This window comes from Seleniivibrio woodruffii, from assembly GCF_029267515.1.
Taxonomy (GTDB): Bacteria; Chrysiogenota; Deferribacteres; order Deferribacterales; family Geovibrionaceae; genus Seleniivibrio; species Seleniivibrio woodruffii_A.
Genome location: NZ_JAJUIS010000001.1, coordinates 115,008 through 172,678, shown reverse-complemented (window position 1 = coordinate 172,678; position 57,671 = coordinate 115,008). Strand labels below are relative to the sequence as shown.

Annotated in this window: 45 protein-coding genes (2 of these 45 cut by a window edge); 25 read left to right on the top strand and 20 right to left on the bottom strand. The window is 47.5% G+C overall.

Going from position 1 to position 57,671, the window contains the following annotated elements:
- Positions 1 to 2,466 carry the 5' portion of a preprotein translocase subunit SecA gene (gene secA, locus Q7P67_RS00795; RefSeq protein ID WP_303849735.1) on the bottom strand. Its footprint begins 135 nt before the window's first position, so the window shows 2,466 of its 2,601 coding nt (coding positions 1-2,466); it begins with the start codon at positions 2,464 to 2,466; its stop codon lies beyond the left edge, outside the window.
- A 12-nt stretch (positions 2,467 to 2,478) separates the two neighbouring features.
- The gene (locus Q7P67_RS00790; protein WP_303849733.1) at positions 2,479 to 3,369 is read right to left on the bottom strand and encodes a phosphate-starvation-inducible PsiE family protein; all 891 of its coding nucleotides are present in this window, start codon (positions 3,367 to 3,369) and stop codon (positions 2,479 to 2,481) included.
- Positions 3,370 to 3,484: 115 nt separating this feature from the next.
- On the opposite strand from Q7P67_RS00790, the gene hisB reads away from it, so the two are divergent.
- The 5 genes from hisB to Q7P67_RS00765 are packed head-to-tail and all read left to right on the top strand — an operon-like array spanning position 3,485 to position 7,136.
- A complete protein-coding gene (gene hisB / locus Q7P67_RS00785; protein WP_303849731.1) occupies positions 3,485 to 4,069 on the top strand; it encodes an imidazoleglycerol-phosphate dehydratase HisB in 585 nt (194 codons plus the stop codon).
- A 32-nt stretch (positions 4,070 to 4,101) separates the two neighbouring features.
- The gene (gene hisH, locus Q7P67_RS00780; protein ID WP_303849729.1) at positions 4,102 to 4,722 is read left to right on the top strand and encodes an imidazole glycerol phosphate synthase subunit HisH; all 621 of its coding nucleotides are present in this window, start codon (positions 4,102 to 4,104) and stop codon (positions 4,720 to 4,722) included.
- The gene (hisA, locus tag Q7P67_RS00775; protein ID WP_303849727.1) at positions 4,716 to 5,435 is read left to right on the top strand and encodes a 1-(5-phosphoribosyl)-5-[(5-phosphoribosylamino)methylideneamino]imidazole-4-carboxamide isomerase; all 720 of its coding nucleotides are present in this window, start codon (positions 4,716 to 4,718) and stop codon (positions 5,433 to 5,435) included. The genes hisH and hisA overlap by 7 nt, the downstream gene beginning before the upstream one ends.
- The gene (locus tag Q7P67_RS00770; RefSeq protein WP_303849725.1) at positions 5,435 to 5,902 is read left to right on the top strand and encodes a phosphatidylglycerophosphatase A; all 468 of its coding nucleotides are present in this window, start codon (positions 5,435 to 5,437) and stop codon (positions 5,900 to 5,902) included. Before hisA ends, Q7P67_RS00770 begins: the two co-directional genes overlap by 1 nt.
- 7 nt (positions 5,903 to 5,909) lie before the next feature.
- On the top strand, positions 5,910 to 7,136 hold the full coding sequence (locus tag Q7P67_RS00765; RefSeq protein ID WP_303849723.1) for a CinA family nicotinamide mononucleotide deamidase-related protein: 1,227 nt from the start codon (positions 5,910 to 5,912) through the stop codon (positions 7,134 to 7,136).
- Here the strand turns inward: Q7P67_RS00765 and cysC are convergent.
- The 7 genes from cysC to Q7P67_RS00730 form a co-directional block, all read right to left on the bottom strand.
- Positions 7,133 to 9,001 carry an adenylyl-sulfate kinase gene (cysC, locus tag Q7P67_RS00760; RefSeq protein WP_303849721.1) on the bottom strand — a complete coding sequence of 623 codons (1,869 nt, stop codon included), beginning with the start codon at positions 8,999 to 9,001 and terminating at the stop codon, positions 7,133 to 7,135. The two genes, Q7P67_RS00765 and cysC, sit on opposite strands and share 4 nt — an antisense overlap.
- Positions 9,001 to 9,897: a sulfate adenylyltransferase subunit CysD gene (gene cysD / locus Q7P67_RS00755; protein WP_303849719.1), complete on the bottom strand. Its 897-nt coding sequence runs from the start codon at positions 9,895 to 9,897 to the stop codon at positions 9,001 to 9,003. The genes cysC and cysD overlap by 1 nt, the downstream gene beginning before the upstream one ends.
- Positions 9,890 to 10,102, bottom strand: coding sequence for a DUF2061 domain-containing protein (locus Q7P67_RS00750; RefSeq protein ID WP_303849717.1), 213 nt, complete (start codon positions 10,100 to 10,102; stop codon positions 9,890 to 9,892). Before Q7P67_RS00750 ends, cysD begins: the two co-directional genes overlap by 8 nt.
- Entirely contained in the window at positions 10,103 to 11,161 is a 1,059-nt protein-coding gene (locus tag Q7P67_RS00745; protein ID WP_303849715.1) for a DUF354 domain-containing protein, read from the bottom strand. It abuts the gene before it with no gap.
- Complete coding sequence (locus Q7P67_RS00740) at positions 11,158 to 12,261, bottom strand: radical SAM protein (protein WP_303849713.1); 1,104 nt, start codon at positions 12,259 to 12,261, stop codon at positions 11,158 to 11,160. The genes Q7P67_RS00745 and Q7P67_RS00740 overlap by 4 nt, the downstream gene beginning before the upstream one ends.
- A gap of 65 nt (positions 12,262 to 12,326) precedes the next feature.
- Positions 12,327 to 13,295, bottom strand: coding sequence for a UDP-glucose 4-epimerase GalE (gene galE / locus Q7P67_RS00735; protein ID WP_303849711.1), 969 nt, complete (start codon positions 13,293 to 13,295; stop codon positions 12,327 to 12,329).
- Positions 13,292 to 14,107: a glycosyltransferase family 8 protein gene (locus Q7P67_RS00730; protein ID WP_303849710.1), complete on the bottom strand. Its 816-nt coding sequence runs from the start codon at positions 14,105 to 14,107 to the stop codon at positions 13,292 to 13,294. Before Q7P67_RS00730 ends, galE begins: the two co-directional genes overlap by 4 nt.
- 214 nt (positions 14,108 to 14,321) lie before the next feature.
- Here Q7P67_RS00730 and Q7P67_RS00725 point away from each other — a divergent pair, with 214 nt between their 5' ends.
- Entirely contained in the window at positions 14,322 to 15,005 is a 684-nt protein-coding gene (locus Q7P67_RS00725) for a class I SAM-dependent methyltransferase (protein WP_303849707.1), read from the top strand.
- Positions 15,006 to 15,007: 2 nt separating this feature from the next.
- Here the strand turns inward: Q7P67_RS00725 and Q7P67_RS00720 are convergent, their stop codons facing one another.
- A complete protein-coding gene (locus Q7P67_RS00720; protein ID WP_303849705.1) occupies positions 15,008 to 16,447 on the bottom strand; it encodes a glycosyltransferase in 1,440 nt (479 codons plus the stop codon).
- 7 nt (positions 16,448 to 16,454) lie between these two features.
- Positions 16,455 to 17,966: a glycosyltransferase gene (locus Q7P67_RS00715; RefSeq protein WP_303849703.1), complete on the bottom strand. Its 1,512-nt coding sequence runs from the start codon at positions 17,964 to 17,966 to the stop codon at positions 16,455 to 16,457.
- Between the two features lie 141 nt (positions 17,967 to 18,107).
- Between Q7P67_RS00715 and Q7P67_RS00710 the strand changes: the two genes are divergently transcribed.
- The 13 genes from Q7P67_RS00710 (at position 18,108) to lpxC (ending at position 33,220) form a co-directional block, all read left to right on the top strand.
- A complete protein-coding gene (locus Q7P67_RS00710) occupies positions 18,108 to 21,062 on the top strand; it encodes a hypothetical protein (RefSeq protein ID WP_303849701.1) in 2,955 nt (984 codons plus the stop codon).
- Positions 21,063 to 21,064: 2 nt separating this feature from the next.
- Complete coding sequence (locus tag Q7P67_RS00705) at positions 21,065 to 21,655, top strand: methyltransferase domain-containing protein (protein WP_303849700.1); 591 nt, start codon at positions 21,065 to 21,067, stop codon at positions 21,653 to 21,655.
- A complete protein-coding gene (locus Q7P67_RS00700) occupies positions 21,615 to 22,277 on the top strand; it encodes a hypothetical protein (protein ID WP_303849698.1) in 663 nt (220 codons plus the stop codon). Before Q7P67_RS00705 ends, Q7P67_RS00700 begins: the two co-directional genes overlap by 41 nt.
- Positions 22,274 to 24,538 (top strand): radical SAM protein, encoded by a 2,265-nt coding sequence (locus Q7P67_RS00695; protein WP_303849696.1) that lies wholly within the window; start codon positions 22,274 to 22,276, stop codon positions 24,536 to 24,538. Before Q7P67_RS00700 ends, Q7P67_RS00695 begins: the two co-directional genes overlap by 4 nt.
- 13 nt (positions 24,539 to 24,551) lie before the next feature.
- Positions 24,552 to 25,775 (top strand): hypothetical protein, encoded by a 1,224-nt coding sequence (locus Q7P67_RS00690; protein WP_303849694.1) that lies wholly within the window; start codon positions 24,552 to 24,554, stop codon positions 25,773 to 25,775.
- On the top strand, positions 25,772 to 26,911 hold the full coding sequence (locus Q7P67_RS00685; protein WP_303849692.1) for a hypothetical protein: 1,140 nt from the start codon (positions 25,772 to 25,774) through the stop codon (positions 26,909 to 26,911). The genes Q7P67_RS00690 and Q7P67_RS00685 overlap by 4 nt, the downstream gene beginning before the upstream one ends.
- Positions 26,912 to 26,948: 37 nt before the next feature.
- Entirely contained in the window at positions 26,949 to 27,617 is a 669-nt protein-coding gene (locus Q7P67_RS00680; protein WP_303849691.1) for a class I SAM-dependent methyltransferase, read from the top strand.
- 158 nt (positions 27,618 to 27,775) lie between these two features.
- Positions 27,776 to 28,798, top strand: a complete 1,023-nt coding sequence (recA, locus tag Q7P67_RS00675; RefSeq protein ID WP_303849689.1) for a recombinase RecA — start codon at positions 27,776 to 27,778, stop codon at positions 28,796 to 28,798.
- A 1-nt stretch (position 28,799) separates the two neighbouring features.
- Positions 28,800 to 29,882: a type IV pilus twitching motility protein PilT gene (locus Q7P67_RS00670; protein WP_303849687.1), complete on the top strand. Its 1,083-nt coding sequence runs from the start codon at positions 28,800 to 28,802 to the stop codon at positions 29,880 to 29,882.
- 58 nt (positions 29,883 to 29,940) lie between these two features.
- Positions 29,941 to 30,357: a regulatory protein RecX gene (locus Q7P67_RS00665; RefSeq protein WP_303849685.1), complete on the top strand. Its 417-nt coding sequence runs from the start codon at positions 29,941 to 29,943 to the stop codon at positions 30,355 to 30,357.
- A 66-nt stretch (positions 30,358 to 30,423) separates the two neighbouring features.
- Positions 30,424 to 30,867, top strand: a complete 444-nt coding sequence (gene rplI, locus Q7P67_RS00660) for a 50S ribosomal protein L9 (protein ID WP_303849683.1) — start codon at positions 30,424 to 30,426, stop codon at positions 30,865 to 30,867.
- 1 nt (position 30,868) lies between these two features.
- Positions 30,869 to 32,188 (top strand): replicative DNA helicase, encoded by a 1,320-nt coding sequence (gene dnaB, locus Q7P67_RS00655; RefSeq protein WP_303849681.1) that lies wholly within the window; start codon positions 30,869 to 30,871, stop codon positions 32,186 to 32,188.
- Positions 32,189 to 32,314: 126 nt separating this feature from the next.
- On the top strand, positions 32,315 to 33,220 hold the full coding sequence (gene lpxC, locus Q7P67_RS00650; RefSeq protein ID WP_303849679.1) for a UDP-3-O-acyl-N-acetylglucosamine deacetylase: 906 nt from the start codon (positions 32,315 to 32,317) through the stop codon (positions 33,218 to 33,220).
- A gap of 47 nt (positions 33,221 to 33,267) precedes the next feature.
- On the opposite strand, the gene Q7P67_RS00645 is transcribed toward lpxC, so the two are convergent.
- The gene (locus Q7P67_RS00645) at positions 33,268 to 35,103 is read right to left on the bottom strand and encodes a hypothetical protein (RefSeq protein WP_303849677.1); all 1,836 of its coding nucleotides are present in this window, start codon (positions 35,101 to 35,103) and stop codon (positions 33,268 to 33,270) included.
- A 95-nt stretch (positions 35,104 to 35,198) separates the two neighbouring features.
- Between Q7P67_RS00645 and Q7P67_RS00640 the strand changes: the two genes are divergently transcribed.
- From Q7P67_RS00640 to Q7P67_RS00630, 3 genes are read left to right on the top strand one after another with little or no spacing between them, the layout of a single operon-like run.
- Entirely contained in the window at positions 35,199 to 37,145 is a 1,947-nt protein-coding gene (locus tag Q7P67_RS00640; RefSeq protein WP_303849675.1) for a nitrogen regulation protein NR(II), read from the top strand.
- Positions 37,142 to 39,988: a bifunctional [glutamate--ammonia ligase]-adenylyl-L-tyrosine phosphorylase/[glutamate--ammonia-ligase] adenylyltransferase gene (gene glnE, locus Q7P67_RS00635; RefSeq protein ID WP_303849673.1), complete on the top strand. Its 2,847-nt coding sequence runs from the start codon at positions 37,142 to 37,144 to the stop codon at positions 39,986 to 39,988. Before Q7P67_RS00640 ends, glnE begins: the two co-directional genes overlap by 4 nt.
- Positions 39,985 to 40,530 carry a thiamine phosphate synthase gene (locus tag Q7P67_RS00630; RefSeq protein ID WP_303849671.1) on the top strand — a complete coding sequence of 182 codons (546 nt, stop codon included), beginning with the start codon at positions 39,985 to 39,987 and terminating at the stop codon, positions 40,528 to 40,530. The genes glnE and Q7P67_RS00630 overlap by 4 nt, the downstream gene beginning before the upstream one ends.
- Here Q7P67_RS00630 and Q7P67_RS00625 read toward each other — a convergent pair.
- Positions 40,517 to 42,181 (bottom strand): molybdopterin dinucleotide binding domain-containing protein, encoded by a 1,665-nt coding sequence (locus Q7P67_RS00625; protein WP_303849669.1) that lies wholly within the window; start codon positions 42,179 to 42,181, stop codon positions 40,517 to 40,519. The genes Q7P67_RS00630 and Q7P67_RS00625 overlap by 14 nt on opposite strands.
- A gap of 69 nt (positions 42,182 to 42,250) precedes the next feature.
- Here Q7P67_RS00625 and Q7P67_RS00620 point away from each other — a divergent pair, with 69 nt between their 5' ends.
- The gene (locus tag Q7P67_RS00620) at positions 42,251 to 42,742 is read left to right on the top strand and encodes a YajQ family cyclic di-GMP-binding protein (RefSeq protein WP_303849667.1); all 492 of its coding nucleotides are present in this window, start codon (positions 42,251 to 42,253) and stop codon (positions 42,740 to 42,742) included.
- Between the two features lie 34 nt (positions 42,743 to 42,776).
- Here the strand turns inward: Q7P67_RS00620 and Q7P67_RS00615 are convergent, their stop codons facing one another.
- The 4 genes from Q7P67_RS00615 to Q7P67_RS00600 form a co-directional block, all read right to left on the bottom strand.
- The gene (locus Q7P67_RS00615) at positions 42,777 to 45,587 is read right to left on the bottom strand and encodes a S8 family serine peptidase (protein ID WP_303849665.1); all 2,811 of its coding nucleotides are present in this window, start codon (positions 45,585 to 45,587) and stop codon (positions 42,777 to 42,779) included.
- 139 nt (positions 45,588 to 45,726) lie between these two features.
- Positions 45,727 to 47,196 (bottom strand): polyphosphate:AMP phosphotransferase, encoded by a 1,470-nt coding sequence (gene pap, locus Q7P67_RS00610; RefSeq protein WP_303849663.1) that lies wholly within the window; start codon positions 47,194 to 47,196, stop codon positions 45,727 to 45,729.
- 96 nt (positions 47,197 to 47,292) lie between these two features.
- Complete coding sequence (locus Q7P67_RS00605) at positions 47,293 to 50,007, bottom strand: PAS domain-containing sensor histidine kinase (protein ID WP_303849662.1); 2,715 nt, start codon at positions 50,005 to 50,007, stop codon at positions 47,293 to 47,295.
- A gap of 93 nt (positions 50,008 to 50,100) precedes the next feature.
- Positions 50,101 to 52,761, bottom strand: coding sequence for an ATP-binding protein (locus Q7P67_RS00600; RefSeq protein WP_303849660.1), 2,661 nt, complete (start codon positions 52,759 to 52,761; stop codon positions 50,101 to 50,103).
- Positions 52,762 to 52,975: 214 nt separating this feature from the next.
- On the opposite strand from Q7P67_RS00600, the gene Q7P67_RS00595 reads away from it, so the two are divergent.
- Positions 52,976 to 53,722 (top strand): ABC transporter permease, encoded by a 747-nt coding sequence (locus Q7P67_RS00595; RefSeq protein WP_303849658.1) that lies wholly within the window; start codon positions 52,976 to 52,978, stop codon positions 53,720 to 53,722.
- Positions 53,719 to 54,324: a trimeric intracellular cation channel family protein gene (locus Q7P67_RS00590; protein WP_303849656.1), complete on the top strand. Its 606-nt coding sequence runs from the start codon at positions 53,719 to 53,721 to the stop codon at positions 54,322 to 54,324. Before Q7P67_RS00595 ends, Q7P67_RS00590 begins: the two co-directional genes overlap by 4 nt.
- On the opposite strand, the gene Q7P67_RS00585 is transcribed toward Q7P67_RS00590, so the two are convergent.
- The 3 genes in view from Q7P67_RS00585 to Q7P67_RS00575 are tightly spaced (each overlapping or abutting the next) and all read right to left on the bottom strand, a layout consistent with a single transcriptional unit that may run on beyond the window.
- A complete protein-coding gene (locus Q7P67_RS00585; RefSeq protein WP_303849655.1) occupies positions 54,325 to 55,548 on the bottom strand; it encodes a phenylacetate--CoA ligase family protein in 1,224 nt (407 codons plus the stop codon).
- Entirely contained in the window at positions 55,532 to 56,041 is a 510-nt protein-coding gene (locus tag Q7P67_RS00580) for a 2-oxoacid:acceptor oxidoreductase family protein (RefSeq protein ID WP_303849653.1), read from the bottom strand. Before Q7P67_RS00580 ends, Q7P67_RS00585 begins: the two co-directional genes overlap by 17 nt.
- Positions 56,038 to 57,671: the 3' portion of a thiamine pyrophosphate-dependent enzyme gene (locus tag Q7P67_RS00575; RefSeq protein WP_303849652.1), read on the bottom strand. The gene runs 124 nt beyond the window's last position; the window shows 1,634 of its 1,758 coding nt (coding positions 125-1,758); its start codon lies beyond the right edge, outside the window; its stop codon occupies positions 56,038 to 56,040. The genes Q7P67_RS00580 and Q7P67_RS00575 overlap by 4 nt, the downstream gene beginning before the upstream one ends.

Below are 57,671 nucleotides of genomic sequence, written 5' to 3'. Positions count from 1 at the left end.
CTGGGGTTTTTCGGCGAATATATCCCGCTGTTCCTCTTTGGTCTGAACCCTCTCCTGTTTCTGTTCAGCCTCTTCAATGTCGGACTGTTTATTCATTTCAACATGGAAGAGTACACGGATAACCTCGCTGTTTACCTTGTTCATCATAGTTATGAAAAGGTTGTAGGCTTCGCGCTTATATTCGTTCAGCGGGTCTTTCTGTCCGTATCCGCGCAGACCAACAGAATCACGCAGATGATCCATGTGGAGAAGATTCTCTTTCCATTTTGAATCGAGAATTGAAGTATACAGGAACCTTGCAACGTCTGCGAAGAACCCGCCGAACTCCTGTTTTTTCTGTTCAAGCCTTGCGTTTACAAGGGTTTTCAGGCGGTCTACTTCACTGTGGAGCTGCCTTCTGTCTTCTGCAAATGAAAACTCTATATCGAAAACTTCGGAAATTTCTTTTTCAAATGCCTCATAATCAGGTTTTTCAGCCGCGTTGACATGCGCCTCAACCATAGCGTCGATGACGTTGTCAATGGTTTCAGCGACTATCTCATCGGAGGCGCCGCCGGAGATGATATCACGGCGCAGTGTGTATATAACGTTTCTCTGCTGGTTCATGACGTTGTCATAGTCCAGCAGGTGCTTTCTTATTTCGAAGTGGAACGCCTCAACTTTTTTCTGAGCGCCCTCAATAGAGCGGGTAATGATGGGGTGTTCGATGGATTCGCCCTCTTTCATGCCGAGTTTCTGCATGATGGAAGCGATCTTTTCCGAACCGAAGATGCGCATAAGGTCGTCTTCAAGAGAGACAAAGAAGCGGGACGAACCGGGGTCACCCTGACGTCCGGCACGACCTCTCAACTGGTTGTCGATACGTCTTGATTCGTGTCTGTCGGTACCTATGATGTGCAGACCGCCAAGTTCGCGCACTCCGTCGCCGAGCTTAATGTCGGTACCGCGTCCTGCCATGTTTGTTGCGATTGTAACGGCTCCTTTAAGACCTGCGTCCTTAACAATCTCAGCTTCACGTTCGTGGTTCTTTGCGTTCAGAACCTCGTGCTTTATCTTTTTACGGTCGAGCAGGTCGCTTATCAGTTCGGATTTTTCGATTGAACTGGTACCCACAAGAACAGGTCTGCCCGTTTTGTGCATCTCTTCAATCTCGTCCACTATGGCGATATATTTTTCCTTAGCAGTGCGGAAGATGACATCTGTGTAGTCCTTGCGTATCATCCTCATGTTTGTGGGGATAACGGCAACGCCGAGGTTATAGATTGACATGAACTCGTTTGCTTCTGTGAGAGCGGTACCCGTCATGCCTGCAAGTTTCTTATACATGCGGAAATAGTTCTGGTATGTGATGGATGCCAGCGTCTGGTTTTCGCTCTCAATCTGTACGCCCTCTTTGGCTTCCAGAGCCTGGTGCATCCCGTCGGAATAGCGTCTGCCGGGCTGGAGTCGTCCTGTAAATTCATCGACAATGATGACCTGACCGTCTTTAACAACGTAGTCCACGTCTTTTTTGAAAATGGCATGGGCTTTAAGTGAGTTGTTTACGTTGTGGAGAACGTCGACATATTTGATGTCGTAAAGGTTATCAATGCCGAGTTCCTTTTCGACAAAGTTGATGCCTTCGTCGTTCATCTGAACTGAGCGGTTCTTCTCGTCAACTTTATAGTGAGCTTCTGCGCTGAGCTGGCGCACAACCATATCCACGTTGTAGTATTTTTCGGTGCTTCTCTCTGTGGGACCGGAGATGATGAGGGGCGTTCTCGCCTCGTCGATAAGGATGGAGTCCACCTCATCCACAATGGCGAAGTTCATTTCGCGCTGTGCAGTGGGTTCATGGGGCGGCTTCATGTTGTCGCGCAGATAGTCGAAACCGAACTCGTTGTTTGTTCCGTATGTGATGTCCGCTGCGTATGCTTCCGGGCGTGTAACTTCGGCGAGTTTCGTTGTGAACGCCTCTTTGTCGTCCCATTCCACAAGGAATGAGCGTTCGTGGTTTATGATGCCCACGGAAAGACCCAGCGCCAGATATATGGGGCTCATCCACTGCGCATCGCGTCTTGCGAGGTAGTCGTTGACCGTTACGAGGTGCGCTCCTTTTCCGCCCATTGCGTTAAGGGACATGGCAAGAGTTGCCACAAGGGTTTTGCCTTCACCGGTTTTCATTTCGGCTATTTTGCCCTTGTGCAGTGCGTATCCGCCCATAAGCTGAACGTCGAAGTGGCGCATGTTCAGTGTTCTGCGTCCCGCCTCGCGCACGAGTGCGAAGGTCTGGTTCATGATATCGTCTTCCGTGGCTCCGTTTGCCAGCTTCTCTTTCAACATGGCTGCCGCTTCCGCGAGCTGGTCAAAGGAAAGCTCCTGCATCTTAGGCTCAAGAGCTGCCACAGCCGAAACCATGGGCTGCATGGTCTTGATATAGCGTTCGGCATATGAGCCGAATATTTTCTGCAAAACTGATTTGAACATTAAAAACCCCGGTTAATTATTATTTTCAGTGCGAACGATGAGCCAGTATACGATTCCGAGAACAGTTATCGCCGCAAGAATGAATCCATGCTGGAGCATGTTTGTTGTCTCATGTTTGAGAGTTATTATCATAAGATCCCTGATGAAAGCGATCAGAGCAACGCTTATAAATATCGAGTTTTTAAACTTGCCGCCTTTCAGCATCTGTACTTCTGTGTGGAGAAGCTCCACCAGCACCCAGATTATAAGGAGAGAACCGAGAGCGGTTATCAGCGCATGGTCCGGCTGTTCGCCGAACAGGTGAACCGTTTCGTCTATAAATGCGTATCCGGCGGTGAGCGTAAGTCCTATCAGAACAACCACCATGAGCGCGTGAACGGCGAAAGAGAACTTTTCGCTTATATCAACCACTTTGTTGCGGTAGCTGTGGACGGGGTTGTATGAGCTGACCAGCTTTTCATAATATGAGCTGATTATAAGTTCGTTGTTGATATCCAGCATCTTGTGCATGGAGAGCAGGATGCTCTTTCTGCGCACATCGTCCTCCATGAGGCTGAATATCTTTTCGTGGAGCCAGAGGCGCACGAAACTCATCATGGATGAGATGAACTCAGGGTCAAATTTGTATTTGTTAAGCGACAGCCCCAGCTTGCCCACGAATGCGAAATAAGCGTTGTCGGCGCTGCCGTCGAAAAGCATGTCGAACCACATGGCGAGTTTCGCAGTGTTTGCCTCCATGGCGGCTACCTGCTTTTCGCTGATGGCGTGTGTCTTCATCCTGTCCATGAAATCTTCTATAAATTCATCTTTATACTTAGAAATCAGGGGTTTGATAAAGAGAAGATTATCTACGTCGTTTTCATTCAGATCATAATTTTTGGTGAGTGATTTACGGTATCTCATTTTATATGCTGTCTCTCATAAAAGGGAAAACATCTGCAATAGATATTTATTTTTACGTCATGTTAGGATAATATATCAGGACAGTAAAGTAAAATAAAAGTTCGAGGAGTTTGCGGTGGCTGAAAGAAAATCAAGCATCACAAGAAAGACAACGGAAACGGAAATATCCATTGTTCTTAACGTGGACGGCTGCGGAAAGTACGTCATCGACACGGGGATAGGTTTTCTTAACCATATGCTTGAGCTTTTTACACGGCACGGCGGTTTCGACATGGAACTCACGGCGAAAGGCGACCTGCACATCGACGGACACCACACGGCAGAGGACATAGGCATTGTCATGGGCGATGCTTTCCGCGAGGCGCTGGGCGATAAAAAGGGCATCCGCAGATACGGATTTTTCCTTCTGCCCATGGATGAAACTCTTATCGAGTGCGCCGTGGATTTTTCCGGCAGAACCTACCTTAACTTCGATGCGGATATTCCCGCTGAGAAAGTGGGAGACTTCGACACGGAACTTACGGAGGAATTCTTCAAGGCGTTTGCCGACAGAGCGGGCATAAACCTGCACATTATTAAAAGATACGGAAGAAACACTCACCACATCATTGAAGGGATGTTCAAATGCTTTGCGCGCTCCATTAAAGAGGCGGTGCGCATAGAATCAGATCAGATAATGTCCACGAAGGGCAGTCTCTGACATCTTTTCAATATCCAACGGAGTACATATAAATGATCGCAGTGATAGACTACGGTATGGGAAACCTGCGCAGTGTTGAAAAGGCATTGCAGTCTCTCGGTTTCGATGCGCGGATAACATCCGACCCCGAAGAGGTGGTCAGAGCGGACAGAGCAGTTCTGCCGGGTGTTGGCGCCTTTGCGGACTGCCGCACGGGGCTTGTTGACAGCGGGCTGAAAGAGGCGGCGGCACAGTTCATTAAAACCGGAAAGCCCTTCCTCGGAATCTGCGTCGGGATGCAGCTGCTTTTCGAAAAGAGCCTTGAGTTCGGCGAACACGAAGGGCTCGGATATTTCAAAGGAACGGTTAAAAAATTTCCTGACGAGATAATTTCAGAAGGCATGAAGATACCCCAGATAGGCTGGAACAGCATAACAAAAAAGATGAACCATCCGCTGCTTGACGGCATCAATACGGGGGACTATTTTTACTTCGTACACTCCTACTGCGTCAAGGCTGAGGAGAAGGGCGTTGAAGCCCTTTCCTGCGAATACGGTATAGATTTTTCCGCCATGGTCATACGCGACAATATGGCAGCAACCCAGTTTCACCCTGAAAAGAGCCAGAAACTCGGTCTGCACCTGCTTAAAAACTTCGGAGAGTGGAAATGCTGATAATACCCGCCATAGACCTCTTAAACGCCAAGGCTGTGCGCCTTAAACAGGGGGACATGGACGATTTTACCGTATATTACGACAACCCGCTGGAAGCGGCGAAGATGTTTGCCGATATGGGCGTGAAAAGACTGCATATAGTTGACCTCGACGGCGCGAAAAAGGGCGAGACCACCAACTTTGCCCTTATAGAAAAGATGGTTGCCACAGCCGGAATGGACATAGAGGTGGGCGGCGGCATCCGCGATATGAAAAAACTGAAAGCCTATTTTGAGATAGGCGTCAGATACGGTATTCTCGGAACCGTCGTTGTTAAAAACCCCGATTTCGTCAAAGAGGCGATGGGTGAATATCCCGACAGAATAATCCTCGGAGTGGACGCGAAGGACGGCTTTGTCGCCACCGAGGGCTGGTATGAGAAGAGCACTGTCACAGCCGCAGAGCTTATAAACAGCTATGAAGGTTTCTCTGCCGAAAGTGTTATCTATACGGACATATCAAGGGACGGGATGCTCACGGGAATAAATATTGAGGCGACATTGGCGTTGGCTGAGAGCATAAAATATCCGGTGATAGCCTCCGGCGGTCTCAAAGATATCAATGATATAAAGGCTCTTCAGGGCAAAAACGGTATTCTGGGCGCCATTACGGGCAAAGCCTTTTATGAAGGCAAAATTGACCTGAAAGAAGCCCTTCAACTACAGGAACAGTGATGAACAGATTTGCTATAATTCTCGCGCTGGGTTTCGGTTCGGGACGTGCTCCCAAAGCTCCCGGCACTTTCGGTACACTCTTTGCGATACTGCCTGTGATAGCTTCTGAGCAGTTCTCATATCCGGTAAAGGCGGTCATATTTGTGCTTCTCCTTCTGGGCGGCGTCTGGGCGGCGGACAGATATGAGAAGATTACAGGGAAAAAGGATGCTTCCGAGGTTGTTATAGACGAAATAGCAGCCTATTACATGATATTCCTGTTTATCCCCGCAAACGTTTTCACAGTACCGCTGGGTTTCGTGCTGTTCAGGATATTTGACATATGGAAGCCCTATCCAATCAAAAAACTCGAAAAAATTGACGGCGGACTGGGCGTTATGGCGGACGACCTGCTTGCGGCGGTCTACTCCATAATAATACTGGGAATTTTTTATCTCGGATATACGTTTTTCTTTTCTCATATATAGGTGATCTATGGTCAGATGTGCGATTTTTGCCGTTGGCAGCGAGCTTCTGGAGGGGAGCATCGTTGATACAAATTCCGCGTGGCTGGGCTCAAGGCTCACAAAGGCGGGGTTTTCCGTTGAACAGGTCAGACTTATCCCCGACAACAGGGAGATGATAGTTTCAATATTCCGTCAGGCACTTGAAGAATACGACTGCGTATTCACAACGGGCGGTCTGGGACCGACCTTTGACGACCTTACGGCGGAAACGGTCGCAGAGGCTGTCGGTGTTTCAACGGAGATGAACGAAACTGCGAAAACGCATATGCTTAACAGACTGAAAGAGCGCGGAGTTAACGTTAAGGAGAGCCACCTGCGTCAGGCCATGCTGCCTGCCGGCTGTCTGCTCTTTCCCAACGGCAGAGGCACTGCCCTTGGTTTCGGTATGGAGAAGAGCGGGCATATCATAATAAGTATGCCGGGCGTTCCGTATGAAATGTATCTTATGTTCGAGGAACACGTTATGCCCTTTCTGCGCGGACGTTTCGAGATGCGCGAACGGTACAGCGTGGATATCCGCATAGGTTCACTTCCGGAATCGGAGGTGGACGACGTTCTGCGGGAGTTCGGTTTTCCCGAAGGTATGGAGTGTATAATCAACGTTGCCAAGGGCGAGATACTGGTGAAGCTGAGGGGATTTGACGAGACCATGCTTATGGAGTATGCGGAGCGCGTCAGAGGAAGATTTTCAGATAACTTCATCGGATACGGTTCGGATAATATCGCAACCGTTCTGCTGCGTACCCTGCGCGAGAAGAAAATGACTCTTTCAGTTGCGGAAAGCTGCACAGGCGGGATGATAGGCAAAGAGATAACTGATATCGCAGGCTCAAGCGACGTTTTCATGGGCGGGGTGATATCCTACAGCAATGACGTTAAGATGCGCGTTCTGCGCGTTCCTGAAAATATAATTATCAATCACGGTGCTGTCAGCGAAGAGTGCGCGCGGGCAATGGCTGTTGGGGTTGCTAATCAGCTTCGCACAACCTGCTCCGTTTCCGTAACAGGCGTTGCGGGTCCCGACGGCGGCAGCGATGAAAAACCGGTCGGCACGGTCTGCATAGGATGGTGCGTTGGCAAAGAGGTTGTAACTAAGAAATATCTGTTTGTAGGCGACCGCGAAGCGATACGCATACGCTCTATGAAAACCGCGCTGATGGAGCTTACGAACCTGCTGAAAAAATATCAGCCCTAGATTATCAGCTTTGTTCTGAGATAGCTTAGGATTTTTTCAACTGATTCCTCAATGCTCATGATATCAGTGCGTATATGTATTTCAGGTGATTCCGGTGTCTCATAGGGTGAGTTTATGCCTGTAAACTCTTTTATTTCGCCCTTTCTTGCTTTTTTATACATATTTTTCGGGTCACGCTGTTCGCAGACGTTTATAGGTGCGTCGATGAACACTTCTATGAATTCACCTTCGGGCATTATCGCCCTCACTTTGTCCCTGCCTTCCGCGAAAGGCGATATAAAAGCAGTAATTGTCAGTATTCCGGCATCCGCGAAAAGTTTCGCCGTTTCGCCTATGCGTCTGATGTTCTCTTCTCTGTCCTGAGGGGAAAATCCCAGATCTTTGCAGAGTCCATGGCGCACGTTGTCGCCGTCCAGCAGATAGGTATGTATCCCCGAATGGTTCAGGCTTTGTTCCAGAGCGTTTGCTATGGTGGATTTTCCGGAACCGCTCAGACCTGTCAGCCAGAGAACGGCGGGGCGGTGATTTTTCAGTCCGGTTCTCTGTTCACGGGTGACGGAATGAGTGTGCCATATGACGTTTTTTGGATTTTCCGCCGCGGTTATCATTCCCGCTGCCGCTGTCATTCCCGTCATTCTGTCTATAAGGATAAAGCTGCCTGTGGCACGGCACATTTCATAGGTGTCGAACGGTTTTGAGGCGTCAAGTGAAAAGCCTACCGAGGCTATGTCGTTCATGCCGAGTGATGACGCGGGTTCTTCTTTCAGTGTTGATATGTTCATCCTGCTGAAAATTTTATTGATATGTGCGCCTATGGTGCCTGTGGCGCATTTAAGAATATATCGCGAATTGAGTTTCAGGTGTTCGGTATCCATCCATATCAGGTTTGCGGTGAAGCCGCTGCCGAACATAACTGACGTTTTGTCATGGACTATCATGTCCCCGCGGCTTATGTCCACCTCGTCCGCCGTTGTGAATGTGACGGAGAGCGGCGCTGATGCAGATTCCACCTGTCTGTCGCCTATCGACACGGATTTGACACGGGTTGATATGCCGGATGGCAGCACTGTAACTCTGTCTCCGACGGAGATGCTGCCGGATTCGATGCGTCCGCAGAACCCGCGGAAGCTGTTATCAGGTCTGAGAACATACTGGACAGGAAGCCTGAGGTTGCCGTGACTGGAAGGTGGCTCCTGTACGGCACTTTCCAGCATCTCTATGAGGCATTGACCGTCGTACCACGGCATTTTATCGCTTTTTGATGTTACGTTGTCCCCTTTAAGAGCCGAAACGGGGATTATGTTGTATGAAAGTCCTATTTTTTCAGCTAACTTTGCATAATCATCGGCAATTTTATTGAAAACCGCTTCACTGTAGCCCTGCGCATCCATTTTATTGACGCAGACAACGGCGTTTCTGATACCCATCAGTTTCACGATATATGAGTGGCGTATTGTCTGCGGGCTGATACCCTTGAGCGCGTCTATAAGAATCACGGCCAGGTCGGCGTTTGATGCACCTGTAGCCATGTTCCGTGTATACTGTTCGTGTCCCGGTGTGTCCAGAATGATGAATTTACGCTTTGCGGTGGAAAAGTATCTGTGGGCAACGTCGATGGTGATTCCCTGCTCACGCTCTGCGAGCAGTCCGTCAACAATGAGAGCGAGATCCGGTTCGTCACCTGTGGTGCCTGAAGTTCTGCTGTCTCTTATGACCGCAGCCATCTGGTCGTCGTAAACGGCGCGGCATTCGTGTAGAAGTCTGCCGATGAGCGTGCTTTTGCCGTCGTCGATACTTCCGCATGTGATAAAGCGCAGAAGCTGTTTTGCGGAGTCTTTAGCCATGTATTCTTCAAGCCTGCTCATCAGAAATAGCCTTCCGTCTTCTTTTTTTCCATGGCGCCGGACTGGTCAAAATCTATTATCCGTCCCTGACGCTCGGAGAGTGTGGATACCATCATCTCTTCTATGACCTGCTCAAGGGTGGATGCCACAGAAGGTACAGCGCCTGTGAGCGGATAACAGCCCAGTGTGCGGAACCGCACGGACTGCATGGTGATTTCATACTGAGGGGGCATCCTGTTGTCGTCCGCCATTATGAGAACACCGCCTACGTCGGCAACCGGTCTCTCCTTTGCCAGATAAAGCGGGACAACGGGTATCTTTTCACGCAGGATATAAAACCAGACGTCGAGTTCAGTCCAGTTTGAAAGTGGGAAAACGCGCATACTCTCGCCTGTGTTCAGCTTTGTATTGTAGTGGCTCCAGAGTTCGGGGCGCTGGTTTTTCGGATCCCATCTGTGGTTCTTATCCCTGAAAGAGAAGATGCGCTCTTTTGCTCTGGATTTTTCCTCGTCGCGCCTTGCGCCGCCGAAAATCATATCGAAACCGTACAAATTCAGCGCCTGTTTCAGCGCGTCTGTTTTCATTATGTCTGTATGGAGCTTGCTGCCGTGGACAAAGGGGTCTATGCCTTTTTCGGCGCCTTCGGGATTTTTATAAACTATCAGGTCGAGTCCGAGACGTTTTGCAGTCTCGTCGCGGAAGGTTATCATCTCACGGAACTTCCAGCCGGTGTCAACGTGCATGACGGGGAAGGGGAGTTTTGCGGGATGAAACGCTTTCATTGCGAGGCGGAGCATAACAGAGGAGTCCTTTCCTATGGAGTAGAGCATGACAGGCTTTGAGGCTTCCGCCGCCGCCTCTCTGATTATATGGATGCTCTCCGCTTCCAGCCTGTCCAGATATGAGTGATCATACATTGCTCTTGCCTATTGGTATCCTGTTCCAGATGCGCTCGTGCACAAAATAGAGGGCTATTTTCGATACCGTTTCCAGAAGACCTGTAAACACGGCAACGTCCAGTCTCTTGAACATAACATAAACTATGATTATAGTTGTTAAGGTTCCGAAAAAGCGCCATGACACAGCTTTCATTACAGAGCGGATATTGTTTTCGTTAAACATTTATCTTAATATCTCCTCAATTATGCTGTCGATGTCGAACGACATTGTGTCAAACAGTGGTCGCGGGTCGCGCCGGACGGAAATTATCTGCTGCGTTTTTTCAAGCAGTTCTTCCGGAGTGTCCGCCTTTTCCATAAGCCCCGCGTCGATGAGCAGCTTGTCGTAATGGGAGATGAAAGAGCGGGTGGATATTACGGGTGTGCCGAAGTAACACGCCTCGGAGTTCAGCGTCCCGCCGCCGCCGATGAAAAGGTCGGCAAAGGCGAGAAGGTGCTGAATGACCATTTTCTCCTCAATGACCGTTGCAAAGGGGAACAGCTTTTTCAGCGGCTGCGCCTCGTATCTGGGTATAAGGACGATGTTTACGTCCATATTCTGCTTTATCAGTTCAAGCCCTTCGTAAAGCACCGGATATTTTTTGCCGACATATGACGCTTTAAACTCTTCCTCGCGCACGACTATCGTTTTTTTGGAAACGTCAAGCTCTCTGGTTTTAAGGAAATCGTTGAAAAAGTCTATGTCCGGCTCAAAATCGTTGAGCCACGCCACAACGTCGAGAAAGTTGTATGAAAATATCTGTTCAGATTCAAGAGAAAAACGTTCAAAGATGCTCTGGGGGACCATATAGGGTCTGAAAGCCTTGGTTGAAAGCGGGAGTGTCAGCCTCGCCTGCGGCAGAGCTTTACGGAAATTCGCCGTATGGTCTGAAAGTGGGATATCGTAGAAGTTAACTATCGGGATGCCGAGACCGAACGCAACGCGGTTTGCGTCCACACTGCAAAGACATATCAGCTTCGTTATGCTGCACTTTTCTATGTATTCCATCAGAGCAAGCTGGCGGTGGATGGATGCTTTCAGCTTGTCGCCGAGGTTTGCACCGCCAAAATAGCCGCGGTTCACAAAATCGATTTTATAGAGGTTAAGCAGGTCGACAACCTCTTTGTAGCCCTGCCCCTCGCGGGCTGTAACAAGAACTGTTTTGCCGCGTGCCTTTATCCCGTCGATGAAAGGGCGGAAGAACATCACTGACTTTGGCGTTACAAGGTCGAACCAGATCAAATTATGCCCCTTTGAACGTATTCGTCATACCACCACGGGCGGACGGGAATGACGTCCGTTTCGCTGAAAATATATCCGTATTTTCCAGGATACTGCATCATACCGACGGCAGGTATCTCAGGATTTATAAGGGTCATTTTGTTTGCACAGGTGTAAAGGCAGTCCTCGTGGCACTGTTTGGAGCGTATCATGGTGAGCACGTCGTCCGCCTGTGCGCTTTCGAGCACTTTGTCGAAGCTGCCTGCCTTGCGTATGTTCCCCAGTTTCAGGTAGTTCAGCCACAGAAGACAGGGAAATACGTTTCCGTAAGGGTCAACATCAATGCTGCGCCTTCCCATGTAACAGTTGAAATCTATCCTCTGTCCTTCGTACACAGCCTTTTGCAGTATGTATTTGCTGCGGTAGCGCCCTTTGTCGTAGCCTATTTTTATGAGCTGTTCGTCAATCTGTTTCAGCTCGTCGTCTGTCCAGATGAAACTGTTTTTGTTCAGCGCGCATTTTTCCAGATTGTCCTGAGTGTTCTTATAGCGTTCGCTGCTGAACCTGCCGTAGCCTATGTAAAGTCCGACGCCCATCTCTTTTGCGAAATTGTATATCCACTCGATGAGATGGAGGTTCTCTTTGTATATGGTGAACTGGAAGCGCAGAACCATGCCTTTTAATTTTTTAAGCCGTTCAAGCGTTTCAAGGGAAGTTTTAAATCCGTTCTTGCGCAGGCGTATCTTTGCGTTGGTCTCCTCGTCACCGTCGAGAGAGATGTCAAGACGGTAGAGCGGATGCTTTTTAAGAACGTATTTAGCTATCTCCTCGTGTCTGTCGGGAAACCAGCCGGTTATGGGCGAATCGATTACCACGCTGTCGTGGAAACGGTATATGCTGTCCACCACGCGGAAATAGGTGTCGCTCATGTGGGGTTCGCCGCCTGTGAGGTGCACTTTTTTAAGGTCGAGGTGCTTCGACGAGAAGATACCGTCCAGTTCCGCATCGGTAAGCTCCTCCGCCCGCCTGTCCTCCTGTTTCCAGATGGAGCAGTAGCGGCAGGGTCCCGGACAGTATTCGGTCAGTGTGTATGATATGTCTTCAATTTTGTATTCGCTCAACGATTTTTCCTTATGTGGTTTTCAATCTAATATCGGTTAAAACTGGCTAAAATTGATAACATTAATTACCTGTTTCTGTGCCAGTTCCATGCCGTGTGTATAATATCTTCCAGCGTAACGAATGAAGGTCGCCATCCAAGCTCGTTAAAGACCTTTTTTGGGTCTGCCACCAGCACAGGAGGGTCCCCTGCGCGCCGCCCTTCCTCCGCAGCGGATATTTTGCAGCCAGTCACCTTTTCTGCGCAGCTTATAACCTCTCTGACGGAATATCCGGTGCCTGTGCCCAGATTGAATATGCCGTTTTCGCCGCCTTTCATGAGCCTATCCAGCCCCAGTATATGGGCTGCGGCAAGGTCTGTGACGTGTATGTAGTCTCTCACGCAGGTGCCGTCCGGCGTATCGTAATCGGTGCCGAATATTTTTATTGAGCCGCCTGTTTTCGCCGCTCTCAGAACCAGCGGGATCAGGTGGGTCTCCGGGTCGTGGTCTTCGCCGATATCTCCGTCCGCATCGGCGCCCGCCGCGTTGAAATAGCGGAATATCATATATTTAAGCCCGTATGCGGTGCTGAAATCCTTTAAGATACTCTCAACGAAGAGCTTTGTCATGCCGTAGGGGTTGATGGGTGCCTGCGGATGGTCTTCCGTTATGGGCATCTCTGTCGGCACTCCGTAGGTTGCGCATGTGGACGAGAAGATGAATTTATCGCATCCGTGTCTGCGCATTGCCGACAACAGGTTGAGAGTGTTTGCAACGTTGTTGACATAATATTTTTCCGGGTCGGTGACCGATTCCCCGACATAGGCAAAGGCGGCGAAGTGCATCACCGCGTCTATCCTGTTTTCATTGAATATCCTGTCCAGAAGGGCAGTGTCCGCCATATCGCCGTGTACGAATTTTCCGGATTTAACAGATTCTCTGTGTCCGTATACAAGGCTGTCCAGAACTATTGTGTCGTGTCCCTGTCTGTTCAGTTCCTTAACGGCATGGCTGCCTATATAGCCGGCTCCGCCGACAATAAGTATCGTGCTCATATCTCATCTCCAAACGGAATCATCGCCCTGTATTTATGGTACAGGTGTCTGTAAGGGTGGTAGCTGTTGCTGTGCCAAGGCTTTACTGAGCGGGTATAGTGAACTATCACAGGTTTTTCCTGCGCTTCCCTTATCTCTTTGTCTGCTGAGTTTGATTCCATTATTTCCCATATAAAATTAAATTTCGGATGAAGTTTTTTCCATTTTTCGTGGAGCAGTATGTTCAGAACGTCCTGATCCCACCAGAGGATATCGTGTCTGCGTTCGAGGGCGAATGTCATCAGCTTTTTCGTAAGCCCCTCTTCACGCCATTTTTTCAGGTTTACAAGCATGACACCCGCGTTGAAATAATCCGATTCGGGGTCTATGCCGAATCGGGAGAGATGCTCCTTGTTTTTCAGCGGGAAAAGGTGTTCCACTCCGCGCAGGTATTCATCGTCCATGACTGTCCGGCTCAGTTCGGATACGGAGCCGTCCACGATAAGATCGCAGTCCAGATAGAGCAGGGTGTCGATATCCTGCGGAAGTATCTCCGCCATGCACAGACGGAAATAGGTTGCCTGTCTGATGTGGTGGGTGATGCGGAAATCCGAGAAGATATCCGGGTCTATGCTCAGGATATTGATTTCGGTGTTATATTTTTCACGGAAAAAGCGGCAGACATCCTCCAGATCGGATTTAGTGCCGTCGTATATCAGAAAAATCCTGAAATCCGTATCTCTGTTGTTTTCAAGAAGGGAGAGCAGCGCAGTTGAAAAATGGATGATGTAGTTTCTGTCTATGGTGAAAACGACGTTAAGGGTATCGCTCATATTCTGCTGCTTATCAGGCGGGCATAGTTGCGGTATATCCTCTCATTTCCGGGTAGAAACAAGTCAGCAGAAGTTCTTTTCATGCAGCATCTGTCCCTGTATATAATAAGTTAGTTTATGTTAAATATTACCATAAGGTTATACGATGTTCAATCTATTATACAAATACTGCCTCCGCGTGGTATGATGTTAATATCGAAAAAAGGAGCTTTTAATGAAATCCGATCCGAACTCACCGACTTTTGTCTGCGATGAATATGGCTGCCACTGGCAGATGACGCGCATAGAGAAAATTGCCTTCCATGCCCTCGTGAAAAAGATATCGCCTGAAAATGCTCTGGAAATAGGTACTTACAAAGGCGGGAGCCTTCAGGTTCTTTCAGAGTTTTCGAAGCACGTTTATTCGGTGGATATCAGCGACGAGCCGAAAAAAGCCCTTGAAGCCTTATACTGGAACGTCTCCTTTATTGTCGGAGATTCGAAGAAGCTCATCCCTGAATTTCTGGCGGATATGAAAAAGCAGGGGAAGCGTCTGGATTTTATCCTCATTGACGGCGACCACAGCGAGAACGGGGTCAGAACAGATATCAATAACATTCTTAAATACTACGTTCCCGAATCTGAGCTTTTTCTGGTATGTCACGACTCCTTTAATCCGTCGTGCAGAAAGGGGATTGTGGGCGCCGAATGGAAAGACTGCCCGTATGTGGATATGGTAGAGGTGGATTTTGTGCCGGGCGTGTACCACTATGAAGCGTTTGATACTGCCAAACCGAAATCCATGTGGGGCGGTTTGACCGTTGCGAGACTTCTGCCTGAAAAAAGACAGGGGGAGCTTACTGTGCATCAATCCCAGAAGGGACTTTTCGATGCGGTATATAAAGATTCAATAAGCTGATGTTATTCGATAAAATTAAGTCTTAATATCTGAACGTCGGGGTTGTTTTCCAATCTGCCGTTCAGGTTCTGCCTTTTGCCGCATATGACAAAATCGGTGCTGCTTGCGCAGTTTGAAAGGAAATCCGTTGTATTGACTATTTTTATCCCTTCAAACTCCTTTTGCCCGCAGTCGTCTATTATGAAATATTCTTTTTCCGGCAGGGCTCTTTTCATAAACTCCATTACCTTTCGTCCTGAAAGCCCTATGCCGAAAAGCGCAACCTGTCCGGCGGCGGATATCTGTCTGATGCTGTGAATAACCTCTTTCGGGGTTTTTCTCGATATGTTGTGGGCAACTCTGAGTATCTGCACGTTATGCTCTTTGTGCAGTTGACTGAGATTTCCTGCGGTGCGCTCTATGTCCAGCGTATTGCTTTCGTTTATCATAAAGCTGTATCTGCCGTTACTGTGGCTGTTCATAAGCTCATTGAGCATAATGTCGTTTATGACCGGAATGTTAAGGAAGGTCTGCTGCGTCTTGTACAGGTCGTTGTCCAGTATGAAATCAATTTTCCTGCCGACGTTGACTATTATGGCGTTGTTATAGGACATGGCGGATTTTGAACCGCACACGACAAGATAATCCGGTGTGAAATTTTTTATTCTGTTCCGCAGGTAACGTACTTTTGCCTTCAGCCTGCGCCTGTCGCTGATATATGATTCTCTCTTCTTTATTATATCGGCATCGTCCGTGGGGTGGAGCTTGTAAATTATATTCGTCATCCGCACTATATTTTTTATCTGCACCTGCGGGTGGCTGATGTTGTCGGGAGTTATCCTGTGCCTGTGTTCGTGGGTGAAAACCGGAACATGCGGTATATCGAAATGTTTTGACAACTGAAGAACGAAGTCCCAATCGACATATGCCTTTAACCTGTTGTTGAACATACCTGCCGTTTCAAGCGCCGTTTTACGGTGGGCAAGGATATTCATGTTTATGAAGTTGTTGTAATACAGATCCGTCAGCGGTCTGGGGGCTGGTGACATGTGCCTTTTGTGAAGCACCTCTCCGTATTCGTTTTCAACACAGTAATACTGTGCAGTATAACATGCTGCCGCCTCACTGTTTTTGCTGAAGAAATCGGCGACTGTTGCGAAGTGGTTTTCAAGGTAAAGGTCGTCGTCGTCGAGATAGCAGATTATATCGCCTGTGGCGCGCTCCAGAGCAAAGTTACGGGAACCTGATCTGCCCAGATTCTTTTTGCTGTCGTAATATTTCAGCCTGCTGTCGGCAAAGCCTTCTATAATGTCTTTGGCGCTTTCGCCCCCGTCGTTCACTATGATATGTTCAAAATTCGGGTAGGTCTGTGACAGCACGGATTCAACTGCTCGTTTTAACAGACCTCTCCGGTTAAATGTCGGGGTTATTACGGATATTTTCAGCAGTGGTTTATCGTTCATTGTTATCTCATATCAGATACGGTGAAAGTGCAAAAACTTTTGAAGTTACACTGACTTCATTATCGACCTTTTTTCTGAGGAGTTCAAAATTTTCTTTACTGGCGACTGTCAGCAGAAAAACTATTTTTTTGCCTTTGTTGTCGGATATAAGTTTGCCAAACGGGATTGTGTCCTGCCCCATAAAGGTTTTTACGTTGTCGTCAACGATGAAGCTGATTCTGTCTTTCAATCCTGAGCGTACAATGAAATCCCAGTGAAGGGTGAGACCGTATCCGGCTCCAAGAAGAACGAAAATGCTGTCCTGATTTTCGTCGATTATCTTCTTTATTCTCGCGGAATTGGAATATTCCGGATTTCTTTTTTCATGTTCCGCAATTGCATGTGCGGCGGCTTCGTCAGTGATATTCATCTCTGCTGAGAGCAGAATATTTCTGAGCTTGGCTATAGATGTGCGGATGTCGAATTTTATGCTGTTCAGTTCCAGACTGCGCAGCCCCATTTTTGTGCGGGTTTCGGGAGATCGGGCGAGGCTGATAATATGTTCCGCCATACCCTGCGCGTCCCCTTCCTGAACAAGAAATCCGTTCTCTCCGTGGATTACGGCTTCAGGAATACCCTCGTGGATGGTCGCTATGACGGGAAGTCCGCTGAGGGACGCTTCAAGAATAGAGTTCGGCAGTCCCTCACTGTCTCCGGTTTCGGGACACTTTATGGAGTGCTGAATATATACGTCAGCCATCGAAAGTTCGTCCATGACCTTTTCATGGGGAATCGAGCCTGTGAACCTGACAACCCCGTCCAGTCCGTTCTCTTTTACGAAGGCTTTGGATCTTTCCAGCAGGTTATCCTTTGCGTGGTATTCGGTGGTATCGCCTATCATCACCAGTTCGATGTTCTTCTCCTGCTGATAAGCGATTCTGAACGCTTCAAGGAGTATCAGCGGAGCTTTTTTTGAAACGAATCTTCCGATGAACAGAAACCTGCACCGTCCGTCATTCCGTGGCGCGAGAGGTTTCAGTTTCTCTTTGTTCACTCCGTAATAGTTTACATATATTTTGTCTTCCTGAATACCGTGCGCCGCCAGTCTGTTTTTCATAACTTCCGAAACGGCTATGAAGCCGCCGCATACGGAAGCTGTCCAGTTATAAAATCCGACTACGTTTTCATTGTTCAGCATCTGGGATGCGTCGTATCCGTGGAAATGCAGGGTCAGGGGGAGTTTCAGCCTTCGCAGGTTCAGTTCGGCTATGGCTGTGAACGTATTGGGAAATTCAATAAGAAGGTGTGTTACCCCGTGCCTATGAAGAAACCCGCACAGCCTGTCTTCATCCTCCTGTGAATATTTTGCCCATAGCCCCGTCTGTTTTATCTCCAGCACCGGAGTGTCCGGCAGATGCCATCTGTCACCGATTTTTGACGTTATCACTACTGTGTTTTCGGGAGCGAGAAAGAGGATATGGTTTTGTATGAAAGTTTCAGAATATGCCCCAATCTGAGGTAGAAACAAAGCAAGTTTCACGATAAATCCGCCTTGATGATTGTTAAATATTACTTTACGGTTTTGTTTATTGTCAAGAGCAATATCCGACATGTAATATTGACAAAATCAATATAGATAGTTTACTTTAAAAAGAATAATCAATCACAGCAGGTGCGTTTTATGTCTAAATATCTTGATATGTGCCGCCGTAATGAATTTCAGGCACTGATGACGGACATAAACAACAGTTTTGACAGCTTTATTCAGTCCGGTCATGCCGACGAGGTTCTTTTTCTTCTGAAAGAACGGCAGATCATGAAAGATATGTCCGAAAACAAATTCAACTTCGAATATATAAGACTGGCAACCCATCTGCTGCGCTGCTGCGTAAAGATCGAAAAAAGCAGAATGGATGCGCCTCTCAGCAAAGAACTGCAGAAAAGATACAGCGACATAAAGGATGTCAACAGTCACAACGCAAAATTGAACTACGCGCTGATGATCTTTGTGCACGATGTTCTGCGCGGCAACGGAAAGACGGCGAAGGAAAATCTTCTTTGCAGAATAACCGACCTGAACACGAACAGCTTTGTACAGAATAACGACCAGCTCAGAATGTATCTGAATATCATAAAATCTCTTTTTACACTGACCGAAACGGTGGACATCCTTATCGAAAATGTTTTCAGAGGGAGCTTCTGGCAGAAGGAGATTATGGTTCAGAAAGCCAATTTCCTATGGGTGTCGAATATCCTGTGGGTATGTTTCGGTGTCGACATGGAGTTTCTACGTCTGAGGGACGTCTGGCTGGATCTTTTCCGCAAAGCCATAGCGAAAAACAAAACCGAGCTCGTCTTTTTCATGCACTTCCCGCTGTCACACGTCTTTCTGAATCTGATGAACACTCAGGAGGGTATGAGACAGTTTAACGCGGACGTTGAGATCCCTCTGTCTGCATATATCCGCGAAAAAGTCATCCCTGAATACGGGCTGAAACCTGTGGAAAAGATGAAGGACTGTTCCGGAAAAAAGAGGATAGCATTCGTTCCGGACAGAGTGGTAAAGAACGCACCGTTCAAACTTCTGTACTCGCTTCTGTATGAACTGAGAAAGCAGACAGACCACGAACTGTTTGTCTATGACCTTGAAACCATAGAAAAAAGTCCCTCCGACCCTGAAATGATAAGGATAATAGAAGAGCTTGGCGTAAAATACGTCAGCAATCACCGCATCATAACCGACAGCGGCAGCGGACACTATTACAGCCATTTCAATAAGGCTGTAAAACTCAGGGAAAGGATAGTTGCTGACGGTATAGACATCCTGGTTTCCATGAACAACAGGGAACAGTATAACCTTTTGCTGGCGTCAAGAACTGCGCCTTTGCAGATATACTGGTGCCACGGCAATTTCGAATTTGACATCGACGGAATGGATAGGAGAATTACCCATATTCCACAGGGGCTTATGCAGGAGAATCAGCTTGAATATGAAAGATTCAGACTCCGTCAGCATATGCTTTTCATGGAAGCGGATATCAGAGCTGCGAAGATACAGGCGGACATCATCAGAGGAAACTACCCGCAGGGGAAGGTGATTCTGGGGAGTATCGGTCGCCTGATAAAGCTGGAAGGCGACGGCTGCATAGAGAAGACGGCGGAGATAATGCTTAAAAATCCCGACACAATTTATCTTGCGTGCGGGCACGGCGAATCTGCCAAGATAGTTGCCAAAGCGAAGGAATACGGACTGGAAAACCGCTTCTTTTTCACATCTTGGGTTGACCCGCAGATATACTGCCATGTGATAGACGTTTACATGAACACTTTTCCCAATCCCAGCGGCGAATCAATGTCTGAATATCTCTATTACAACAATAATATCGGCGCAGTGACCGATATTTCGGATTTGACAGCCTATTCTGAAACTGCCGGTTTTCTGATAGCTCTTACAAAAAAAATTGGCAGAGAGAATTTACGGATGCGCTTTAAGCTGTCGGAGAACGACGAAGAGCGGTTCAATCTTCAGGCTGATTCTGCAAATCCTGTCTGGAACAGCCTGAAAACGAGGGCAGACGAAATGCGCAAAACGCTTCCTGTCGGTAAAATGACTGTGGGATGTGTGCTTTTGTCGGAGAATATTCCTGATTTTCTCCCGCGTCTTGTTGAAGAAACCATGAAAAAGACGCAGCTGTGCAGATTTGTTTTCATAATTCCCCATTACCTGAAAGATTATGAAGCGGACATCCGCGGCAGGTTCGTCGACGGCGTTTCCCTCTTCACGGAGGACGACCCGTTCGTTGCAAATTTCCTGCTGGACATATATCTTGACGGTAACAGCGCATCGCGGATGTTCCGCGTTGAGCCGGGCGGAAATGTGAAGAGCGCGGTTTGTCTGTCCGACGGCAAATCAGTTGATAAGTACTCCGACCTCGTTATCAAAAGTGTGGTGCACCTGAAATATAATTACAGTGAAGTGACCTGCGGCGATTTCTTCAGAAAGTCAGAGAGAACGGACAATATGGGGATATCGGTATATCTGAAAAAAGACTCATCTTTCAGAAGCATTGCCGGAGAATTTTTTAAAGCGCACCCTGCGGCGGTGCTGAATATCAGCCGTGATGCGCTTGACGCCGAACAGGAGTTGATTTCCGCACTGCCGGAATCGCAGGTCAGAATATACGATTTTGCTGAGGATGCCAAATACTCTTCAGATATATTGATTTATGACGATGTTGAAACTGTTAATAAAAGTAACGTCGCCATGCATAATATCTGCCGTGTCTACCTTTGGGCTCACAGGGAAAAGACTTTCAGCGAAGCGTTGTCTTTAGAGTATTTCCAAAGGGATGCGGAGCTGGTTAAAACGCTGCTGCACATTGAAAAACTCCCTGACGACAATTTTGAGATATATAGGGCGCTTTACGGTGATTGTTTCAGGGATGATGATGAACTTAAAAAATATTTTTACAGAACCGCAACAGGGTTGGATTATCTGATAAACCAGCTCGGATATGAGATTGATAATCCGGAACTCTGCTGGAGAAAAAAGATATACCGCAGGCTTCTTGATGTTTACAGAAGACCGGCGGAATATAAGGATGCCAAAGGACAATTCGACTGCATACTGAGGTGAACATGCCCGTTGTAAACGATTATCTCAATTCCATGTACAGACACATCCATAAAACGAAAACCTACGGACAGAATTCAGCAAGGTTCATCAATATGATACGCCTTCTTATGGAGGATATTGCACCGAAAAACATATTGGATTACGGGTGCGGACAGAGCAGGCTTGCAGATATGATGAGCGAATATTCAAATGCGGATGCTCACAGGTACGACCCGGCTATAGACGGTATAAATTTTATTCCGCTTGATAAATATGACTTTATCACATGTACGGATGTTATGGAGCATGTTGTTGAAGATGACTGCCGCAAGGTGGTTGGAGAACTGGCGGCGCTTAGCCGGAATGTATTTTTTCATATCTCAACGAGACCTGCGGGGGAAATTTTGCCGGACGGTCGAAACGCACATTGCACTGTGAGGAACACAAAGTGGTGGCTCGGACTGATAACAGAGTATTTTCCGGATGCGGAGGTCATTTTTGACGAATACGGCAACGGCTGCGGGATCATCACATGGAAGTCTGTACACAAATACATTTTTCAGGAAATATATTATGGAATACGTCATATACAAGTCTGTATCCGACCTGAATAATGACATAGCAAGGCTGAAAAGCGAACGTGTCTCTGCCGCTGCGGAAATTGGAAAACATTACAGCAAAGACCTTTCGGAGCATTTCGAAATAATAAGAAAAGATTTTACAGGCAGATCGGCTCTTGCCTATGAAACTGCAAGGATGATAGTTTTTCTGCGCCGCAATATGGATACGGACGTCAATTCGGCACTATTTCTGCACATAGCAAGAGAACACAGCGGGCACATCTGCAAAGAGATGAATCTTCGCTGGCTGGTCTCCGTTATGGATACTCTGGCGGATTTCGGCGACGCGGAGGAATCGGCTTCAGCTCTTCAGCTCTCCTGTATGGTGAATTTTATTAAGCTCTCCGAAACGGAGAAGAAGTTTTTTTATACGGAAAATTTATCACCTCTGAAAGATGAGGACGGGCATATATATCCTTTATTCGACGGACTGACCCACTTCAAAACCGTAAGCGGCGATATGGTGAGAAACCTTTTCGGGCGTATAAGCAAAAAAATGCGGCAGCCCCATATGCTCGAATATTATACTGAAATTAAGAACAGACCGCTGTCGGAGAAGAACTGTCTCGGCAGGTTCAATGAAACCCATAAAAATCTGCTTGGGGAAAGAAAATGAGCGTATATCTCCATTTCGAAGGCGTTTGTTTCAGAAGACGGCTGGACACGGAAAAACTGCGCGAATATTTCATTTTAAACGGGTTTGATATTACAGATAATCCTGATGACGCTGAGAATATAATATATTACTGCTGTGCTTTCAACACATACAGAGAGGATGTCGGGCTGGAAAAAATAAAGGGGTTCCTTTCGAAAAATCTTTTTGTCCTTGAGGGGCTTGCAAAAACAGCAAAAGACAGTCTCATCGGTTTGGGTGTTAAAAGCGACAGGATAATCCCCCTTGAAAATATGAGTATTCTTGATGCACATTTCGCGGAAAAAGTTAGATATAAGGACGTCGGCGAGCAGAACCATCCTGACGGCAACAGAAAACAGTTCGCGGTTATGACCTCCCGCGGGTGTTTGGATAACTGTTCCTATTGCGGTGACAAGACCGTTGTGGGCGACCTGATAAGCAAACCCCTTGAGGAGATACTTGAAGAGGTAAGGCGCGGAGTTGCGCTTGGGTATCAGCGTATCCTTTTTCTTGGGGACGACGTCGGTGCATACGGGCTTGATATCGGTCTGACAGTGTTTGATATGTTTGATGAAGTGTTCAAAGTATCAGGAAATTTCAAAATCAATATCGGCGAACTTAACGTTAAATACTTCATAAAAGAGCCGGAAAAGTTTGAAAAACTTTGCAGTTCCGGCAGGATTGCCAGTCTGGCTGTCGGTTTTCAGTCCGGCAGCGACCGCATACTTGAGCTTATGCAGCGCGGCTACACTAAACAGGGGCTGCTGAATATGATACGGATTCTTAATAAATACGGTATTCCCACGCATTTTCATGCGATTGCTGGCTTTCCTGCGGAAACGGAGGAAGATTTTATGGACACCGTTGATGTGCTTGCCGCATATCCGTTTTATTCCTGCTCAATGTTCATATATCTTGAAAGAGGTTATTCCGGCTCGTGTGAAATATTTCCGAAAGTTCCTGCGGACACTGTTTTGCGGAGACTGGAAAAGGTCAGAGGAATACTCGGAGAAAACTATAGGTATGTTATGAAACCTGATAAACTCAGAATTATGTCGAAAGAGAAATATCGTCAGTGCATGATTGTTGTCGGTTCAAACAGATGCGGAACGTCGGCAATGACTGGACTTCTGGAAAAAGCGGGCGTTACGCTCGGAAGGAAACTTCTTGCGCCGTCTGAAAATAATAAGAAAGGCTATTTTGAAGATGAGAGGCTTATAGCCTTTAACGATAAGGTCATGGCAGAGGCGGGAACCTATTGGGATGATATCGCAAAACCGCAGGACTATCTTGACAGCGTTATGCAGACGAAGAACGTTGAGGAGCTTAAAGCCATCATCACAGAGGAGTATGGTCGGGCACCTTATTTTGCGTTGAAAGACCCAAGAATATGTGCTGTTCTGCCTTTATACCTCAGGGCGCTGGACGAGATGTCCATCGATGTCAGAATCATCAGGATGATAAGACATCCCTTCGAAGCGGCGCAGTCGCTTTCAAAGGTGATGGGTTTCAATATCGGTAAATCCCTCCTTATCTGGTGCTTAAACAACATATATTCAGAAATATATTCGGAAGATTTCGGCTGTCTGAGAGTAAATTATGACGATCTGCTTTCAGACCGCAAGGGTGTTCTTGAGCGCGTGGAGGAATATACGGGTATGGAGATGAAAACCGGAGACGACGATTTCATAGACAGCAGTATGAAAAGATCCGTTAATACGGACAGAAGCGATGTTGACGGCTTTGTAAGGGATTTCAGCCTTGAGCTTTTCGAAGCTCTGAAAACCGGAAAGGATATCGGAGGACTGCACGCAGTTCTGAAAGATTATCTCAACAGGGAGAGCGGAAAAATATCCCGTGGGGACGCCCTCTTTTACCGCGAAAGATATCACGTTCAACTCCCGAAAATGTCCCGTTATGAAGCGGAAAACAGATATATGAAACTCAGGCTCGAAGCCATCGGGCAACTTGCTCAGCACAGACGTCTTGCGGTTTTCGGTCTGGGTGTTTCAGGGATGAAAACGATTGAGTTTCTTACCTCATACTATCCGGAAAGGCTGTGTTTTGTTGTGGATGATAACAGGACAGGCAGCCACAACGGTGTTCCGGTCATCTCTTCCGCCGATCTGCTCGGAGGTGAATTTGAAACGGATGCGCTTGTATGCGGCAGGTTCCAGCGGCTTAATCCGGCTCTGGAAACCGAACTGAAAATACCGCTGATAAGGCTTGAGCTTATAGTATAGTAAGGAGATTCGGATGCCTGAGCATACTTTCTGCACAATTGTGACTCCGGACTACCTGCCCATGGCTCTGGCTCTGCACGATTCCATACGGGCGCATGGCGACGCGGCGCTTCATATTCTTGTTTCCTCATTCAGAGAGGATGAACCGGAAATGCCGGAAGGTGTTACATTAAGCTATGTGGATGACCTTCTGCCTTACGGCAATTCGGGAAAGATATACGAAAAGTATTACGATAGCGATTCTGATGCTTTTCGTTGGAGCATGAAGCCTGAATTTATCATGTACCTTATAGAGAAGAAGGGGTTTAAGAAGGTTCTTTTTACAGACCCAGATACTTATTATTTCAGTTCTTACAGCTTTCTTTTCGATATGCTCGATTCGCACAGAGTGCTTTTAACTCCCCATTGGCGGTCTTTTTCGCCGGAAAAGAGCAGTGCTCATTTTCACCTTAACTTTACGGATGGTTTTTTTAACGGCGGTTTTATAGGCGTTTCAGAAAAAGGTACTGATGCTATGATGTGGCTGTCCGGAGTTTGTGCATATGAGTGTACGAAAGATAGTGCCAGAGGTCTTTTTGTCGATCAGAAGTATCTGGACGCTCTGCCTGTTATGTTTGAAGGCGTAGGCATTGTCCGGCACAAAGGTTGCAACGTTGCGATATGGAACATACACGAATGTCCGAGGAGTATATCAGACGGAAACGTACTGATATGCGGTGAATTTCCAGTTGTTTTCGTTCATTTTTCAACAAATGCGGTAAAAGGTATTTTTCGTGGAGACGACCCGCTTTTGCAGGGTTATCTGCTGAAATACATAAAAAATCTCGATGAAAGGGATTTCCCTGTCAAAAAACTTTTGTTGGCGGGCGCAGAGGGGCTTGTTTCCTATATTTCAAAACTTTCAGGCGAAAGAGGCAGGCTGCTTGAGGAGCTTGAGAGTATAAGAGATATTCAGCATCTGCTGAACGGAAAGGATATTGCGATCTTCGGCATGGGCAGAGCGGGGATGCTCTGTTATGAATATACGAAAAAATATTTTCCCGGACAGGTGAGATATTTCATCGACGACAGGGTGCAAAAGCCGTACTGCGGTATTTCTGCGGTTACAACGCAGGAGTTCTTGTCTGAGAAACAGAATGAGGTCGGTGTGGTTATCTGCGGGAAATATCAGGATGTAAATCCTGAGCTGATAGATGGACTGAACGTGCCTTTCGTCAGGCTGGAGAACGTAAGATGAATACTTTCTGCACAGTTGTGACCGGCGACTATATTCCTATGGCTCTCACCCTCTTTGATTCATTGCGCGAAAACGGCAATGCGTCTCTTCATATATTTATTTCGTCTCAGGAAAACATGGAATATGATCTGCCGGAAGGCGTTCATATACATAACATAAACGACCTTATGGGATTCGGGAACACAGCGAAGCTGTTCAGCAAATATTACGGGTCTGACAAGAGCGCTTTCAGGTGGGCGATGAAGCCTGAATACATTTCATACCTGATTGAAGAGAAGGGGTATGAGAAGGTCATATACGCTGATGCAGACACGTATTTTTTTGACTCCTATGATTTTCTTTTCGATATGCTGAATGGCAGCGGAGTGCTGCTGACACCGCATTGGAGGAGTTTTAACCCGGCAAAGAGCCCTCTGCATTTTTATCTTAATTTTACGGAAGGTTTTTTTAACGGCGGCTTTATTGCGGTAAGCTCTGAAGGGCTGGAAGCCATGAGCTGGCTTTCGGATTCCTGTCTTTATGAATGCAGAAAAGATGTCGATGCCGGATTGTTTTATGACCAGAAGTATCTGGACGCTCTGCCCGTTATGTTTGAAGGGGTTAGGATTTTACGTCATAAGGGCTGCAACGTTGCCTCGTGGAACATTCACGAATGTCCCAGAACCGTTCATGAGGGCAGGATATTGATAGACGGCGGATTCCCTCTGGTTTTCGTGCATTTCTCACGCAGTACTGTGAATCATATATTCTACGGAAAGGACGATGCACTTTACGGGTGTCTTGAAAAGTATCTGGGAAATCTGGAGGCGCGGGGATTTTCTGGACTGAGCAGGCTTTATGAAGACCTTGAAGAGATTCTGGACAATTTCGGAAATACCATGAAAATAGCCTCTTTCGGTTACGGCGAATCGGGAAGAGCCGTCGTGCGGTTTTTGCAGAGACATCTGCCGGGCAGGCTTGTGACGGTTGTGGATGATAACGTTAAGGATGCGGACGGACTGAATTTTATGACCACGGAAGAGTTCCTTGCGGTTCAGGATGCGGATGTCATGGTTTTCGGTAAGCATCAGGCGCTCAATCCCGCTCTTTTAAATAATCTTACGATACCGTATATAAGAATGGAACAGGTCGGCTGACACTCCGGCGAAATAACACGAACGAAGGATCTGAAAAATGAACGAAACAGAAAATTACTGCAGCATATGCGGAAACGGCAGTTCCCCTTTTAAGTCTTATGGAGGCAGAACGGGCGTACTTTGCCCTGTGTGCGGTTCGCTTGAGCGTCACAGATTTATCTGGCATGTGGTCAGCAGAGAGTGCAGGCTTTCTGAGGATGTGAGTTTTCTTCATTTCGCCCCTGAACAGTGTTTTTACGACAAACTTGCGTCGTCCGGCATAAAATATTTCCCTGTGGATATAAACCCGGAAAGATTCAAAAATGCTTGCACTCATATGAACGCCACAGATATAAAGTTTCCCGATTCCTCCATGGATATCGTCATGGCAAACCATCTGCTGGAGCATATTCCCGACGATATAAAGGCGATGAAAGAATTTTTCCGTGTTCTGAAAAACGGCGGGATAGCTGTTCTGACAGTTCCTATAAAGCTGGGTAATGAAAAGACCTATGAGGATTTTTCCATCACCGACCCGCAGGAAAGGGAGAAGGCGTTTGGTCAGTCGGATCATGTGAGATGGTACGGACGGGATTTTACGGACAGGCTTAAAAGAGCCGGATTTCATATTGAGGAATTTTTCGCAAAAGACTGTCTTAGCGATTCTGAAATCAGAAGACAGGTTATTGACAGGTCTCCTGTATATATCTGTAGAAAAAGGATATAATCTGAAACTTATTTTATAGCCCCCTCCGCCTCATTTCTTTTTCTCCCTCTGGATGCAAACGACAGAAAATGTCGCTTTGATATGTTATCAAAAGGCTGTTTTCATGAGACGGATTTTATAGTAATATAATTTGTTAAACCAAACCTATCGGAGGAGAGATGGATCAGGATAAGAAAAAAGCCCTGGAGCTTGCTCTGGGCAAGATTGAGAAGGATTTCGGCAAGGGCGCCGTTATGCGTCTTGGCGACAGACCCAACGAAAAACTCCCCGTCGTGTCCACAGGCATCCTGTCGCTGGACATTGCGCTGGGAGTGGGCGGATTTCCCAAAGGCAGAATAATTGAGATTTACGGAGCTGAATCCAGCGGTAAGACCACCATCGCTCTTCACGCCATAGCCGAAGTGCAGAAATTGGGTGGTGCGGCTGCGTTTGTCGATGCGGAACACGCCCTTGATCCTGTTTATGCAAAAGCCATCGGCGTTGACACCGACAACCTGCTGGTCAGCCAGCCCGACAGCGGCGAGGCGGCACTGGAGATAACAGAGACGCTGGTGCGAAGCGGCGCAATAGATATCATTGTTGTGGACTCCGTTGCAGCTCTCACCCCCCGCGCGGAGATAGAGGGCGAGATGGGCGATTCGCACATGGGTCTTCAGGCTAGGCTTATGAGCCAGGCGCTGAGAAAGCTCACCAGCATCGTAAACAAATCTCAGACCACGCTGATATTCATCAACCAGACCCGTTCGAAGATTGGTGTCGTATACGGCAACCCCGAAACGACAACAGGCGGAAACGCACTGAAATTCTACGCATCCATGCGTATAGAGATAAAGAAATCTCAGGCTCTGAAAGAGAAGGAAGAGGTTGTGGGTAACCACGGCATAGCCAAGGTTGTTAAGAACAAGGTTGCGCCCCCCTTCAAAACGGCGGAGTTCGATATCATGTACGGAGAAGGTGTTTCCCGCGAAGGTCTGCTCATTGACATGGGCGTGGACGCAGGATTCATCGGAAAGGCGGGCGCATGGTTCAGCTATGGCGACGCTAAGATAGGTCAGGGCAAGGAGAACTCAAGAACGTGGCTTAAAGAACACCCCGAAGAGGCAGCGGAGCTTGAGACTAAAATACGCGAAAAATATGCAGTGACCGAATACAAAGGAAAAACCGTTCCCGAAGAGGAATAGGATGGATATAAACGCGGTTCTCACAAAAGCGGCTTTGCTTGGCGTTTCGGATATACACATCAAGGTGGGCAGACCGCCTGTTGTGCGCCTGCACGGTGAGATGGAGAATCTGGACGGCTTTGAGACTGTAACGGCAGAGGATGCCGTCAGGATGGCGGGCAGCATAATGCCCCCGCAGCTCAAATCCGAGTTTAAGGAGCGCAAGGAGGCTGATTTCGCATATGCCCTGCGGGGTGTGGCGCGCTTCCGTGTGAACGCGTATATACAGCGAGGGATGATTGGATTGGTGCTGCGCCTCATCCCCGAAAAGATACCGGACATCGACAGTCTGCTGCTGCCGGAGGTTATCAAAGAGATATCGGGCAAGCACAGAGGGCTGGTTCTGGTGACAGGCATAACGGGAAGCGGGAAGTCTACCACACTTGCTTCCATGATAGATTATGTCAACCGCACCAAAAAGATAAATATAATCACCGTGGAGGATCCCATAGAGTTTCTCCACACGGATAAACTGTCCGCCATCTCCCAGAGAGAGGTGGGTGCGGATACGAACTCCTTTTCCGAGGCGCTTAAAAGGGCGCTGCGGCAGGATCCGGATATGATACTTGTGGGCGAGATGCGGGATGTTGAGACCATCGAAACGGCGCTCCATGCGGCGGAGACCGGACACCTTGTTATGTCCACACTGCACACGCTGGATGCTCCTGAGACAATAAACAGGATAATATCCGTTTTCGAACCCCACAGACAGGAGCAGGTACGGCTGCAACTGGCATCCGTGCTCAATGCTGTCATTTCCCAGAGGCTTGTGCCACGAAGCGACAAGCCGGGCAGGGTGCCTGCGGTTGAGATAATGGTGTCCACCGGAACCATAAAGGAGTGTATCTCCGACAAGGACAGAATACACGAGATAACTGATTTCATTGAACAGGGTCGGGACATTTATAAATCCCAGTCATTTGACCAGTCCCTGATGGACCACATAGATGCCGGATTCATAACGCAGGAAGAGGCGCTGAAATGGGCGAAACGCCCAGACGACCTCAAGCTGAAGCTGGCGGGCTTTTCCGGCGGAAGGAGCTGACAGGCTGTTCCCAAAACGGAAGATACGGAGCAAAACCCCTTTCGAGTATGCGCTCAGGGTGCTTGCGCGGCGTGATTTTTTCGAAAGCGAGATGCGCGCAAAGATAGCGGAGCATTTCGGGGACGAAGCCGCGGACGAGACCATCTTAAAGCTGAAAGACTACGGCTATATCGACGACGAGAAGTGCCGGAAAAACCTGATAGCCTCGCGGCTGCGGTCTGGTTACGGCAGATACCGCATCGTCGAGGAACTGCGTGAGAAGGGTATTGATGCCGATCTTGTGGATATGGACGAGATAGCCGGAGAGCGAAGCATAGACACTAAGGCACAGCTTGCGGAGATGGTCAGACGGTTCATGGAGACGAAAAAGGGGAAGACCCCATATGAACTGAAACAGAAATGTATTGCTCATTTTTACAGAAAGGGTTATTCCTTCAATGAGATAATTGATATTCTGGATTCGGATGACAATTAAATTGAGATAGCTTTGCCACTGCGAGGGCAGATACCCGAAGCGTCTCATAGAACGGGAGAAAGAACAATGAAAGTAATATTTCTTCAGGACGTCAAAGGCGTTGCGAAAAAAGACGAGATAAAAGAAGCGAAGGACGGATATGCGCAGAATTTTCTGTTTAAAAAGAAACTCGCCATAGAGGCAACACCAGCCAACCTTGCAGCGCTGGAAGCCAAGAAGCAGGCGGCGAAAGAGCGCGAGGCACATAAAATTGCCGAGGCGAAAGCGTTTGCCGAGACACTCAATAAAACCGGCATAACTATAACAGGAAAAGGCGGCGATACGGGAAAACTTTACGGCGCAATAACCTCCGCAGACATAGCGAAGGCTCTGCATGATGCCGGGGTTGAGGTTGACAAAAAAGACATCGCCATGAAAGACCATATAAAAGAGCCTGGTGAATACAGCATAAAGGTTAAAATATACATGGACATAAACGCCGAAGTAAAAGTTAACGTGAAAGCGGAATAACATGGCGGATATGAGACGTGTTCCGCCCCATAACAAAGAGGCGGAACAGGCGGTAATCGCCTCGATACTTCTTGACGATAAGGCTCTGGATAAGGTAGTTGACAAGATTCAGGCGGATGATTTTTATATCCCCGCCCACCAGAACCTTTTCAGAAAGATCCTGTGGCTTCAGGAGCAGGGAAAACCCGTTGATGTTGTAACGGTTATCGGTTCTCTTTCCGATGAGGATCTGCAAAGAGCGGGTGGAGTGGAGTATATCTCTTCGCTGGTGGACATAATCCCTACCTCTGCAAACGTCGGGCATTATGCAGACATAGTGCGTGACAGAGCTACCCTGCGTCAGCTCATCGGTGTTGCGGTGGAGATAACCGAGTTCAGCTATGAACAGCCGGAAAACGTTTCAGAAGTTGTTGAGAATGCGGAAAAACGTATCTTCTCTCTGGCGGAGCACAAACTCAAAAGCAGTGTTCAGCCTCTCAGCAAACTGATGCACGAAACGCTGGACATGCTGAACAGCCTCTTTCACAGGAGCGACCAGCTTTCCGGTGTAAATACCGGATTCAAAGACCTGAACAACGTCACCAACGGTCTGCAGAACTCTGACCTTATCATAGTAGCGGGTCGTCCCGGTATGGGAAAGACTGCGTTCTCCCTTAACGTGGCGCTGAATGCCGCATATATGGACAACCGCAGCGTAGTTTTCTTTTCGCTGGAAATGTCCTCCCACCAGCTCGCACAGCGTCTTCTTGCAGCGCAGGCAGGTGTTGAGTCCAATAAACTCAGGGGTGGAAAGTTCACCATGGAGGAGTGGCAGAAGCTGGCGAGCGCCGCTGGCGTTCTGGGCGATATGAAACTCTTTATAGACGACACCCCGGCGATCACACCGCTGGAACTGCGTGCGAAATGCCGCAGGATAAAGCGCGAGCACGGGCTTGATCTGATCTTTGTGGATTACCTTCAGCTTATGGGGGCGACAAAGGGCGACAACCGCGAACAGCAGATATCCGAGATATCAAGATCGCTCAAGGCTCTGGCAAAGGAACTGAACATTCCCGTTATCGCTCTTTCACAGCTTAACCGAGGCGTTGAGCAGAGGGCGGACAAAAGACCGATGATATCCGACCTTCGTGAATCAGGCGCAATCGAGCAGGATGCGGATATGATTATCTTCCTGTACCGCGATGAGGTCTATAATAAGCAGTCCGACAGAATGGGCATTGCCGAGGTTATCATTGCAAAGCACAGAAACGGTCCCGTAACCGAGGTCGAGCTGTCGTTCATCAAAGAATACATGCTGTTCAAAGACCTTTATCGGGGTTGACAGTCAACTGTATCTAAAAGAATACAGAACACCGTGCCGATTTGTTGTATTTTTCATACAAATCTTTAACAACTTCTTGTCTGGAGCGGGTTTCAGCGTTGGCATGTCAATTGCTTAATAATCCTCATGAAACAGACGACACTTAAAAAAGGATTTACAATCGATGGCATAGGGCTGCACACCGGTCAGAAGATAACCATGACCGTGCATCCTGCGTTCGCAGATTCAGGCATCTGTTTCAGACGGAGCGATGCGGCTTCTGAATACACACGCGTCAGCCCCTACACCGTTACGTCAACAATGCTCGCCACAACTATCAAGTGCGGGGAGCAATCGGTCAGTACCATAGAGCATATCATGTCAGCTCTTTACGGCATGGGCGTGGACAACGCCATGATAGAGGTTTCAGGTCCTGAAGTGCCTATCCTCGACGGTTCTGCGAAGCCCTTTATCCCTATGATAATCGGCGCAGGGATAAAAGAGCTGGGTAAACCCCGTAAGTATCTGAAATTTAATAAGAAAGTCAGACTGGAAAAGGACGGAAAGTGGATTGAGATAATCCCTTCACGTTTCTTCAAGGTATCCTTTGATATAGATTTCGAAAGCGGTTCAATCGGTCAGCAGAGAGCTTTCTTTCAGGTGGATGAAAACACTTTTGCATCCGAGATAGCAGGTGCACGCACCTTCGGATTTAAGCAGGAGGTCGAATCTCTCTGGCAGATGGGGCTGGCAAAGGGCGGAAGCCTTGAAAACGCTGTGGTGATAGATGGCGACGATATACTGAATCCCGAAGGACTCCGTTTCAAAGACGAGTTCGTAAGACACAAAGTTCTCGACCTTATAGGCGATATATCGCTGACAGGATACAGGATCTTCGGGCATATCCGCGCATATAAATCCGGTCACCAGATAAATAACCTTTTTGCAAGACTTATCACAGAGTCAAAAGACTCATATTCAATTATAGAAGTACCCGATGGCAGACATCCGGGTCTCACACAGCTTGAATTGAAACCACAGGGGCTGGTCTGATTGCCGGAAGAACTTGAGGCTTCCGGCAATCGTGACCGCGTATTCCGTTAATAATCCATTATACTTTTATCAATCTTACTGTAGACAATAAAATTGTCAGCTCGCTTATCATCCATTGTCATTTTGTCCGGTTCGGTCATTTCGTATGAACTGTCTTTTACGAAGAAGTCGTTTTCGGACAGATCCATGGCTTCGTTGTCACCGTATTTTTTCTTGAGACTGTTATGCAGTGCCAGGACGAAAGCGAGCGCCCTGTTTCGCATTTCAACAGTGCTTCCCTCCGCCATAAAGGTGAGTTTAGGCGAAGTGTTCGACATGCCGTACATAATGAACCCGTCGGGAAAATCCACCCTTATCTGACCGTCGAATTCTGTTATGTCAAAACCCTCTTTGCCCGCGAACAGATTGCGCAGTGCAGAAACTGCCTCGGCTGTTATCTTTTCTTTCTGCTCATTGGATTCGGAGACTGTGCGTATTTCTTTAGTTGCGAACCGCGAGGGTACGGTTTTAAAATAGTCAGCCAGCTTATTTATCCCAAGGGCGTCAATCACCTGTTCGAGGATGAAGATATTTTCCACAGCATCGTCTCTGGGGATGCCGTCTTTGGTATCAGTTGAGAAGAAGTGAAGGCTCGCTTCGATTTGCAGGTCGCGATAGCCGGTTGCCTGAACAAATTCGTCAATTGTGGTGTAGCCTGCCAGCGAAGACATCAGCTTCATGTTTTCCGTGATGGTTTCTTTCCAGAGGGAGTGACCCTTTGGATGGAAAACCGTAGTTCCGCCGAGTGATTCGACGTACTGTTTCACCGCTCCGGTGTATCGCGCATCTATGTAGAATGTCTTTGCAATTTTTTCGATGGCTTTAAGATTGGTGGGGTTAACACCTTTATCTTTCAGAGCCTCTTTAAGCGCGGGGAGAGCCAGCTTCATTTTATAGTCGGCGAGCATAAAAGCCAGCGCGTCGCCGAGATAGTGTCCTGTGCCTGAAACGGTGAGGGCTTCGGAACCTTCGGTGAGTGAACCTCTGTCTGCGTCAAGGTCGAAAGAATGGATGCGCTTTCCTTTGTCCAGAGCGTCCTGAAGGCGGGGAACCTTCGCCAGCATCTCTTTTCTCGTGGGGTCTGCAAGCAGGTGTCCGCTGTTTACATCGATATCGTCACCGAGGATGAGCGTGTCTTTACCGAGAATATCAAGAAACAGATCTTTGTACTGAAGTCCGGTGCCTCCGAAAAGGTTGACAGCGACCATGGAGTTATCGCGTTTTTCGAAATAGCCGGAGTAGATAGCTTTCATCTTATCGAAATATGCCTTTCTGCCTTCGGATTTTTTATCATAAATTTTGCCGTAATCAGCTTCCGGCAGATTTCTTACAGGGTATTGCTCTTTCAGGAAGATATTCATCTGTTCCAGCAGATATGTGTGTATGCCCTGTGTGGCTATACCGAATTTTGCTCCGTTTGTGGTGACTTCGACATGGGAGCGGGTTATCTGGACGTGGGCTTTTGCTCCAAGCTGGTTCTGGTTCTGGTATACCTGACCGGAGGAGGATGTGCCGATGTCGTAAACGTTTACCCCCTGGCTGATTATTCCTTTCGCCATGGCGGCGGCAAGGGGTGCGGACGTGGGACCGTTGTCGTATCCTATTACAACGGTGTCGCCGACTTTAAGGCTCATTCGGGTGCCTGAGCGCAGAACGAATTCCTGACAGCCGAGAATTTTACCTATGGTCTCCATTGCTTCCGGAGTCAGAACCGCCTTTTCCGTAAAAAAATTCCCCGGTTCCCCCACGTAGGCGCGGATATCGTATGATGTGGGTTTAAGCAGTTTGTCTGCGTTTTTGACAACAGATTCCGGCGCATTAAGCCCTTTGAAATTATCTGACATGATATACCTCTTGCACAATTAGCATTTGCTTTTTAAAATTATGGCATAACAGAGGCTTAGGTCAAGCATCTGTTGAATAAACATAAGAAGAATATATGTTCAGATTTTTTAACAGACTTATAATATTATTGTTTATTGTTGCCATAGGCAGTGTTGTGATACTTATTTCCGGTCGTGAGTCCGACGAAAGCCTTGCGGACAAATATTCCGCGGAGGCTTCGAATAATGCAAAGCTCATAGGACGCTTTATAGAACATATCCTCCACGAGCGGGAGGACAATCTTGAAGACGTTGCAGCATCGCCGGATCCCCACGAGATGGCAGACAGGCTACAGAAATATTCAGCGTTCATAGACAAGCACTACAGTCTTGGCGAATGTTTCAGTACGGGTATAACCGACAGCGGTTTTGAAATAATAAAGAGCATATCGCTTGGTGCGGACGACTGTTCCGTACCCGCTCCCAAAAACTATGAAATAGTCAGAAAACTGAAAAGGGGCGAGGTCTATATAGGGCTTTCAAATTTCGAAAAAAACAGAAATATGATTCTCATATATCCTGTTATGAGAGATGGCGTTTTCAGCGGTTCGGTATACGATATTTTCACCGTTATGGATGAAAAAGGGGTGAAAGGCTACTGGAACGGACTGAACAGCGGCGGCAGGAGCGAGCTCATAATTGACGATATCAAAGCCTATGGAGACGACCCCGAAACACAGGAACTCATCAGGCTGAAATCGAAGATTAAACATGGGAATACCGCCGAATATAACAACAGACAGGTGGGTTTCTACTGCTTTAGCGTGCACGGAACGAAATTTTGTCTTGTTTACACAACAGAGCAGTATAAAAGACAGTTTGTTTTCAGCTTTTTGCCATGGGCGGGCGATTATGCGATGGTGATTGTATTCGTGCCGCTGGGGTTGCTGATAATGCTTATAATAACAGAGATGTTCAGGGTCAACAAAAAGCTGTCCGATGAGATAGCCGACAGAACGCGTCACCTGAACATGCTGAACAAGAAGAACGAGAGTCTCTTCCAGACTATTCCCGAATATATCGTTGTGCATGATAAAAACGGAAATATCATTGAGCAGAACAGTAAGTTCAGGGAGCTTGAGTGTCAGGACGGCAACAGCCAGAATATTCTTGACTATGTTCGGGAGAAGGACAAATTCCGCACAAGACTGGAAGCGCTACATGAGGGCGAAGTGGAGAACTTCGGCGAGTTCAGCATCGTTAAAAGCAGCGGGGAGATAATGAACGTCTCAGTCAGTGCCATTCTCATGGAAACTGACGGAACGCAGGCTGTTCTTTCCGTTTTTACCGATATAACAGACTACAAGAACATACAGAACAGCTTCTACCTGGCGCAGAGGCGCGAGGCTGTGGGCACGCTGGCATCTGGTATGGCGCACGATTTCAGCAATATACTGCAGAATATATCCCTTCAGTTCGGGCTTGCAGAGCGAGCGGACGATGCGGAGAAGCGCGAGCAGCATCTTGAAAGCATAAACGGCATAGTGGACGGCGCACGGATGTATATCCAGAAAGTTTTACAGAGCGCCCGCGACACAGAAGAGAAACCCGAACCGAGATTCGGAAGAGAGCTTACATCCATGGCGGTTGATATGGCTTCCAATCTTCTGCCGCCAGACGTTTCCATACTCTATTCGGATACGTCCGAAGGGATGATGATAAAGATTGCCGAGAGCAGGTTCATTCAGATGATGGTGAACCTTTGCCAGAACGCTGCGGAAGCCATGGATAAACGGGGAGTAATCACTGTGACCACATCCAAACACGAGATGTATTACGGAATGTTCTTTGAACTGCGGGTCAAAGATACCGGACGCGGCATCGACAAGAACGACCAGAAGAACATGTTCAAACCGTTCTACACGACAAAACAGCGCAAAGGAGCCGGACTGGGACTTGCCACAGTCAAGCAGGTGGTTATGGACAGCGGAGGATTCATAGAGGTTCACAGCGCGCCGGGCGAAGGGTGCGAATTTATAATACTTTTACCGGAGACGAAATGATAGCAAGACAGGAACAAACCAGAACGGCGGCACTTGAACAGGGAATTTCCACTGAAAATGCGGAACTGCTGGCATACATCGCCAGACATTCAGAATATCTCGGCATATGGCTGATGAACAATCCTCATATGATGAAAGAAGCTGTGGGGAAAATAGGTACAGTGCGCGACAGACAGTCCATTCTTGACGATATCAATTCAGCAGACATCCTTTCCATGACGGAAGACGGGTTTATGGAGCATCTTAGGATAAAAAAGATGAAGGAATACGTCTGTATTGCCGCGGAGGACATGCGGCTGGGAGCTTCATGCGCGGATGTTACGGCACATGTTTCCGCTTTTGCTTCGGCATGTTGTGAGGCAGCTTATCAGTTTGCCTGTGCGTTGCTTAAAAAACAGCACGGAACACCCAGAGACGAAGAGGGCAAAGAGGTTGGCTTCTGCGTGATAGGACTTGGGAAACTGGGCGGCTGGGAGCTGAATTTCAGTTCGGATATAGATGTGATATACGTTTACGGATGCGATATAGGGAATACGGATGGTGCGGAACCGATTGACAACCATACATATTTCAGCAGAGTGGCGGAACACGTCACCAGATACATCGGCGAAAGAACAAAGGACGGCATAGTTTTCAGAGTGGACCTCCGCCTGCGCCCCGATGGCGACAGAGGCGCCCTTGCAATGCCTGTCCGCGCATACGATACATATTATGAAACATACGGGCAGAGCTGGGAGCGGATGATGCTTCTGAAAGCCCTTCCTGTGGCGGGTGACATCGAGGTTGGCGATGCTTTTAAAAAGGCGGTGAAGCCGTTCGTTTTCCGCAGAAGCCTTGATTTTAACCTTATGAACGACCTTCAGGACATTAAAAAGAAGATAAATAAGCGGGTTGAGTTGAAAGGGTGCAATGTAAAACACGTTAAACTGGGATATGGAGGCATACGGGAGATAGAATTTATTGTACAGACGCTTCAGATAATAAATTATCCTTCGAATAATGCAATATTCAATCCCAATACCCTTAAAAGCCTGCGTATTCTCACTGATAACAGGCTTATGACTGCGGAAACGTCAAAAATGCTGACTGAATCCTACTGTTTCCTGCGAAAACTGGAACACATGGCACAGATTGAAAATGAACGCCAGACCCATATCGTGCCTGAACAGGCGGATACATTTTCTCTTTATCTGGAAAGATGCGGTTTCGGCTCTAAAGAGGAGTTTGAAGCTCACTACGCCGCCGTTACGAAGCAGGTGAACGACGAGTTTTCAAAACTGTTCACCGATTCCGGTGCGGACGAGGGCATTTTCCTTATCTTTGAGGAGGATATTGCTGACGAAGAGGCGGCAGTCATTCTGAAACAGCTTAAAATAAACGAACCGCTTGAATGTGTGGAGATAGTAAGGCGGGTAATGGCAGGACAGAAGAACCGTCCTCGTGTGAAAAGCGAGCGGCAGGTGCTCAAGTCTCTTCTTGTTATGATAATCAACGAGCTTGAGGGTAAATCAGGCAGTGCGGAGGTTCTGCATAACTTTGAAAAGATGCTCGCCAGCAGCGCAACGATATATCTGCTCCACGACCTGTTTTCCACAGCGCCGTTCATCATACAGAAGCTGATAAATATTTTTTCATACAGCAGATACCTTACCGACCAGATAATGAAAAACCGCGATCTGCTGGACTATATTTATGATCCCAAACCAATTGATTTCACGGCGGAAAAAATTAAGGCAGATCTGATAGAACATACTGAGAAATACTTCGATATGCCCGACCTGATGCCGGAGGCTGCTCGTATCCGCCATAAAATTTTTATGTTCAACGCAGGGTATGCCTACCTTAACAAACAGACCAACATCATCGATACCATGCGCGCACTCACAGAGCTTGCCAAAGGTACGGTGGATTTTGCTTTCAGCTATATATACGACCAGCTCGCGGAGAAATACGGACACCCCTTGAAAGAGGACGGGACTCCCTGCGGCTACCTGCTTGTCGGCATGGGAAAGGTGGGCAGCATAGAGATGAGCTTCGGTTCAGATATTGACCTTGTTTTTCTTTACGACGGCTATGGCTCCACGGACGGAGAGAAATCAATTACCAATCAGGAGTTTTACTCTAAAATGGTACAGCGCAGCATAACGTTTCTCAGTGCTTACAGCCACAACGGGTATCTTTACAAAACAGATATGCGCCTGCGCCCCAGCGGTTCAAGCGGAACACTGGTTACCACCCTTACGGGTTTTGAAGACTATCAGAAAAAAGGTGCAATGCTCTGGGAGAAACAGGCGCTCATGCGTTCCAGCGTGATAAACTATAATTCGCCCCTTGCTGCCGAGTTTGAGCGCATTAAGGCTCAGTCGCTGTATGTATGTCTGATAGCCGACGAAGGTGTTAAAGAGATTTTTGACATGAGGATGCGCATTGAAAACGAAAAGGGGCTTCCATACGAGAAGAACGACATCAAAGCCGGCTACGGCGGGCTCCTGGACATTGAGTTTTCCGCACAGATGTTCCAGCTTATGTACGGCTGCAAATACGAACAGCTCCATACGCCGAACACCCACGACGCGCTCCATTTTTTCAAAGACCTGGATATAATGTCCAGCAGGGATTTCTACAGCTTCCACAAGGGCTACCTGTTTTTCAGGCACCTTGAGAACCTTGTGCGGATATACGACAATACGGATACGTCGAGACTTCCGAAAGATGAAAAACTTTTGGACAGAATGGCGGAATTTTTCGGCTACAGATCCGGCGGTCAGGCGCTTCTGGACGAGTACCACAACCTGCGCAGGTCTGTGAGAGCAGCGTTTAAAAGGGTCTTCGGGAAGGAATGATGGAGATAGTGCAGATAATAGACTATGATTCAATGGGAGCAGACTGGCTGAGTATCGCTGTTGGCTGTTCACCGTTTGCCGATATGCTGTGGTTCAGGATAAAGAACCAGCCGTCGGAGCTTATCTACAGTGAGGCAAAAAAACTGCGAGAAGCTCTGCCGCAGGCAAAACTGGTGCTTTCGGCAAGGGAGGATATCGCCGCTCTGCTGGGATATTACGGGGTTCAGATTGGCTCAGCCACTATAAAAGAGGGGATAGACGAGTCGCTGGCTGTGGGATATTCTGCACACTGCATCTCAGAAATAGAGAATAATAAGGCAGCATATTATATGCTCAGCCCGATATTTCATACAGTCAAGGAGTATGAGGTGAAACCGCTGGGCGCTGTGGATGTATCGGGTCTGGGGAAGGACGTATACGCCCTTGGCGGGATAAGCCCTTCAAACGTGTCCCAGCTTAAAGGCAAAGGGTACAAAGGGGTTGCCGGAATATCTTTTTACCGTGAGATACAGATGCTTAAAGAGATGGTCAGCAGACTTTAACAACGTCCGCCGGTATTCCGTAATATACCATATCGTTGCCTGAGTCGGTGAGCATTGGGGGTGTGGCGTCGTTTACACATCCTTCTTTCATGGGCAGACCCTTATAGCTCATGATCACTTTTTCGCATACCGTATCGGTTATCTCTGCATATGCAGTGTAGTACCCAGCGCAGGTGGATATCCTGATTTCGTTGCCGTCTTTTATGCCGAGTTCCTCAGCATCTTTCGGATTGATATATGCTGTTTTCAGCTTTTCCGCAATGTGCGGAAGGTGCTGGCTGTTCAGATATGCCGGATGTGAAAGGGACAGCAGACTGAATTTTTCTTGCTCCTCCGGAATAAACGGTTCAATGCGCTCATCTTTATAAATTCTCTGACCTGGTGTATCTGGTTCCGGTTCTTTTACATCAAGGTCAAACCCCATCTTCCCGCTCAGGCATGTAACTATATCCATATCGGACAGCTCTTCCGTCAGTCTTTCGCGTTTGTGCCAGTGTGGAAAAAAGTAGCTGCCCATGAAATCCTGCTGGGCAAAGATCCCCCCTGTGCGGATGAAGAGTGTACAGTTTTCTGATGTGCGGGTCGGCTGAACGTCAACCACAATCGTAGGTGTATTTTTTATTCCTTTAACCCAGTTCGGAGCATCGGGAAATGTCATGGCTGGATTGGCGGCAACGTTGACGAACAGGTCGAATTCCCCGTCGGCGAGTTTTTTTGCGACTTCATCGATATGTACGTGATGGCTGAATTTCGCTCCAAGACCCTTCCAGAAACGTTTTGATCCCTGACCGTAATACAGAGTGTCCGTGTTGCCGGATTTCACAGCGAGGCGGTTTATGAGCCTTACGATGTTCATTCCGTTGGGGTTGCGCTGCATCCCGTAGCCCTGAATGAAAGCCGTTTTGCCGGAGATGATGGCATCTTTGATATAATTAAAATCGTCGGCGGAAATGCCGGAACGTTTCATAAACCGTTCCGTATCGTGCCCGTTTTCAAGTTCCAGTTCTGTGAGGAGCGCCGCGGCAAGCAGTCCGTCGCACATGGGGCGTATCTGTATATATCTATCTGCTATATCGGCGGTTTTCGTTTTTATAGGGTCAATGTATATTATTTTGAGTCCGTTTTTTTTCAGCTCTTTCAGATAAGCGTAAAGGTGCTGGCTGACGGTGGCGGCGTTCTTGCCGAAAAGGATTGCCGTCCTGCATCCTGCGATGTTTTCAACCGGCGGGTTTATTTCAATCCCGAAGTCTGACTCGTGAGCTGCTCCGCCTGTGCCGTTGCAGACGCCTCCGGTAACCTTCACGCAGTTATCGAAACCGCTCATGAACCTGTCCCAGTAGCCCATGTTATAGGCGAGGGAGCCGGAACCTTTCAGATAGAGTATCTTTTTATGTCTGTATTCTCCGAGAATGTCCCCGAAAGCTGAAACAGCGTCAGCGTCGCTTTCAAAAGTATGCTTTTCGCCGTTGATAACCTTGTAAGATTTCACACCGGAATTGATCTCGCGCTCAGCGAAAACTTTGAATTTTGAGCAGACAAAACCCGTTTTCTGCCAGTCTTCCGCGATGCCTGTGAAATGATAGTTACCGTTCTTAAATTCAGCTTTGACAGAGCATGTGTCGGGGCAGTCTTTGCTGCAAAAAAATTTCATACGCAATTATCACTTGATTTGATGTAAAATCAATGATTATTTGTATAAAAGAAAAAACGGAGGGGTGTAATGCCTTCATTTGATATTGTGAACGAAATAGATATGCAGGAAATGGACAATGCTGTTAATCTTGTTAAAAAAGAGGTGGACAGCAGGTTCGATTTCAAAGGTACCGATACAGAGATAGAGCTGAACAAAAAAGACAAGGCTGTGAAAATCGTCACACACGACGACATGAAAGCTCAGGCTATCAAAGAAATGATGATAAAACACTGCTCAAAAAGGAACATAGATTCCCGTGTGCTGAAATTCGGCGAACCGGAGAATACTTCCAAAGGGCACAGGAAATTCGAGGTTAAAGTTGAAGAGGGGCTTGGAAAGGACAACGCCAAAAAGATAGTCAAAATAATAAAGGATTCCAAGCTGAAAGTGAACGCGTCTATTATGGACGACCGTGTGCGCGTGGAAGGAAAGAAGATAGACGATCTTCAGTCGGTTATCCAGCTTATGAAATCTTCCGATATTGACGTTCCGCTTCAGTTCGTAAATATGAAAAACTAAAAATTCAGGCACGTGGAAGCGTGCCTGTTTTGTTTCAATATACTGACGCCCATGTGGCAACGGACGAAACCGCCGTTGTACCCGATGCGTTCTTCAAATAGCCTTCAGACAGAGCCGTTTTATTCGACAGAGTATAAACGTAAAGATTACCGTTGGATTTGTTTCTGAACACCATATCCGTTTTGCCGTCTCCGTTGACATCTATCAGGTCGCTTAAATTCCATGTGGAATAGGACGGTAAAACGATTTTTCCTGTGGATGCGTATCTGACATACCCCTGCGAAACAGCAGTCAACGAGTTCATGGTGATGACACAGAGTGAACCGTCCGACTTGTTCCTGAGAATGATATCGGCCCTGCCGTCGCCGTCGGTGTCGCCTGCACCGGATGTGAGCCACACGGATGGTTTCATATATACAGTGGCGGCGCTTGCGTTTTTAACATAACCGTAACCGGTGACGGTACTGCCGTTCATAAGATAGATATAGAATGAACCGTCGGAGGCGTTTCTCAGTATTATATCCGATTTTTTGTCTCCGTTGACATCTGCAACAGCGGCAACAGCCCATGTCGAATATGTTGGCTTTAACGTCGTTCCTGATGCGTTTTTTGCATAACCTGTTTTCACGATTACGTTTTTATCCAGCATCATTATATAGAAAGAACCGTCTGATTTGTTTCTGAAAATTATGTCGGATTTTCCGTCACCGTTCATATCGCTGAATCCTGCCACGGCCCATGTTGTTGATGACATAACTGATTTTTTCCCGTCGTAAGCAACGATATATCCGGATGCCGTTCGTATCTGGCCATCCATTGTCCAAAGCCCCGTAGTTCCGTTTGTTTTATGTCTTATAAGCAGGTCGGGCTTCCCATCTCCGTTTGAGTCGCTGGCTCCGGGAACGTCCCAGAGAGCTGCCGATGCGGTTACAACAGCTCCTGCCGATGTGGTTATCTTAGCCGAAGAAGTGATTTTTTTGTCCTGTATGAGATGTACTGCAAAACTTCCGTCGGAAATGTTGCGCAGAACAAGATCGGATTTGCTGTCGAGATTAAAATCTCTCAGGGTGCTGTTCCTTGTGTTTTCTGTGTATGCGGCCGAAACAGATTTGTTTTCACCGTCCGCTGAAAAGGATACGGAGACTGTCTCAGGAGTTATCCAGACCTTTGAAATGTCCGAATGGCTTACGCTGCTGAACGATATTTTATAGGTGCCGAGGTAGACCTCTGCCGATTCGCCTGAGTTTTTCCATGCTCCTGTTCCTATGCGCCATTGTGCTCCGGTGCCGGAGGGCGTTATATCAACCGTAACGGTTCCCGTTCCAAGGGAGGATATCGCCTTGTTCACCAGTATGCGCGGTTTGGCGATACTGTTTCTGGGATCGGTAATCTGTTTGCCGGTGGTCTTGAGAGCGTTTTCGATCTCGTCGGCGTCAGATGCGCCGGATGCGCTTTTCAGAACGGCGAAAGCCCCTGCCACATGTGGTGCGGCCATAGAGGTGCCTGATTTGTTTCCGTATGAAGTGCCGGGCACGGATGAAAGGATATACTGCCCCGGTGCAAGAAGATCCAGCATGGAGGCACTGTTTGAGAAGGACGATACCGTATCTGCAATGGTGCCGATTGAACCGTCTGCTGTGGAGCCGACAGTTACGGCGGTGGAGATACAGCCGGGATATGACACCGCGTTTGTGTAGGCTTCGTTTCCGGCAGCAATCACCGTGGCTATGCCTGCGGAGCGCAGGTTGTCTATTGCTGTTTTCATAGAGGCAGTGTCACACGCCGCAGTATATTTTCCGCTGCCGAGGCTCATGTTTACCGATGCTATGTTATATGTTGAGCTGAGAGCCAGAACCCTCTGTAAACCTTTTATTATATCGCTGTCGTATGCAAGAGCCTGACCGCCGACATTTGTAAAAACCTGCACGGAAATGAGCTGCGCTGCCGGAGCGACACCTTTATAGCTTGAATTTGTTCCGGCTGCTATCCCTGCGACGTGTGTTCCGTGGTCATACCCTTTAACGCTGGAGGGTGCGGCAACGCCGGATCCCGCTGCGGTGCTTGCTGTTACGTTTCCGGGACAGAGCGAAACACCCATGCCGTTTCCGCCGTAATAGCAAGCCTCAGACGCGACTCTGCCTGCAAGAAAAGGGTGGTTTTTATCCACTCCTGTGTCAAGAATGGCTATATAAACCCCGCTTCCTGTATAGCCTGAACTCCATGCCGCCGTTGCTTCCACAAGCGGAGAGCTTTCCGCGAGGGAGACGCGGTTTGCTCTGTCCTCTTCGATAGAGTAAACGGAGCTGTCTGCGGCAAGATTTGCAGCGTCTCCGCTGCTTATGTTCATTGTAATAAGGGGGAGTCCTTCAATCTTTGCGGGGTTTGCGTTTGCTGCTTTAGCCTTCCCACGGAATTTGGTTATGAATTTATTCTGTACGGTCTCAATTCTTGTGCGCTGTGTTGATTTTTGCTTGGAGTTAAGGAGCCCTTCCGGAACGAAGCCGTCCTTCAGCCTTATGATTACCGGAACAGTTCCCGTGCTTCTTGCTGTTGTGCCGCTGAGAATGGTTTCAAGCTCTCCGCTGACTCTGAGTCCGCGCTCACTGTCGGTTTCTTCCGGTGCTGTCTGCGAAATATAGGAATACGCCCATTCCGGAGCATCCAGCCTGCCTTCGATATCGGCTGTTCCGGTGTTTATTTCGGTATTGTTCTCAGTTAACGATGCTTCCTGTCCGGTGTTCTCTTCGTTCTGTACGGCAGATTCTCCGCCGCCGCACGACACGGTGAGGAGCGCCAAAGCTGCGATAACAAGTAAATATCTGAGTTTGTGTGTTAATCTGTTCACAGGCAACCTCTGTTTTGTATATAAGAACAATATATAATTACAAAACAGTATTGCATGTAAAAATTCACAATTATGCCTGATTTTACTGTTTTTTCAGAAAATTCGTCTGAAAAAAGCATATACATATGTTTAAAAAGCGTTATTTTCCCAGTATTTTTTTCAGACTGGTCTGAACATTCCGCAGAACTTCCATTCTTGCACCTTTTTTATCGTTCGCCGGAATTATGTTCCATGGAGCGTATTTTGTGCTGGTTTTGAAAAACATTTCATTATAGGCGTCTCTGTACTGGTCGTTCTTTTCTCTGTTGCGCCAGTCCTCGTCTGTGATTTTATGCTGTTTCCAAGGGATTTCCTGCCGTTCTTTAAATCTTGCGAGCTGTTCTTCATCTGTAATATGCAGAAAGAATTTAAGCAGATGGACTCCTCTGTCGCTGAGGTGTTTTTCAAAACTGTTTATTTCTGAATATCCGCGGAACCAGTCCGAAGGCGGCGTTATATTTTCAAGCCTTTCAACAAGAACCCTTCCGTACCATGATCTGTCGAATATCGCTATGTGTCCGGCACGGGGCACCTGCCGCCAGAAACGCCAGAGGTAGTGCCGCGAAATTTCTTCGGATGTGGGCGCCGCTATGGAGGTTACTTTCGAAAGGCGCATGTCTAAAGCCCGCAGAAGTCTTCTTATGCAGCCGCCTTTTCCTGCAGCGTCCCATCCTTCGAAAACGATCATAGTGCTTATCCCCTTCTGATATGCTTCCCATGCCAGAGGTTTGATATTTTCTACAAGTTCATCCAGTTCTTTTCTGTATATATTCTGATCTGTTTCCCTGCTCTGTTTAAGGCTGTCCAGAACGTTCGGAAAGGTGAGCTTTGAAAGATTTTCGGTGCTGCTCTTTGGGAGAGTGTTTTTGAGCGCTCTGTTCATGCTGTCCAGAATTATCCTGAGAAAACGTATCTCTCGTGTGCGTCTGTCTGTGCAGTCGATGACTTCCCATGGAGCAAACTCGTTGTGCGTCGCCTTATAAGCGGCTTCGGCACATTCGGTTATCTTTTCGTATTTACTGAAGTACCAGAGAGCACGTTTAGTAATTTCTTCCGAGTGTTTTTCCTTTTTTATCAGCTTTTCGTGGCGTTTTTTCTGTTCTTTTTTGGTTATGTGAGCCCATATCTTAACGATTACAGTGCCGTCCAGCGCCAGCATCTTTTCAAAATCCGCCGCTTCCTCAAGTCCTTTTGCAAAAGCAACCGGATCGTCGTTGTTGTCCAGAGCGCGCCTTATGGTTTTTTCATACCATCCGTTGAAGTAAATGCCGAGCTTTCCGCCAGTGGGCATAGCGTTCCAGAAGCGGAAATAGTAAGGTCTTTCCCTCTCTTCGTCGGTTTCCTGCCAGAAGGTTGAAGTTTCGATAAGCCGCGTATCCATTATGTCAGCCATAAAGTTTACGAGTTCCCCTTTGCCCGCGCCGTCCAATCCTGTGAGAATGACTATCATGGGGCGTCTGTATTTCTTAAACTCGTATTGGGCGTCGATAAGTTGTGTACGGAGCTTATTAAGCTCTTCGGTGTACTGTGATTTTGATATTATTTCGGTTTTTTCGAAACTTTCGAGCATGTGTGCCCTCCGGCATTATGGATGTATGGTATAACTATACACCCGCAATGGGAAAATTACGCGTTTATATGGATGAACTGCCGGAAATGGTATGTGTCAGGGTGTAATTTCATTGTTCGGAAGCATGATTGTGAACCTGGCTCCGGTGAGAGTGTTCTCTGCCGCAATGCGCCCGCCCATGTGCTGTTCGACTATGGATTTGCAGATGTAAAGCCCAAGCCCCGTGCCGTTTTCCCCTTTTGTGCTCTGGAACATATCGAAGAGTTTGTCGGGCAGGAGGTCTTCCGGTATCCCGCCGGCATTATCCTCTATAATCACCCTGTTCATAAGGTCGTCAAATTCGTAGAAAATGTCTATGCGTTTATTTTCTGTACGGCTGTTTGCGAGCGCTTCTTTTGCGTTGTTCAGAATGTTTAGGCATACCTGTTTAAATTCGTTTTTTATGCCGTAGACCTCGAAATGTCTGTGATCGTGGAAAACCACCTCAATATTGTTTTTTGTGAACTGTCTGTCCAGAAGGCTGTAAACCTCCTGTACGGTTTCGCAGGCGAAGAAATGCTCTTTCGTTCTGTTCTGTTTGAAAAAACCTATGAAGTCGTTAACCGTCTGGGACATAAAGTTTATGCTGTTCATTATCATTGAAGTGTTTTTAAGCAGTGATTCCTGTGTAAGGGTGTTGTCCTCCGCGTCTGCTTCTATGAGCTGGGTCATAATGGCTATAGAGTTCAGCGGCTGTTTCCACTGGTGGGCAATTGCGCCTATCATAGCTCCCATTTCCGCCATTTTTGACTGCTGATAAAGTATTTCCAGAGTTTTCTGCTTATCTTCCTGCGCTTTAAGTTCTTCTGTGATATCCCTTGAGATAACAAGAATATCCTTAACGCTGCCGTCCTCGTTAAAGAGCGGTATTTTGTCTGTAATAACAGTGATGGAGGCTGATTCGAAGGGGTAGGTCTGAATGATTTTAAGAACTGGTTTTCTTGTTTCAATAACTTTTTTGTCATCAGCATAAAATCTTGCGTGGTCGAATCTGAAAACGTCGCTGACATGAATTTTTTCCACTCTTCCGAGCGAAATGAAGCGGAGAGCTGTTTTGTTTGCGAATGTGATATGGTTTTTGGTGTCTTTAAGAAAGATGATTGCCGGCAGTGCATCCAGAATAACCTCAAGTTCCTGCTTCTGTATGCTCAGTTGTCTGAAATATCCGGTAAGCTCCTCTTCCATTTTCCTGAAATTCTCTGAAAGTCCTGTTATTTCGCTGAAAACGGAGTTCGGCCACCCCTCCGATTTTTGAGTTTCCAGATTTTCGTGTATATGTGCGGTTCTTTCGGAGAGCTTATTGAGGTGGAATGCCGTTCTCCGGCTTACGAACCATGCGAGAAGCACTGAAAGGAAGATGGTTGCGTATATGATAAGTAGGGCGTTGAGTCCTATTCTGACGATACCAGCGATATATTTGGCAAGGGGTAGCTCTGCGGTCAGAGAAAGCGATTTTTCGGAATCCAGCTGAACGGTTTTGATGTAATATGACTTCTGCCATCTTGTCATGATCGACGTGTTGTTTCTGGGAGAGGATGTCCACTGCAGTATTCCGTTGCCGAAATCTTCTATGATTCCGTCGGAGCTTTTGATAGGTATGTCGGATTGTCCCTGATATTCGGGATTGGTTGTGACCAGCGGTTTGCTGTTCCTGTCGGCAAGAGTGAAATATATGCCGGAATCTTTGGTTACGGTATACAAAAGGTCGTAAACCGAGCGGAACTGTATTCCGCCCTGCACATAACCGAGAATTTCTCCCTGCTCGTTTCTGACAGCCTTTACGATTATAAGAATAGAGCTGTTCAGGTTAAGCAGATTACTTTTTCTTGCCTCGGAAATAACCGTTTTGTCAGTTTCTTCCGCTTTTGAGTAATAGGTTCTGTCTCTGTAGTCCCTTCCGTAATATCTTTTAAGTTCACCGTTGTTCAGAGTGTAAATGGGAGCGGAAAAACGGTCTTTGTTTATAAATCCCAGTCCCAGAAAAGAATCGGATGAATGGAGAAGAGTCAGGATACGTTCTTCACCCGTGCTGTTTATCCCTGAGTCGTTAATGCAGTCTTTGAGTGTTTCGGAAAGCATTTCAATGCTTGTAATGCTGTTTTTCAGGACGTTGTTTGTTGAAAGCTCCGCAGCGTTTGTCATTGCGTTCAGTTCAAGCTGCATATTGTGCGACATCTCTTCTGTCTGGGAGCGTACGTTTGTTATTATATAAAAAAGAGCCGGAACCGCCGTTATGAAAAGAATTGTACTGAAAATGATGGATTTCAGAGATACCTTTGCATACTTTAATCCCATCTCCTTGCAGACAAGATTCCATACGTTTATTGCAGTTACCGCGAAAAGTGTGTTGAATATACCGTTTATACTCTGTTTCAGGTAAACCACGGCTGAATTTTTCAGTCCGACACCCATTATGCCCGAATAAAAGAAAAAGACGAAAAATAGCCCGGCCGTAAGCCAGTATGCCATGTCTATGAGCACTAGATCTTCGTTTCTTTCGCTGAAATATGCGAGAACCGCTGCTTCAGCTATGAAAATTATTATTGCGTAAGGGTGGTTCCATAGAAAATACGTGCTCACCGATGCGATTGCTGCTGCTATGACGCCTGCTGCGCCGTATCGTTTGACAGCTATAACGGTGAAGAATCCTCCGAAAAGGAAGTCAACGTTGAAAAATATTTCTAACTTGTTGCTGTTAAATACATAACCCAGTATTCCAAGCGTGGCTATGACAAAAACCGCAAAAGCATTGCTGCGGACTGTTCCTATCAAGGCTGTGCTCCCAATAAATAAATAAAATAAGTCTTAACAGGTAAGACAATGTATTTATAGCAGATGATATAGGTTTTATCAAATAATAAAATATCATCTCTCCTTTGTAATTGTCTGATCTATAGGGAGAAATATGGTGAATTTTGCTCCATGATCAGTGTTTTCAGCGGTTATCTTGCCGCCCATATGTTCTTCGATAATTGATTTTGAGATATACAGTCCCAGTCCGGTTCCCTTTTCGCCTTTCGTGCTTTGGAAAAGATTGAAAAGTCTGTCTGGCAGGAGATCTTCGGCAATTCCTCCAGCGTTGTCTTCAACGATTATTTTCCGGTAATTTTGATCATTCTCATAATAAACGTCTATCCGTTTTTCACCCTGAACACGTTCGATGAGTGCGTCTTTTGCATTATTAAGGATATTGAGGCATACCTGCTTAAACTCGTTTTTCAGACCGTATATCAGAAAGTGATCGTGTTTGTGCACGACGACGCTGATATTGTATTTGCGGAACTGCGGCTCGATGAGTGCGTATATGTCCGAGATTGTTTCGCAGGCGCGGAACATTTGTTTTTCTTTTGCGGTTTTAAAAAACTCTGTGAAGTCGAAAGCAGTGTTTGCCATGAACTCCACGTTTTTCATAATCATATCCGTTGAGGTGCGTATTGAATCCACATTCACATGTCCCTCTTCAACATCCGACTGCATGAGCTGTGTTATCAGCGCTATGGTGTTCAGCGGCTGCTTCCACTGGTGGGCTATAGCGGCTGTCATTGCGCCCATTTCTGCCATTTTTGCCTGCTGATAAAGGGTTTCCAGCATCCTCTGTTTTTCGGCGTGCGCTTTCAGGTCTTCTGTTATGTCCTGAGAAATGACAAGGATGGATGTAACGTTTCCTGCTTCGTCGAGAATTGGTATTTTGTCGCTCTTAACGGTGATTATTTTATCTTTCAGCTTATAGTTCTGTATTACGCCGAGCAGCGGCTTTTTAGTGGATATAACTTTTTCGTCGTTTTCGTAAACCTCAACGGCAAGATCCGGAAACAGGTCTTTGACATTCTTGTTTATGAGCAGGTGGTATGGAAGTCCCGTCTTTTCGACTGCCTCCCTGTTGCCTGTGATAATATTATTGTTCACGTCTTTCATAAATATTATCAGCGGCAATGAATCGAGAATAAGATTCAGTTCAGACTTTTGTCTGGCAAGCTGACTGAATTTTGCGGCAAGCATAGACGCCATATGCGAAAAGTTTTCCGAAAGCTCGGTGACTTCCGAGAATACCGAATTTACGACCAGCGGGCTTTTGCCGGACTGTATCAGAAACGGAAGCTCATTTGAGTATTTGCGCAGTTTTTCAAGATGAAAGGAAACCTGTCTGCTGATAAGAAGCGCAACCAGTATGCAGAGTATCATTACGATATATATGATTTTCAGCGCGTTCAGTCCGGTGTTGTTTATCCTTTCTATGTGATCTGAAAGGGGTAACTGCGCTGTAAGATTAAGCCCCGAATTGCCAAGAGTTCCCTTTTTTATGTAAAAAGCGTTTCTCCATTTGGTAATGATGGAAACGTTTTTTGCCGGACATGGCGTGAGAAGGAAAATCCCTCTTTTGTCATAATCATAAGCATCATACGCGGGAGGCAGTGTGAATTTATTCCCGCTGATATTTTCAGATGCGGTGCTTATTATTATATTGTCGTTTCTGTCCGTAAGGGTGAGAAGTACACCTGAGTCCCTCGATACCGAATTCATCACGCTTTCCACAGCTTTAAAATCGATGCTTCCCTGTACGAATCCGCCCTTATCCTTTAAATGTTTTACAAGCAGAATAAGATTTTTCTGTCTGTTTTGAAGTTTACTCGGCAGCAGACCGGAAACATACTCTTTGTCCGGATCGGTTGCTTCCGCATAAATGTTTCTGCTGCTGAAATCTTTTGGCGGATATGATATGACGTTTTTACCGTCTTTGACAAAAACAGCGACAGACATTGCGTTGTTGTCGAGATATCCCACTCCCATAAATGTTTCCGAAGAGACGAGAACACTTTTCATAGCATCGTTGATACGCTTATCCGTTGAGTTTTCCGCAATTGTGGCAAGGAGGGACAGTTTGTTTTCCGCGTCCTGAGTGAGAGAACTGAGAGCGATTGACGTTGTATTATAAATGGTATTCAGATTATTTTTCATCTCCTGAGTGAGGTTAAGGGTCTGAATCTTTACTCCGATTATGACGTAAAGCAGTGCGGGTATGGCGGCAATAAGAATCAGAATCTTAAAAAAAGTCTGACGGAAGGAAATGCGTATGAAACTGATGCCTAAAAGTTTCCGGCAGTAGTTTGTTCCGTGGTATAACAGAGAGCCGCAGAGGGTGTTTGCAACACCGTTGACACTCTGTTTGAGAATAATTATCTGAGTCGCTTTGACAGGCACCTGCATGACAAAATGGTAAAGTATGAACGCAAGCACAGCTCCGACAGTGAGCCAGAATATAAGATCAAGAACTATCACGTCTTCTTCGTGCCTGCGCGCGAATACGATAAATGCTGCTTCTGCTGTAAATATTATTATTGCGTAGGGGTGGTTCCAGAGAGTATAGGTGTAAAGAGACGCGACGAACGCGACGATTATACCGGTTTTACCGTAACGTTTTATTGCGTATATTGCGGCGATGCTGCCGAAGAGAAAGTCGATATTGTAGAACGCTTCGAATCTCAGGATATTGCCGAAATATCCGGCGGCGGAGAGAAGTATGAGCATTAAAATTTCCGGAAGCCTTTGCCCCGGTGTTTTTTGTGCAAAAGGACTCATATTTATGCCCCAATCAGCGTGAAATTATGGTTCACGATAAAAAATGAATGTATATGCTATAATAATATGGTGCATCTTGTGTAATTTCAACACATAGTTTTGAAGATTCGTCAAATATTGAAATTTTGTCATCTGTGAACTAATTTAACAAATGGAAGGCATTATGACAGGGTCATATATAGCTATTGCGGGTTTTTTCCTCTTTACGGTTTTCGCGGCATCCAGACTTGAGCTGAATATGAACAGAAGCATAAGTTTTGCCGCGCTCCGTTCGGTTGTGCAGATGTTTCTTATGGGGCTTGTGCTGGAATATATCTTCAGGCTGGAAAACGTCTGGCACGTTATTTATTTTGCGGCGTTCATGTCTTTTTTTGCTGCCTATACTGCAAAGGGGCGCTCCCGCACCGAAAGCGGACATATTGTGCGGGGCTTTCTCTCAATTTATATTCCTTCAATGCTGGGGCTTCTGCCGGTGATATTCAGCGGTGCTGTTCCGGTTCAGATGAATGCGGTTCTGCCCGTTGCCGGAATGGTGGTGGGCAACTGCATGAATGCGCACAGCATCAGCGTGGACAGACTTCGCGCGGAATGTAAGGCTAACCTGTCCTCAATTCAGGGGATGCTCGCTCTGGGGCTGACTATGGATACAGCCGCCAAGGATTCTGTAGTCGCGGCTGTGCGTGCAGGGGTTACACCTGTTATGAATAATATCGCATCGCTGGGCGTAGTGCTTCTGCCGGGGCTTGCGGCCGGACTTCTGATGGCAGGTGTGTCGCCTATGAAAGCTATTGTGTATCAGCTCGTTGTAATGTATATGATCTTTGCGGTCAATATTCTGACCTCATATCTCGCCTGCCGCATGTTCAGAAACGATATGGTTATGGCGGCGGCAACCGGAGATCATGAATGACGCTTTTATACGCTCTGGACCTTCTGGGAACTTTTGCATTTGCTGTCAGCGGTGCTCTGGCGGGTGTGCGCAAAAATCTCGACCTGTACGGTGTGAGTTTTCTTGCCGTGGTTACGGCAGTTGGAGGCGGGACTATCCGCGATACCATGCTTGGCAGGGTGCCTCCTTTTCTTTTCAAGGATATGAACTACCTGTTCCTGTCCATCGCGGGGGCGCTGGTTGTTTTTCTTTTCCACAGCCATGTTAAAAAAACCTACAATCTGCTTGTGTGGATGGATGCTCTCGGACTCGGAGTGTTCAACGTCATAGGCATAAACATAGCCCTTCACGCCGGAGTCGGGTATCTTGGAAGTATGATATTCGGTGTTATGACCGGAACGCTTGGGGGGATGATACGGGACGTTCTTATCAACGCAACTCCGTTCGTTCTCACGCGGGAGGTCTATGCTTCCGCCTGCATAGTCGGCGGTGCTCTTTACTGTATTCTGCACCATATTGGGATAGATTCCTCAGTCAACGCCACTGTAAGCGCACTTCTGGTGTTCGGCATACGGATGATAACCCTGCGGTTCGGATATCACCTGCCCCGCGCCTACAAATAACTATCTGTTGTCTACAACCCTGATGGCCTTGCCTGCGGAGCGCTCCAGAGTGCCCGGTTTCAGGTACTGCACGTCCACGCGGAAGCCAAGAAAATCGTACAGAGTTGTGTCCAGCCTGTCCTTTGCATCGTCGCTTATCTTATTTGTCTCAACAGCGAGTGTAACGTCGCCCTTGCCCTTTTTCTTGTCAAGGATGATGCGGTATTCTTCGCCTATTTCTGTGAACTCCATGAGGATGGATTCTATCTGTGCGGGGTAGAAGTTTACGCCCTTCACTTTCAGCATGTCATCGGTTCTGCCTTTGAGTCTGGCTATCTTAACCGTGTGCAGTCCGCATTTACAGGGTTCGCGGCTTATGATTTTTGTGATGTCGCGCGTGCGGTAACGTATCAGAGGCAGACCTTCGCGGGTTAGAGTTGTCACAACCATCTCACCTTCCACGCCGTCCGGGAGGGGTTCACCCGTTTCCGGATCAACAATCTCCACTATGTAGTGGTCGTCCCATACGTGTATGCCGCTGTGATCCTTACAGTCTATGCCGAGACCAACGCCGCCTGTCTCCGTCATGCCGATGATGTCGAACGTCTCAATTCCCATCTCGCGTTCGATGCGTCTGCGGATACCGTCCGTCCATGTTTCCGCACCGAAGATGCCCACTCGGAGCTTAGTCTCTTTAAAGTTAAAGCCTTCCTGTTTTGCAACCTCCATAAGCCTAAGAGGATACGAGGCTATTGCACAGATGCACGTTGTTTCAAGATCTTTAATGAACTGGAGTTGGAGCATTGAGCGTCCGGCGCCCATGGGGATTATGAAACTTTTAAGACGTTCCGCGCCGTAATGGAACCCGAATCCGCCGTTGAAAAGCCCGAAAGATGGGGTGATCTGTACGGTGTCTTCGCTGGTCACACCAGCTGTGGTGTAGCAGCGCGCCATTATCTCGCCCCACTGGTTAACGTCCCCTTCGGTCATGGGGTTTATGATAGGTTTTCCGGTGGTGCCGCTTGACATATGCATCCGCATACAGTTTTTAGTGTCTGCACAGGCATATGCAAAGGGGTAGCCCTGACGGAGTATGTCTTTTGTAATGAAAGGCATTTTTGTAAGGTCTTCGTATGATGTAACGCGGTCCGTTTCATATCTCTGAAAATAGAAGGGGTTTGCCTTCTTTATGTGGTGTAGAGTTGTTCCGAGCTTGAGGAGCTGTATATCAGTGAGTTTGTGCATATTTGACTCCGTATTCTATGGCGGCGATGCTGATTTTCGGTGCGGTTTTCAGTATCTCAAGTGCTTTTGCGGTATCAATACCGTCGAAGCAGCCAAGGAAAATGCCTAAAAGCACCTGTCCTCCGTAAATTCTGCCGCCGAACTCCCTTTCAGCTATATCTGAAGCGGGCAGGGAAAATATTTTTACTCCGGTTAAGTCGAAGGGCTGGTCGGTGTCAACAATGAGCACCCCGTCCTTTTTTATGAAGTTTATGTTTCGAAGCGCCTCGTCTTTTGTGAGGCTGATGATGAAGTCCGCAGCACCCTCTGCAACAGCGGCGCTGAGACATTCGCCAATCTTTATATATGTGGCGACGGAACCGCCGCGCATTGCCATGCCGTGTGTTTCCGCCGAAACCGCGGGTATTCCCATGTTAGCCGCCAGAGTGCCTATCATGGCGTTAAGGGTTATGACCCCCTGTCCGCCTTTTCCGCATATTACGCCCTGAATCATTTCTTCACCCCTATGGCCTTCTGCGGACAGACCTGTATGCAGACCATGCAGCCAATGCACGCGGACTCGTCAATTTTTGCCATGCGTTTTGCTTTGTCCCTGTATATCGCCGGACACTCAAACTTTTCATAGCAGATGGTGCAGTCCGTGCAGGCATCGGTTATTTCGGCAGTCTTTTTGTTTTTGTATCTGGTCTTGGTGACGCACTCCTTAGTGAATATCACTACGGCAGGTGCGTTGTCAGTGTGGGCGTATGCCAGCGCCTGTTTCAGCGCCTCCACTCCTTTTTTCATGTTGTACGGGTCTGCATTTACTATGTGCTTAACACCTGCTCCCGCGCAAGCCTGCTCTATTGTGAGTTTTCCGGTCTTGTGGGGTACAGGCTGAAAGCCTGTCATGGCTGTCGTTTCATTGTCCAGTATGGCAACCACTATCGGCGCGCTGTTCACAACTGCGTTTGTTAGTCCCGCAACGCCGGTATGGAAAAACGTGGAATCACCTATGGTGCATATCACGGGTCTGTCCGGATTGGAGCGCTTCATGGCTTCTGCAAAGGTGATGGATGCTCCCATGCAGATGCAGGTATCGACGGCGTTCAGATTAACGCCGAGGGTGTAGCAGCCTATGTCGCCGGGGAAGATGCCGTTGGGAGCCGCCAGCTTCATCGCATAAAAGGCGGGTCTGTGGCCGCAGCCTGCGCAGAGGCGCGGTTTGAGATTGACGGGTGATTCGTTGACGGTTATCCCGGCTTTCGCCGTTTCGCGTGTTATGCCCGCTGTCTTGAGCAGTATGTCGGCGATTATATCCGCGGTCAGTTCCCCTTCGGAGGGAACAAGTCCCGTGAGCCTGCCCTCGGTCTTTATGGTAAAGTTATGTTCAATAACGGGAAATGTCTCTTCAAGAACCACGATGCGATCGTAAACCATCTCCGCCTCTATAACGAACTGTCTGTCCAGAGGGAAGGGCATGTCCACCTTTATTATGTCGAACGGAAGATTCATTTCATCTATTACGTCTTTTGCCATGGCATAGGCATAACCGGAGGCGACCACTGCCATGTCGTATCGTTTTTCAGGTATTTTGGGCGCCATTTCCGCAGCGAGAAAATCGAGGTTTTTATTCAGCTTTTCGTGGAGTATGCGGCGGAATTTAGGTGTCGCCGCCCAGCGCGGCATGTCTTTACGGAAAGTTCCGCTGAGAATCGTTTCACGAATCGGTATCGCCGAAAAGTCGTCAGCCATAAAGTTCTGGCGGGAGTGGCAGACGCGCATAACGGGTCTGACCATCACGGGCAGACGGTATTTTTCTGATATCTGATATGCAAGCATAGTGAGGCGGTACGCGTCCTGCGGGTTGCAGGGGTCAAGCACCGGCACTCTTGCACTGACGGCATACATGCGGCTGTCCTGCTCGGTCTGACTGCTGTAGGGTCCGGGGTCGTCTGCCGAAACAAGCACCATAGCACCGTCAACGCCTGTGTAGGCAACACTGAAAAGCGGGTCGGCGGCGACGTTCAGTCCCACCATCTTCATGCAGCAGAGTGTGGACGAACCGGATATGGCTTCCCCCGAGGCAAGCTCAAGGGCTATCTTTTCGTTCAGCGACCACTGGGCATAGCGTTCAGGTGCGA

Excerpts from the sequence above, each read along its gene's own strand:
- Q7P67_RS00790 (WP_303849733.1), bottom strand. The coding sequence starts at position 3,369 with ATGAGATACCGTAAATCACTCACCAAAAATTATGATCTGAATGAAAAC.
- hisH (WP_303849729.1), top strand. The coding sequence starts at position 4,102 with ATGATCGCAGTGATAGACTACGGTATGGGAAACCTGCGCAGTGTTGAA.
- hisA (WP_303849727.1), top strand. The coding sequence starts at position 4,716 with ATGCTGATAATACCCGCCATAGACCTCTTAAACGCCAAGGCTGTGCGC.
- Q7P67_RS00770 (WP_303849725.1), top strand. The coding sequence starts at position 5,435 with ATGAACAGATTTGCTATAATTCTCGCGCTGGGTTTCGGTTCGGGACGT.
- Q7P67_RS00765 (WP_303849723.1), top strand. The coding sequence starts at position 5,910 with ATGGTCAGATGTGCGATTTTTGCCGTTGGCAGCGAGCTTCTGGAGGGG.
- cysC (WP_303849721.1), bottom strand. The coding sequence starts at position 9,001 with ATGAGCAGGCTTGAAGAATACATGGCTAAAGACTCCGCAAAACAGCTT.
- cysD (WP_303849719.1), bottom strand. The coding sequence starts at position 9,897 with ATGTATGATCACTCATATCTGGACAGGCTGGAAGCGGAGAGCATCCAT.
- Q7P67_RS00750 (WP_303849717.1), bottom strand. The coding sequence starts at position 10,102 with ATGTTTAACGAAAACAATATCCGCTCTGTAATGAAAGCTGTGTCATGG.
- galE (WP_303849711.1), bottom strand. The coding sequence starts at position 13,295 with ATGAGCACGATACTTATTGTCGGCGGAGCCGGCTATATAGGCAGCCAT.
- Q7P67_RS00730 (WP_303849710.1), bottom strand. The coding sequence starts at position 14,107 with ATGAGCGATACCCTTAACGTCGTTTTCACCATAGACAGAAACTACATC.
- Q7P67_RS00725 (WP_303849707.1), top strand. The coding sequence starts at position 14,322 with ATGAAATCCGATCCGAACTCACCGACTTTTGTCTGCGATGAATATGGC.
- Q7P67_RS00720 (WP_303849705.1), bottom strand. The coding sequence starts at position 16,447 with ATGAACGATAAACCACTGCTGAAAATATCCGTAATAACCCCGACATTT.
- Q7P67_RS00710 (WP_303849701.1), top strand. The coding sequence starts at position 18,108 with ATGTCTAAATATCTTGATATGTGCCGCCGTAATGAATTTCAGGCACTG.
- Q7P67_RS00705 (WP_303849700.1), top strand. The coding sequence starts at position 21,065 with ATGCCCGTTGTAAACGATTATCTCAATTCCATGTACAGACACATCCAT.
- Q7P67_RS00700 (WP_303849698.1), top strand. The coding sequence starts at position 21,615 with ATGGAATACGTCATATACAAGTCTGTATCCGACCTGAATAATGACATA.
- Q7P67_RS00695 (WP_303849696.1), top strand. The coding sequence starts at position 22,274 with ATGAGCGTATATCTCCATTTCGAAGGCGTTTGTTTCAGAAGACGGCTG.
- Q7P67_RS00690 (WP_303849694.1), top strand. The coding sequence starts at position 24,552 with ATGCCTGAGCATACTTTCTGCACAATTGTGACTCCGGACTACCTGCCC.
- Q7P67_RS00685 (WP_303849692.1), top strand. The coding sequence starts at position 25,772 with ATGAATACTTTCTGCACAGTTGTGACCGGCGACTATATTCCTATGGCT.
- Q7P67_RS00680 (WP_303849691.1), top strand. The coding sequence starts at position 26,949 with ATGAACGAAACAGAAAATTACTGCAGCATATGCGGAAACGGCAGTTCC.
- recA (WP_303849689.1), top strand. The coding sequence starts at position 27,776 with ATGGATCAGGATAAGAAAAAAGCCCTGGAGCTTGCTCTGGGCAAGATT.
- Q7P67_RS00670 (WP_303849687.1), top strand. The coding sequence starts at position 28,800 with ATGGATATAAACGCGGTTCTCACAAAAGCGGCTTTGCTTGGCGTTTCG.
- rplI (WP_303849683.1), top strand. The coding sequence starts at position 30,424 with ATGAAAGTAATATTTCTTCAGGACGTCAAAGGCGTTGCGAAAAAAGAC.
- dnaB (WP_303849681.1), top strand. The coding sequence starts at position 30,869 with ATGGCGGATATGAGACGTGTTCCGCCCCATAACAAAGAGGCGGAACAG.
- lpxC (WP_303849679.1), top strand. The coding sequence starts at position 32,315 with ATGAAACAGACGACACTTAAAAAAGGATTTACAATCGATGGCATAGGG.
- Q7P67_RS00645 (WP_303849677.1), bottom strand. The coding sequence starts at position 35,103 with ATGTCAGATAATTTCAAAGGGCTTAATGCGCCGGAATCTGTTGTCAAA.
- Q7P67_RS00640 (WP_303849675.1), top strand. The coding sequence starts at position 35,199 with ATGTTCAGATTTTTTAACAGACTTATAATATTATTGTTTATTGTTGCC.
- glnE (WP_303849673.1), top strand. The coding sequence starts at position 37,142 with ATGATAGCAAGACAGGAACAAACCAGAACGGCGGCACTTGAACAGGGA.
- Q7P67_RS00630 (WP_303849671.1), top strand. The coding sequence starts at position 39,985 with ATGATGGAGATAGTGCAGATAATAGACTATGATTCAATGGGAGCAGAC.
- Q7P67_RS00625 (WP_303849669.1), bottom strand. The coding sequence starts at position 42,181 with ATGAAATTTTTTTGCAGCAAAGACTGCCCCGACACATGCTCTGTCAAA.
- Q7P67_RS00620 (WP_303849667.1), top strand. The coding sequence starts at position 42,251 with ATGCCTTCATTTGATATTGTGAACGAAATAGATATGCAGGAAATGGAC.
- pap (WP_303849663.1), bottom strand. The coding sequence starts at position 47,196 with ATGCTCGAAAGTTTCGAAAAAACCGAAATAATATCAAAATCACAGTAC.
- Q7P67_RS00600 (WP_303849660.1), bottom strand. The coding sequence starts at position 52,761 with ATGCTCATACTTCTCTCCGCCGCCGGATATTTCGGCAATATCCTGAGA.
- Q7P67_RS00595 (WP_303849658.1), top strand. The coding sequence starts at position 52,976 with ATGACAGGGTCATATATAGCTATTGCGGGTTTTTTCCTCTTTACGGTT.
- Q7P67_RS00590 (WP_303849656.1), top strand. The coding sequence starts at position 53,719 with ATGACGCTTTTATACGCTCTGGACCTTCTGGGAACTTTTGCATTTGCT.
- Q7P67_RS00585 (WP_303849655.1), bottom strand. The coding sequence starts at position 55,548 with ATGCACAAACTCACTGATATACAGCTCCTCAAGCTCGGAACAACTCTA.
- Q7P67_RS00580 (WP_303849653.1), bottom strand. The coding sequence starts at position 56,041 with ATGATTCAGGGCGTAATATGCGGAAAAGGCGGACAGGGGGTCATAACC.